Source organism: Streptomyces sp. NPDC127108 (genome assembly GCF_042677545.1).
In the GTDB taxonomy this organism is placed as follows: domain Bacteria; phylum Actinomycetota; class Actinomycetes; order Streptomycetales; family Streptomycetaceae; genus Streptomyces.
Genome location: NZ_JBHXTE010000037.1, coordinates 1 through 56,358, shown reverse-complemented (window position 1 = coordinate 56,358; position 56,358 = coordinate 1). Strand labels below are relative to the sequence as shown.

The window sequence follows — 56,358 nt, the reverse complement described above, 5'->3', positions numbered from 1 at the left end:
CTGCGGGCTCTGGGCCTCTCCCTGCGTGAGGTCGGGTACGCGCTCGACGACCCCGGCTTCACGCCCTCGTCCCTCATCGACGACCTCGTGGACCAGACGCGCGAGCGCATCGCACGTGAGACGGCGCTGCTCACGCGGCTCCGCCGGATCGGTGCCATGGAGCCCGCCGCCTGGGAGGACGTCCTCCAGACCGTCGCGCTCCTCCAGGCGTTGGGGTCCGAGAACGCCTGGAAGCGCCAGCGCGCGGCCCTGTCCTCCGTCGAAGAGGTTCCGGTGCCCGTGGAGGCCCTGGTGGAAGCGGTCCTGAGCGAGGCGGACCCGATCGTCGCCGGGGCCCTGCGATGGGCTCTGGCGCAGTCCGGCGACGGCGCGCTGCCGCTGCTCGCGGAGGGCCTCGGCTCACCGGCCGCCGACGTCCGGAAGCGGGCCGTCCAGTCCATCGCCGAGATTCCGCACGACGAGGCCACCACGGTGCTGCGGGACGCGCTGACGAACGCCGACCTCGTGGTCCGCAGGTGCGCGGCCCTCGCGCTCGGCGCCCGCGGAGTCGCCGACGCGGTTCCGACGCTCGTCGACATGGTCGTCGAGCAGGCGAACGACGTCGACGCGGCCGACGCCCTGAGCGCGCTGGCGAGCGGTCCCGCGTCGGCGGACCAGATCACGGCCAGGCTCGTCGACCGCCTCACCGGCGGCGCCGTCGACGCGTCCGCACGGCTGCGGCTGACCCAGGCGCTCGCGGAGATCCCGGGGGCCGCGGCGTCCCGTGCTCTCGCGGATCTGTCCCAGGACGAGGACCGAACCGTCGCGTTGACCGCCGCGTACATCCTCAAGATGCGCGAGGCCCCGTAGCGGTTGAGTTCCCGGGGTACCACGAGCCCGGGCCCGGGCCCTTCCAAGCCCCCCGCAAATCCCCATCCAAGGCCCCTTCCAAGCCCTGGCACGTACACCTGTGATCGCAGGATTCGTGCCGACCGTGCCACACTGCCCCCGTGCCGCCCTTCAAGACCATTGCCGCGTACGCCCCGCCCGGAGTCGGCATGCTCGCCGTGGGTGTCGTCTGTGAGGTGTTCGCGCCTCGCGGGGCGGCCTTCCCTGCTTTCGACTTCGCTTTGTGTGCCGACGAGCCAGGAGCGCTGGCGACGGACTCGAACGTGCCGCTCACGGTCGAGCACGGCCTGGACCGGTTCGCCTCCGCCGACCTGCTGATCGCCCTGCCCGGCACCGACTTCCGGACCCCGCCCCCGCCCGCCGTGCTTGACGCGCTGACGGCCGCGCACGAGCGGGGCGCCCTGGTGGCGGCCCACTGTGTCGGCGCGTTCGCGCTGGCGGCTGCCGGGCTCCTGGACGGCCGCCGGGCGACCACGCACTGGCGGTTCGCGGAACTGCTGGCAGGACGTCACCCGGAGGTCACCGTCGAACCCGACGCCCTCTACATCGACGAAGGGCACATCGTCACGGGCGCGGGAGCGGCCGCGGGCTTCGACATGTGCCTCCATCTGCTGAGGCGGGAGTACGGCGCGGCGATGGCCAACGCCATCGCCCGCGACATGGTGCTGCCCTCGCACCGCGACGGCGGTCAGGCCCAGTACCTGACCGCACCCGTCCCCGAGGACTGCCAGGACGAGCGCCTCGCCGAGGTACTCGCCTGGGCTCGCGAACACCTCCACGAACCGCTCCCCGTCGCGGAACTGGCCCGGCGCGCCACGATGAGCAAACGCTCCTTCGCCCGCCGCTTCACGGCCGCGACGGGCACCACGCCGCACGCCTGGCTGCGCAACCTGCGCCTCAGCAGCGCCGAGGAACTCCTGGAGACCACCGACCTCCCGGTCGAGGAGATCGCCCACCGGGTCGGCTACGGCAGCGCGGCCGTCCTGCGCGAACAGTTCGTACGCCGCCGCGGGGTGCCCCCACGCTCGTACCGGCGCTCCTTCACCAACGCGCTGTAGTTCCCGAGGCGGTGAGGGCCCATCGTCCGCACATTCCCCGACCTACCATGCGCCCATGACGATCACGTACGACTGGCGCGGCGCTTTCGACAACGGCGAGGTCAACGCCCTCCACGCCGAGGCCTTCGACCACGTCGTGTTGACCATCGACTGGCTGGCGCAGGTGCGTCGGCACAGTCTGGGGTGGGTCTGTGCACGGCGGGACGGGGAGCTGGTGGGGTTCGTCAACGTCGCCTGGGACGGGGGTGTGCACGCCTTCGTGCTCGACACGATGGTCGCCGCGGGCGGCCGCCGGGCAGGGGTGGGGAGCGAGCTCGTGGCGGTCGCGGCGCGCGAGGCCCGGGCGGCGGGCTGTGAGTGGCTGCACGTCGATTTCGACGAGCACCTGCGGGACTTCTACTTCGACGCCTGCGGCTTCGAGCCGACGGACGCGGGCCTCATCGCGCTGCGTTGAGGCGCTGGCCCGCCTGCGGCCCGTGCCGCGGGACGACGGGACGACGGGACGACGGGACGACGGGAGGGGAACGTAGGCTGTTCCCGCCCGGTCCGGCACCGGGCGGGGGCAGCTGATGAGACGAAAGTTCCTCCCTACGGGCTCGGGACCAGTTCGCAGGGTGTGGCCTTGCCCCGGATGCCGTAGAAGCTCGTGAAGCCGCTGTCGTTGCCGGGGTAGAACCCCGTGCCACGCTCCATCACCATGGTGTCGCCCCGGTGGAAGACCAGCTTCCACACCTTGCCCTTCGGGCCGGGCCCGCCCCGGTGCTTCTCGGCCTGGTCGGGCCGCGTATCCCCCGGCTGTCCGCCCGCGCCGTCGCCCTTGCCGTCCCGCTCGGCGGAGTTGAGCAGGCTGATGACGGTGTTGCCGATCATCTCGCCACGCGGCATACGGCAGGCCTTGCCCTTGGGCACCTCGTCCACCGACACCCGGACCCCGGCCGCACGCAGCTTGGCGGCCAGTGCCTCCTGCTGTTCGATGTCGAGCGTCAGATCGTTGACGGTGACACGCACCGCACCATCGGAGAGCCGCTCCACGGCGTACGCGGCCCCGCCCCCTTCGCCACCCGGCACGACGATCGCCGTCACGGTCGCCGCCGCGCAGGCCACCAGGACCGCGCCCGCCCGCATCGGCGTCAGAATCCGTCGGCGCACCGGCGCCACCGACGGCCGCGATCCGGCCCCGGCCGCCTGGAGCCGTACCTCGCGCTGCAGTTCTTCCAGCAGCCGGTCCTCGAATGTCTGGGTGCTCATGACTCTCCCCCCGCGTAAGCGATGTCGGCGGTACGTGACTCGGCCTGCCGCGCGTGATCGACCGGCTTGCCGTGCTCGGCCCGCCCGTGCCCCGGCTGCTCCCCCGCGAGCTCTTCGGCGCCGCGCAGCTTCCGGCGTGCGCGGTGCAGCCGTACGCGGGCGGCGACCTGGGTGGTCCCCAGGGCCGCCGCGGCCTCGCTCACGGTCAGCTGGTCGACGGCGACGAGTTCGAGCACGGCGCGTTCGCTCTCGGGCAGATCCGCGAGCAGTTCGAGGGCGCGCCGCCCGCCCCGCTCGGCGTCGAGCTTCTCCTCCAGGCGCGCGATGTCGTCGTCGAGCAACCGCCGCCCCGCGATCCGTGCCCCGAGTCCGGCCTGCCGCGAACTGCGCCGGTACTCGGCACGGACGACGTTGCGGCCGATCCCGAACAGCCAGGCCGCCTCGCTCCCGAGCCCGGGACGGTACCCGTCCGCGGAGTCGACCACCGCGAGAAACACGTCGGCGGTCAGATCCGCGACGGTGTGCGGATCGCTCACCCGCCGCGCCACGAACCGCGTCACGGCGTCCACATGCCGCCGGTAGAACTCCTCGAACACCTGAGGGTCCCGCAGCCCGCCCCCGGGCGGCCCGCCGCTGCTTCTGTTCCTGGTCCCCATCACTCTCCTCGTCGCCGTGATCGATCCTCACTGATCCTGCGTACGACCGTTCTTGGCCGGAGAGGGCACGGGCGTTACATCCCCGAGGATGCGGGGACCGGCGTCGGCAGCGGCGGGCGGGCGATCAGTCGGTGTAGGTGAAGCCGATGGACGCGGTCATCGCGTTGCCGCGGGCGGTGGCGATCTGGACGGGACCGGCGTCCGGGTACGCGGGCGCGGTGAACGTGACGTGGCCGTCGTCGACGACACGCACGTCGGTGGCCGCGACCCCGCGGAAGCCGCCCGCGGTCGGGGTGCCCACCAGGACCTGGGTGGTGCCGGTCAGGCCGCCGCCGGTCAGGGTGACGGGGAAGCCGCCCTTGACGGAGCCGGTGTCGGGGCTGACGGCGGTGAGGGCGGCCGGGATCGGGCTGAGCGGCGCGCTGGCCTTGATGAACTTCACGGTCACGTAGTGGTTGCTGTCCATCGTCACGCTCAGAGAGTCCGCCCGGGTGGGCTGGACCTTGCCGTCGACGATCCAGCGGTCGATCTTGTAGCCGGAGTCCGGCGTGGCGGTGACGGTCACCTGGTCACCGGCGGCGAACAGACCCGTGGAAGGGGCGGAGACCTTGCCCCCCGTGCCGTCCTGCGGCACCGCGGTGAGGGCGTGCCGCTGAGGAGCGCTGCTGCCGACGGGCGTGCGGTAGTTGGCGAGGACCGGGCCCGTGAGGTTCATGACGCGGGTGGAGTCGGCGGGTTCCGGAGATCCGAGGGCCACGCCGCGCGGCTTTCCGTCGTACGTCTGACGGGGGTTGGAGAACCACATCTTGTTCTCGCACTTGTCCTCGTCGTCGCAGCTCATGTTGTAGCCCATGATGTCGACCCAGGTGCGGTCCGCCGGCAGGAAGCCGTGGTTGTCCGGGTAGTACGGGTTGTAGTTGCCCGCCCGGTAGTTGTCCTCGTCGGGGTCGATCGGGTCGGTGACGTAGTCGTGGTTGAGGCCGAAGTTGTGGCCGATCTCGTGGGCGAGGTGGTGGGTGCCGAAGGTGTCGGCCTGCTGCGCTCCGAAGCCGGTGTCGTCGGTGCTGTACTTGGCGTTGTCGCCCGGGATGAGGCGGGGCAGGGAAGGCGTCATGCCGGTGCCTGCCGTGTACTCGCCCTCGGGAGGCGTGAACTTCGACAGGACGTGGACGAGGTCGGCGCCCTTCGCGTCGCGGGTGGCGCGGACGCTGGTGGCCCAGTCGTCGGAGTAGCGGGGATCCTCCGGATTGGCCAGCGCGTTCGTCATGCCGTCCATGTCGGCGGCCTCGCCGCTCCAGCTCGGCGTCTCGAACGTCCCGAGGAGGTTGAGGCGGGCCTTCACCTCGCTGTCGGCGAACGCCAGGTTGCTGCCCTCGACGGCAGCTTTGACCTGGAGTTCGATGGCGGCCACACCGCCCTCGGTGTTCGTGGCCGTCTCCGGGGTGTACCCGATCAGGACGTCGATGACCGGATCCGCCGGTTCGGCACGTCTGCTGGGTGGCGCCGCAGGTCGAGCCGGCTTCGCCAGGCGCAGGCCGTCGCGTACGAGGGGTGTCTGGCGCGCGGTGTCGAACGACCGGATGCGGGAGACGCCGGGCCGGACCGCCTCCAGGGCGTAGCGCACCCGGCCGTCGTGGATCTCACCGGCGACCCGCGGCCTGCCTCCGGCACAGGCACCGTCGACCGCGAGGGTGACCGGCCGGTCGGGGTGCCCGGCGAGGTGCCCGCTCCACAGCAGGGTGCCCTCCCGGTCCCGCGACACCTTCTTCGCGGTGGCGGTGACGCTCTTGCCGTCGAACAGCGGCAGGTTCCGCCGGTCGGGGGCCGCGACGGCGCCGCGACGGCACAGGGCCACGAAGGCGTTCTCGGCCCAGGTGACCTCACCCGAACGGAGCTGGCCGGGGAGGCCGGACGTCGGCGTCCCGGGGCTCGGGGCGGCGGGGCTCGGGGCGGCGGTCAAGGTGGCGGTGAGGGCGGCGACGGCGCCGATGACGATGAACCTGACGGGGGCCAAGGGAGGGCTCCTTCGTGCACACATGCGAACAGCTCGGACATGAGTACGGTCCCCCGGAGCGGGTGGGGGCGCGGGAGGAGCGCGGCCGAATGGCTGCCTGGGCGGGGTGAACGCGGGGCGGGCCCCAGCGGTCGGGCAACGGGGCTTCCGGTCGGGCAACGAGGCCTTCCGGTCGGGCAGCGAGGCCTTCCGGTCGGGCAAGGTGCCTTCCGGTCGGGCAGCGGCGCGAACAGCCGAGAAGGGGGCGCTATCGGTCGAGCAGCGGCAGAGCCGCGAAGGGATGGTCCTGCCACAGCAGGCGGGATGTCCTCTCGGGGTCGGGGACGACGGTCGGGTGTGCGTCGAGGAGTTGGGTCAGGCGCTGTGCGCTGTCGTACGCGGGCCAGCCCGGGTCGCCGTGGGCGGCGAACGCCGTCCACGCGCCCCGGATGTGCGCCGAGAGCGCCTCGGCCTCCGGGGAGGGCCCTTCGCCGAGCAGCGCGGCGGTCTGGCCGTGGGTCAGGTTGCCGAAGACGAGCGGTACGTCGAGGCCGTGGCACGCCCCGAGGGCGCCGCCCATGCCCGGTGCGGACCAGGTCAGTTCGTAGACGTGGGCGCGGCCACCGGCCTGGATCTGGGCCTCGGCGAGGTGGAGGGACGGCATGCGGAACAGCCAGTCCGCGTGGACGCGTTCGTACAGCTCGTCCGGGCCCGCGTCGGGGAGCGCTTCGCGGTAGCGCCGGTGCCCGTCGGGACCGGGGCCGAAGGTCCGCAGCGCGGTCGTGGCCTGCCCCTCGGTGACCTGGCCCAGCGTGCCGTCGATCGCGCCGAACAGCCGGTGCTCGTCGCGCGCGTGGCCGGCGATCAGCTCGATGTCCCGTGCGGCGCCCGCGGCCAGCGCCTCCCAGGGCGTGGCGGGCAGGACGTCGCCGTCGACGACGGCCGCGAACGGGATCGTCCGGTGTGCGGGACGGCCCCAGCGCTCCGTCCACTGGGAGATCTTCGCGGTGACGGCGTCGCCGGTGGCGGAGAGACGGATCGGGTCCACCGTGGCCAGGTCCGCCGCCGTGGGCCGCAGCGCCAACTCGGCGGCGCAGGCGGCCGTCACGTCGGCGGCGAGTTCCGGGGAGAAGTACGTGCCCTGGACGCTCTGTGCGACGGCCCGGTGGAACAGTCCTCGCGCGCGGCCCATCGCCAGCAGCGCGGCGACCGAGCCGCCGCCCGCCGACTGCCCGAAGACGGTGACCCGCCCCGCGTCACCGCCGAACGCCCGGATGTTGTCGCGCACCCACTCCAGCGCGGCGACCTGGTCGAGCAGGCCCCGGTTGGCCGGTGCCCCTTCGATCTGGGCGAAACCCTCGATGCCCACGCGGTAGTTGAACGTCACGACCACGACGCCGCCTTCCCGCGCCAGGCGGCCGCCGTCGTACTCGGGCAGCCCGGACATCCCGATGACGTAGGCGCCGCCCTGGATCCACACCATCACCGGCAGCCCCGCGCCCGCACCCGGGTCGGGCGACCAGACGTTCACCGTCAGCCAGTCGTCCCCGGGCGCCTCCTGCGACAGCGCGTCCATCCCGAACACCCCGGCCTGGGGCGGCGGCGGCCCGTACGCGACGGCTTCCCGCTCCCCGTCCCACCCGAGCGCCGCCCGGGGCGCGGCGAACCGCAGCTCACCGACGGGCGGTTCGGCGAACGGGATGCCCCGGAACACGGCCACGCCCCCTTCCCGGCTGCCGCGCACGGCCCCGGCCTCCGTGCGGACCACCGGAGCGGGCTGGGACTCGGACGACTGGGACGCGGCGACGGACATCACAGCTACCTCTCGGAAGGGAGCGAGTCGGCAAGGAGAAGAAGGGAGAAGAAGGGCCGGGGCGAACGGAAAGAGCCTGTTCGGACGACCACCCCGGTACGCAAGGAGCGCCGACCGCACACGCCGGTGCCAGGAGTACGGCGGTCCGCGATCCCCCGTGCCGCGCTCTCCGTACGCCTCGCGGATCGTCCCACTCGGCCGACGCCGACGCGAACCAATTACTTTGCGGTGCAACGTCCCCTGGAGCGATCGGCAGGGGTAGGGCTGCTTGCCCGCCGGGCCTCGGCCGGTCATGGGCCTGACGGCCGCTGACAGATCGTCAGGCGGCTTGCCAGGCCGCCTCGATCATCTCGAAGATCTCGTCCACGGCGGCCTGCGGGTCGGCCGCGTCGCGGGCCAGCGCATAGGCGTCGATCACGAACCTCGCGATCGTCCGGCAGGCCGTTTCGCTCCGCGCCAGGCCGGGATCGGCGACGAGGGCCGCGCCCAGCGACTCCGCGTGCCGCAGCCGCATCGACTCCTCGTACTCCCGCAAGGCACGTGACTCGTCGATCATGCGGTAGATCGGGGCGGCGCCGTCGGCCGTGCAGTGCCGGACCATGGCGTGGATCTCGCCGCGCAGTGCGGGGATGAGGGGGTCGTCCGGCGCCCGGTCGGTGACCGCCCGCGTGAGGCGCTGCTCGAAGTCGTCGTCCCGCTCGAAGACCAGGGCCTCTTTCGACGCGAAGTGGGAGAAGAGCGTGGTGACGGCCACGTCGGCCTCGGCGGCGACGTCCCGGATGCCCACCGCGTCGTACCCCCGTTCCAGGAAGAGCCGCAGGGCGGTGTCGGCGATCTTCTGACGGGTCGCGGCCTTCTTGCGCTCGCGGCGTCCGGTCGGCGTGGTCATGCCCTGACGCTATCAGGTGCGAATCCGTAACAGTTCCAAAACACTAACCGTTAGTGTTACGGTCGGCGACATGAAGAGAGTGAGCTTCGCCGAGTTCGGCGGTCCCGATGTTCTCCACCTCACCGACGCCGAGGTGCCCGACGCGGGCCCCGGCCAGATACGCGTCGCCGTGCGGGCGGCGGGCGTGAACCCCGTCGACTGGCGGATCCGTGAAGGCCAGTTCCAGCAGGTCCGCCCGGTCGAACTGCCCGCCGGGATCGGGCAGGACGCCGCCGGGGTGGTGGACGCGGTCGGCGCGGGTGTCTCGGGGGTCGAGGTCGGCGACCTCGTGTTCGGGCGCGGCTCGGGCACCTATGCCGAGTTCGCCGTCCTCGCGGCCTGGGCCCGGATGCCCGAGGGTCTGACGTTCGAGGAGGCGGCCGGATACCCCTCCGTGGTGGAGACCGCGCTGCGCGTCATCGGCCAGACCGGTGTGCGACCCGGGGAGACGCTGCTGGTCAGCGGCGCGTCCGGGGGCGTCGGATCGGCGGCCCTGCAGATCGCCCGCGACCGCGGCATCACGGTGATCGGCACGGCCGGGGCCGGGAACCAGGACTACCTGCGTGAGTTGGGCGCCCTCGCCACGACGTACGGCGAGGGCTGGGTCGAGCGGGTGCGGCGGCTCGGCCGGGTCGACGCGGCGCTCGACCTCGCCGGTTCGGGCGTGATCCGCGAACTCGTCGAGCTGACCGGGGACCCGCGGAAGGTGATCTCCATCGCCGACCTCGGCGCGCCGGACCACGGCGTCCGGTTCTCCGGCGTGACCGGCGACGTGCCGAAGGCCCTAGCGGAGGCCGTCGGCCTCATCGAGCGGGGCAAGCTCCACATCCCGGTCGAGAGGACGTACGCGCTCGCCGATGCCGCGGCGGCCCACATCGACTGCCAGGCCGGTCACACGCGCGGCCGCCGGGTCATCGTCATCTGAGTCCGCGTCCCGCCGGGTCACGGGCCCGGCACAGTGCCTTCAATCCAGCGATCCTGCCGGGCCCGTCCGGCAGTCGACGCCCCACGCGAGGAGCCCCATGCGCACTCCTGTCACGATCATCGGCGCCGGACTCGGCGGCCTCTTGCTCGCCCGCGTCCTGCACGTCCACGGCATCCCGGCCACGGTCCACGAGGCGGAGCCGTCCCCGACGGCGCGCTCGCAGGGCGGGATGCTCGACATCCACGTCCACAACGGCCAACTCGCCCTCGGGGCGGCCGATCTGATGGACGAGTTCCGCGCCATCGTCCTGGAGGGCCGCCAGGCGATACGGCTCCTGGACCGCGACGGAACCGTCCTCTTCGAGAAGGCCGACGACGGCACGGGCCAGAGCCCCGAGGTGCAGCGCGGCGAGCTGCGTCAGATCCTGCTCGACGCGCTCCCCTACGGCACCGTCCGCTGGGGCCACAAGGCCACCGGCGTCCGTCCCCTCACCGGGGGCCGCCACGAGGTGGCCTTCGAGGACGGCGCCACGGTCGTCACGAGCCTGCTGGTCGGCGCGGACGGCGCGTGGTCACGCGTCCGGCCGCTGCTCTCCGACGCCGCACCCGCCTACGTGGGCCGGTCCTTCGTCGAGACCTCCCTGCACGACGCCGACACCCGGCACCCGGCCACCGCGAAGGCGGTCGGCGGCGGGACGCTCGTCGCGCTCGACCCGGCCGGGAACGGGAAGTGGCTCGTGGCCCACCGGGAAAGGGGCGGAACCCTCCACGCCTACATCACCCTGGCCAGGCCACAGGACTGGTTCGCCACCATCGACTTCACCGACGCCGCCGCGGCCACCGCGCGGATCGCGCGGGAGTACGACGGCTGGGCACCGGAACTCACGGCCCTGATCACCGCCTGCGAGACCGCGCCCGTCCTGCGCCCCCTGTACGCCCTGCCGGTCGGGCACCGCTGGGACCGGGTGCCCGGGGTGACCCTGCTCGGCGACGCCGCCCACCTCGCGACGCCCAACGGTGAAGGCGCGGGCCTCGCCATGCTGGACGGCGCCGAACTCGGCAAGGCCCTCGCCGCACACCCCGACGACATCGAGGCCGCACTCACCGCGTACGAGCGAGAACTGTTCCCCCGCGGTGCGGCGGCCGCCGCCGCGGTCGCCCACGACCCCACGCCCCAGGAGATGATCGATTTCTTCACCGACCAGGAACAAGCGGGAACCTGACGGCCCCGCACATCGCCCACGGGCCGGGGACCGACCGATCACTTCGCCATGCGGGGCGCGCTCCTCTCGGCCCGGGGCGCCCCTTGCAGCGTCGGCACCACCATCGGCGTGTCCGTCACCGGGTCCGGGATGATCACACTCGGCAGGTCGAAGACGTCCTCGATCAGGTCGGCGTCGACGATGGTGCCGGGGTCCCCCTCGGAGACCACGCGGCCGTCCTTCATGGCGATCAGGTGGTCGGCGAAGCGGCAGGCCTGGTTGATGTCGTGCAGGACGGCGATCACCGTGCGGCCTTCGTCGCGCAACCCGGCGAGGAGGCCGAGGAGTTGGTACTGGTGCGTGATGTCCAGGAACGACGTCGGTTCGTCGAGGAGCAGGCAGGGCGTCTCCTGGGCGAGGACCATGGCCATCCAGACCCGCTGGCGCTGGCCGCCGGACAGCTCCTGCACCGGCCGGTCGGCCAGGTCCTCGACACCGGCGGCGGCCATCGCTCCGGCCACGGCGTCCTCGTCCCCCTGGGACCACAGGGCCAGGAGCGACTGGTGCGGAAAGCGGCCGCGGCCGACGAGTTGGCGGACCTTGATGTCGTCGGGGGCGAGCGGATCCTGCGGCAGGAAGCCGAGTTGCCTGGCCAGTGCCTTGGTCGCGTAGTCGCCGACCTCGCGGCCGTCGAGGCGCACCTCCCCCGTGTCGGGGCGCAGCAGCCGGACGAGTGCGCGCAGCAGGGTGGACTTGCCGCAGGCGTTGGGGCCGACGATGGCGGTGAAGGCGCCGTCGGGGACGTCGAGGCTCAGGTGGGTGGACACCACCCGGTCTCCGTAGCGCAGGGTGATGTCCCGCGCGGTCAGGCGTGCGGTCACGCGCGCGCCACCTCCTTGGTGAGCAGCCAGATCAGATAGCAGCCGCCGATCGCGGTGCTCACCACCCCGACCGGCAGGGCGACGGGGGCGAGGAGCATCTGGGCGATCAGGTCGGCGCCTTGGAGCAGGACCGCCCCGGTGAGCGCGGCGGGGAGCAGCGGCACCCCGGCCGCGCCCGCGAGCCTGCGGCCGATCTGCGGTGCGGCGAGCGCGATGAACGCGATCGGTCCGGCGACCGCGGTGACCGTGGCCGTGCAGCCGACGCCGACGAGGACCATGACCAGGCGCAGCCGGTCGAGGCTGACGCCGGTGGTCACCGCGACGGCGTCGCCGAGCGCCGCCTGGTGCATGGCGTGCGCGCGGGTGGCCATCAGGGCGAGGAGGACGCCGATCACCGCGAACGGGATGCCGAGGTCGCCCCAGCCCACGGCGTTGAGCGAGCCCGCGTGCCAGCCGACCGCCGCGATGGCGACCTCCAGTTCGGCGCGCAGCACGATCCATGAGTTGAGCGCGGTCACCATGGCGTTGACGGCGACGCCGATCACGACCAGGCGCAGCCCGGAGAACCCCCGGTCGTACGCGAGGACGTAGATCACGGCCGCGACGACGAGCCCGCCGAGCACCGAGCCGACGGCCAGTTGCGCGGACGTGCCCGACAGGACGGTCAGGGCGACCAGGGCGCCGGTGTAGGCGCCGGCGTCGAGGCCGATGACGTCCGGGCTGCCCATGGGGTTGCGGGTGAGGTTCTGGAAGAGGGCGCCGGAGACCCCGAGGGCGGCGCCGAAGACCAGGGCGGCCAGGACGCGGGGCAGCCGCCAGTCCTGGATCACGATGGAGGGCTTTGACCCGTTCAGCGCGGCGAACACCTCGCCGGGGCTCTTCCAGGACGCGCCGTAGCAGAGTCCGAGCAGGCCGAGGCCGAGGATGAGGGCGGTGAGGACCGCGACGAGGATCATCGTGCGCCGGTCGGGGCGCAGTCCGACGGCGGACAGGGAGCTCCGGCGCCGCGCGGGGGCGGCTCCGGCCTTGGGTGCGGTCACAGCGCCCCCGCCCCGTGGCGGCGGACGGCCCAGATCAGCATGGGGCCGCCGAGGAACGCGGTCACGACGGCGACCGGCACCTCGCCGGTGGGCAGCAGCACCCGGGATCCGATGTCGGCGACGAGCAGCAGGATCGGGCCGACGACCATCGTGTAGAGGATCAGCCACGGCACCGAGCCCCCGGCAGGCCTGCGGACCAGGTGCGGCACGATCAGGCCGACGAACAGGATCGGCCCGGCCACCGCGGTCGCCGCGCCGCTGAGCACGGTGATCAGGGCCAGGGCGGCGATCCGCACGCGGCCCACGCTCGCGCCCAGCGTGTGGGCGACGCTCTCGCCGAGCGTCAGGACGTTGAGGGCCCGGCTCAGGAGCAGCGCGCCGAGCAGGCACACCCCGATCGCGGTCAACGGCAGGGCGAGAGGGGCCTGTTCGCGGGCCGCGAGGGATCCGACGGACCAGAAGCGGTACGAGTCGAAGACGTCCGGGAGCATCAGCCGCAGGCCCATCGCGACGCCGCCGAGGACCGCGGTCAGGGCCACGCCGGTGAGCACGAGGCGCAGCGGCGAGCGGCGCCCGACCGCGGCGACGAGCAGCGCCGCGAGCACGGAGCCGACGACGGAGAAGCCCAGTTCGCCCGCCTGCCCGCCGGTCAGGCCGAGCGCCGAGCCGAGCGTGATGGCGAACCCGGCGCCCGCGGTGACCCCGAGGATGCCGGGCTCGGCCAGCGGATTGCGGGCCAGCGTCTGGATGAGGGCGCCCGCCACGGCGAGCGCGGCGCCCACGGCGACGGCGAGGAGCGCGCGCGGCGCCCGGACGTCCCGCACGACGACGTGGTCGTCGGTGCCCCGGAAGTCGAAGAGCGCGCGGACGACTTCGGCGGGCGGCACCGAGCGGGCGCCGATGCCGATGCTGACCACGGCGACGACCGCGAGGAGCAGGAGACCGCCGACGAGCAGAGCGACCCGTGAAGTGCCCCTCCCCGGTGCGGTCGTCTCGGGCGCGCGGCCCCCTTGTGCCGTCCCCCCGGGCGCGCGGCCCGCGCCCGTCACCGCTTCAGGAGCGGAGCGAACGACTTGTCGATCGCGTCCAGGGTCTTCATGGCCGACCCGTAGGTCGCGGCCTCGGTGTAGCGCAGCGGGAAGGTCTTCCCTGCCTTGACGGCGGGCAGGTTCTTCCACAGCTTCGAGTCCATGACGTAGCGCACCGCCTTGGGGACGCTGCCGTCGGCCTGGACCGAGTACGTGATGGCGTCGGCGTCGCGGAGCGAGGCCGGCAGTTCCTCGATGGACGGGTACTCGCTGACCGCGTGCGAACCGGGGCCGGGCTTCTTGACCTTGCCGTAGTACTTCGCGCCCATGTCCTCGGCGATGTTCGTGCCCCACGAGTTGCTGAACTCGCGCTGGAAGGTGCCCTTGGCGACCTCGCCGTACGCCCCGACGTGGCCCAGCTTCAGCTCCGGCAGCACGCCTTCGTACTTCTTGGCGAGCTTCGCGGCCTTGGCCTCGTACTGCTTCTGCACGGCGTCGAACTTCTTCAGCGAGCCCGCGGCGTCGGACTGCTTGCGGGTCAGCTTGCGCCACGCGGACGGCACGGTCGGGCCGATCGCCACCACCGGGGCGATGGACTCCAGGCGCTTCACGTCGATGTCGCCGAGGACCGGGGCGGGGACGCCGATGACGATCAGGTCGGGCTCGGCCTCGGCGATGGCCTCGTAGTTGGTCTCCTTCGCCAGCTCGCCCGCCACCTTGGGGAGCTTCTTGTACGTGGCGAGGTCCTTCTTGCTCATCAGCGCCTCGCCGCGCTTCCACGACGAGATGCCGACCAGCGACGCGTCGGCCTCGATCATGGCGGGCACGGCGTAGCCCGTCGCCACCACACGCTTCGGCTCCGCCGGGATGGTGATCTTGCCGTTGTCCGCGGCGAACACCCGGGTCCTGCCCTTGCCGCCGGAGTCCGAGTCGTTCTTGGACGACCCGCACCCGGTCACGACCAGGGCCAGCGCCACGGCGCCGACCAGGGCCGACGATCTACGGATGGACATGTGTTGCTCCTTGCTCGTGCGGGAGGGCACGCCTGGTCCGGCGGCGTCGCCCCGCCCCCCGTTCGGCCGATCGGTCAGTGGTTGTGGACGTGCCCGTGCTCGTGGCCGTGGTCATGGCCGTGCTCGTGGTCGTCGTCGAAGTCGGCGACGCCGCGCTTCCAGTAGCCGGTGATGTCGTGGTCGCCCTTCGCCAGCCGCAGGTCGTCGCGGACCCAGCGGCGCAGCGGTTTGATCTGTCCCGCCTCGCCCGCGGCCCACACGAAGACGCGCTCGCCCTCGGGCACGGTCACGGCGGTCACGGCGCGCGCGAGGGCGTCGCCGGTGCCGGGCGGGCGGTCGCCGCGGTGCAGCCATCGCACCTCGACGCCCTCGGGCGCCGACAGCTCGGTCTCCTCGGTGGCGTCGGCGACTTCTATGAACGCCCAGCCCTTGGCGCTCCTGGGCAGTTCTTCGAGCCAGCGGGCGATGGCGGGCAGCGCCGTGATGTCGCCCGCGAGCACATAGCGGTCGTAGACGTGCGGGACGATCAGCCCGCCGGGCGGCCCGGCGACGTGGATGACGGAGCCCACGTAGACACCGTGCGCCCAATCCGACGCGAGGCCGCCCTCGTGCAGGGCGATGTCGATGTCGATCTCGCCCGTGGCCGGGTCGTAGCGGCGCACGGTGTACTCGCGCGAGGTGGGCACGGGGCGCGGCCAGCGCAGCATGGTCCCGTTCGGCTCGGGCAGCCGCAGCGTGCCGTCGGGCTCCGGGAACAGCAACTTGACGTGTTCGTCGGGCGCGTGGGCCTCGAACCCCTCGGTCTCGGGGCCGCCCAGGGTCACCCGCAGCATGCCCGCGCCGACCATGGTGATGCCCACGACGTCGACCAGGCGGATGCCGATCGGGTAGCCCACCTTCTCGGCGTGCTCGCCCGCGCGGACCTCCGCGATCCGCTCCAGGTGGCGGTGCCGGTGGTCGATCAGGCTCATGCGGCACCGCCCCTCGGCGGTGCCGTCCGGCGCGCAGGCTCGGGCCGTTCGGCCCGTGCGCGGCTCTGCCGGGGCTTCGGTCGCCCTGGTGACCTGGGCGACCGCGCCCGTCCTGCCTCCGCGTTCCAAGTCAGCATGGATTCCCCTCCCCTGATGTGAAACTCAGGCAAGGCTAACCTAATACAGATCTTGGTCTGGAGGTCGGGCCCGGGGTCTCACCCGCGGCCGGAGACCCCGTCGACGACGAAGCTGGTGACCGACTCGGCGGGAACGGTGACCGTGGCCCGCCGGTCGGTGACCCGGACCGGGTCCTGCCGTTCCAGGGCGCCGTCCGCGCTGGTCACGACCGGTGTCACGGTCGCGTCCGGGCTGACGGAGGCGAACTTCGACAGGTCCACCGTCACCGTGCGCTCCGCGCCGGAGGAGTTGACGTGGACGACCGTGGCGCCCTTGCCGTCGGCGTCGAGCGCCGCCGCGCTGGAGGGCTCGTCCACCGTGATGAGGCGGTCGCCCGGGCGGATGTGGTGGGTGAAGTTCCTGGCCGTGTCGAACTTGGTGTTGGTCCTGATGGGGCAGGTCTCCAGGGTGTCTTCGGCCGTGCAGTCGAAGGGGAGCTGGATGCTGCCCCAGTTGCCGCCCTTGGCGCTCTCACCGCCGGGCTTCATGTTGTTGTAGTCCTCGACGGGCTGCCAGAACACCCAGGCCGTGGGCTCCAGTTCACGCAGGTCGTCGATCATGTGCTGGGCGAGGCCCAGGCCCGACCTCATGTCCTCGAAGTCCTGCCCGTCCGGGTCCCACTCCCCCTCGACCTCGCTCATCCACAGCGGCTTGCCCGCGGCCCTGGCCAGGTCCCGCACCGTGGTGCGGCCCGCGGTGCCGTACGTGTGGACGTTGAGCTGGTCGACCAGGCGCCGCACGTCGTCCGGGTAGGAGTTCCAGTTCTCGGCGAACTTGGTGGGGTTGGTCTCGTCCATCGCCGAGATCTTCGCGCGGCTCTTGGACTTCCGCAGCGCCGGGGCCAGCGAGCGGATCACTTGGCTCTGCAGCCCGGGGCCCATGTGCGCGCCCTCCTGGCGCCCGCCGACGGGCTGTCCGTCGGCGCCGAGCCTGGTGCTCCAGTAGTCGGTGTTGGGTTCGTTGAAGGGGTCGAGCGTCTTCACCTTGATGCCGTGTGCCTTCTCCAGGCGCCGGGTGGCGCCCGCGAGGTACGCGGTGAAGTCGTCCACGGAGTCCGTCTTGAGCTGGTCCTCGTTGGCGTCGAAGCCCCCGGAGACGTACCCGCTCTTCGTCATGAACCACGGGGGTGAATTGCTGAAGGTCTCCCAGTGGTCGATCCTCGACTTGATCCGGTCGACCCACCAGCGCTGGGTCCTGTCGGCGTCGCCCTTCCAGTGGGCGGGGTTCGCGGGGTCCCACCACCCGGTGTCCTCGCGGGTGGTGCCCTGCGGAGCCCGCCACCAGCCCTCGACCGCGCCACCGGCCCGGAGGTAGTCCTTGACGCCGGGGGCGTTGCCGCCGCCGATGTTGTAGCGGGCGATGTTGAGGTTCAGCCCGTCGGCGCCGAACAGCAGCTCGGCGAGTTCGTTGCGGATCTCGTCGGGATAGCCCCCGGTGGCGTTGGCGAACCAGACCAGGCTGGTGCCCCATCCCTCGAACTTCTGCTGCGCGTGCGCGGGATCGGGCCGGACGGTGACGGAGTCGGCGGCCGTGTGCTCGGCCGCGGGGGACGGTGGGGCGGCGGCGAGTGCGGTGACCGCGGCCAGGGCGGTGACGCCGAGGACGGTCGGCAGCGGCCGCTTGCGGGTGCCGTGTGCCATCGTGATCCTTTCTGGAGTTGTCACTTCGGGTGGGGCGACGTGCTGTCAGGGGGCGGGCGCGCGCAGGACCGCGACTCCGCGTGGGGGCAGGGTGAGGGGGCCCTGCGGAACGTCTTCGTGGTCGCCGGTGAGTACGTCCCCGGCCAGGCCGGGCAGGCCCACCGGCTCGTCCGTGCGGTTGACCAGGAACAGATAGCGGTGGCCCCCTGCCCTGCGGACGGTGAGCTCGACCCGGCCGCGCGCGGCGGCGGGAAGCTCGCTGTGCACGTCGGCCGCCGCGAGCAGGCGGGGCAGGAGCCCGGTCAGTCCGTCCGGGCCCAGGCGGGTGGCGACGTAGGCGGCCGAACCGCTTCCGGCGGGGCGGCGGGTCACGGCCGGGCGGCCCGTGTGTTCGCCCGAGCTGTAGCGGGCGAGGACCTCCACGGCGGGGTCGGTGACGTCGACGCGGTCGGCCCACAGGGTGCCCGTGAGACCGCCGTCCACCGACACGGCGTCGCCGTCGAGCAGCGGCCCGAACTCCTCGACGCGGATGCCGAGCAGATCCCGCAACGCGCCCGGGTAACCACCCAGCCACACGTGGTCGTTCTCGTCGACGACGCCGGAGAAGTACGTGGTGACCAGGTGGCCGCCGCCCTCCGCGTACCGGGCGAGCCGGTCGGCGAGGTCGCCGGGCACCACGTGCAGGACGGGCGCGACGAGCAGCCGGTACGGGGCGAGGTCGGTGTCCTTCGTGATCACGTCGGCGCGGATCCCGAGCGCGAGCAGCGCGGAGTACCAGTCGAGCGCCTCCTGGCGGTAGTCGAGGCGGGACGTGGGGTGGGAGTCCTGTTCGCTCGCCCACCACGACTCCCAGTCGAAGAGGATCGCGACGGCCGCCGGTTCGCGCTCGGCACCGGCGACCGGCGCCAAGTCGTCCAGGGTGCGGCCGAGTTCGGTCACGGCACGGAAGACCGCGCTGTCCTCCCCGGCGTGCGGGACCATCGCCGAGTGGTACTTCTCGGCTCCGGCCGCCGACTGGCGCCACTGGAAGAAGCAGATCCCGTCGGCGCCGTGGGCGACGTGCAGGAGCGAGTCGCGGGCGAGGTCCCCGGGGCGCTTGGCGACATTGACGGGCTGCCAGTTGACGGCGCTCGTGGAGTGCTCCATCACGTACCAGGGCCGGCCGCCCGCGATGCCGCTGACGAGGTTGGCGGAGAACGACAGCTCGTCGCGGTCCTGCGGGCCGGGGTGGACGTAGTGGTCGTTGGAGACGAAGTCGACCTCGTGGGCCCAGTCGGCGTAGTTCATGCCCCTGGTGCCGCCCATCACCATGAAGTTGCTGGTGACGGGCGTCTCCGGGGTGAGGCGGCGCAGGATGTCCCGCTCGGCGCGCAGATGGTCCTTGAGCGCGTCGGACGAGAAGCGCTTGAAGTCCAGCTGCTGGGTGGGGTTGGGGTGGGACGCGGCGAGGCGGGGCGGCAGGATCTGGTCCCAGTCGCTGTAGCGCTGGGACCAGAAGGCCGTGCCCCAGGCGTGGTTGAGCCGGTCCAGGCTCTGGTGGCGGTCGCGCAGCCAGAGCCGGAAGGCACGGGCGGCATCGTCGGAGTAGTCGTAGACGTTGTGGCAGCCCAGCTCGTTGTTGATGTGCCAGGCCGCCAGGGCGGGATGGCCCGCGTACTGCTTCGCCATCGCGGAGACCAGCCGGAGCGCGTACTCGCGGAACACCGGCGACGTCGGCCGCCAGTGCTGTCGCGCCCCTGGCCAGACCGTCGCCCCCTCGGCCGTGACCGGCAGGATCTCCGGGTACGCCGTGGTGAGCCAGGGCGGCGGTGACGCGGTGGCGGTGGCGAGGTCGACGGCGATGCCGTGGGCGTGCAGGAGGTCCATCAGCTCGTCGAGCCACGTGAAGTCCCAGACGTCCTCGTCGGGTTGGATGCGCGCCCAGGAGAAGATCCCCAGGGAGATGATGTTGACCCCCGCCCGGCGCATCAGGCGCACGTCCTCCTGCCACACCTCCCGGGGCCACTGCTCGGGGTTGTAGTCGGCGCCGTAGGCGAGCCGGGCGCGGCTGCCGCCGTCCGGTGCGGGCAGCAGTCGGGGCAGGGTGGTGCGACGGGTCATCGTCACTCTCGTCTTTCGGCGTCGGTCGAGCGTGTGTCGAGGCGCGGGCGCGCGGTGTGCGGCCTACGCGAGGGCGTGCCGCGGGCTGGTCACTCGTGGACGGTGAACCCCTGCTGCTTGCCGTACTCGGCCGACTTCCGCTGCCAGGAGTTCAGCCCGTCGGCCAGCGGGGTGTCCGACACGTACGCCTTGCCCGCGGTGTCGTTGAAGACGGAGTTGGAGTAGACCTGGAACGGCAGGTACGTCCAGTCGTCGGGGACGCGCACCGCCGACTCGGCGAAGACCTGGTTGGCCTTCTGGCCGCCGAAGTAGGGGAACTCGGTCTGCTGGAACGCGTCCGACGTCAGATCGCTGTTGGTCGCGGGGAAGGCGCCGTTCTTGATGCGCGTCTTCACACCGGCTCCGTGATTCGCGTACTCGACGAAGGCGTACGCGAGTTCCTTGTTCTCACCGGCCGTGGGCAGGGCCAGGGAGCTGCCGCCGTTCTCCGCGCTTGTCCTGCCGCCCTTGGTCCACTGCGGCAGCGGGGCCACGCGCCAGTCGCCCGCGCCGGACTTCACGCCGGAGGCGAGGTTCGCGGGCATCCAGGCGCCGATGGCCAGGGTCGCGATGGTGCCCTTGGCCATGCCCTGGTACCACTCGTCGCTCCAGGACGTGATGGGCGCGAGGAGCTTGTCGTCGATCAGCTTCTGCCAGGTGCCGGTGTAGGCGGTGGCGCCCTTGTCCTTGAAGCTGATGCCGACGTCCGTCTTGTCCTTCACGTCGAAGGGCCGTGAACCCGCCTGCCACAGCAGACTGGTGGTCAGGCCCGCGTCGCCGGTGTCGTTGGTGATGTACACCTCGGGGTCGGCCTTGTGCAGGGCGCGGGCGGCGTCGACGTACTCGTCCCAGGTGGTGGGCACGGCGACCTTGTGCTTGTCGAAGAGCTTCTTGTTGTAGAACAGCGCCATCGGCCCGGAGTCCATCGGCAGGGCGTAGGTCTTGTCGCCGCCCTGGCTGACGGCGCTCCAGGGGCCCCGGGAGTAGCTGCCTGCGAGCTTGGCCGCGCCGAAGCCGGACAGGTCGGTGATCGACTCCTTCAGGGCGAACTGGCCGAGGGCGTAGTACTCGATCTGCGCGACGTCGGGGACTCCCTTGCCCGCGGACATGGCGTTCTGCAGAGCGGTGTACTGCTTGTCGCCCGTGCCCGCGTTGACAAGGTCGACCTCGACGCCCGGGTGCTTGTCCTCGAAGTCCTCGGCGACCTTCTTCAGGGTGGGCTCCCAGGCCCACACGGTGATCTTTCCGCCCTTCTTCAGGGCCGCGTCGATGTCCTTTCCGGAGACGTTCTTCGGGCTGTCGCCGTCGTCGGAGGAGCCGCAGGCGGCAGCTCCGAGGGTCAGGGCGCAGACGACGGCGAGACCGCGCAGGGCACGGCGGGTGTGCAACGGCATGGGCGTGTTCCCCTTGGCTGGACGTGCGGATCGGTGAGCGGAGCGAACGAGGGCCGCCTCGGGCGCGGAGGCGCGGAGCGCTATTCCTTGACGCTTCCGGCGGCGAGGCCCGACTGCCAGAACTTCTGGAGCAGCAGGAAGGCGGCGACGAGCGGCAGGACGGTGATGAGCGAACCGGTGATCACCAGGTGGAAGACGGGCTCGCCGCCCGCCGTCGAGGCCTGGGCGTTCCAGCTGTTGAGGCCCAGGGTCAGCGGATACCAGTCGGGATCCTTGATCATGATCAGCGGCAGGAAGTAGTTGTTCCAGGTCTGCACCATCGTGAACAGCAGCACGGTCACCATGCCGGGCGCGAGCAGCGGCAGACACACCTGGACGAAGGTGCGCAGCTCCCCGGCGCCGTCGACGCGCGCGGCCTCAAGGAGTTCGGCGGGGATCGCCTCGGTGGCGAAGACCCACATCAGGTAGAGGCCGAAGGGGGAGATGAGCGAGGGGATGATGACGGCCCAGGGCGTGTTGGTCAGGCCCATCTCGCCGAACATCAGGAAGGTGGGCACCGCGAGGGCGGTGCCGGGCACGGCGACCGCTCCGATGACCACGGCGAAGACGACGCGCTTGCCGGGGAAGTCGAACTTGGCGAGGGCGTAGCCGCCGAGGACGGCGAGGACGGTGGCGCCCCCGGCGCCGAGGACGACGTACAGCAGGGTGTTGAGGAGCCAGCGCGTGAAGACGCCGTCGTTGTAGGTGAAGGTCTCCTTGACGTTGTCCCACAGCGCGAAGTCACCGCCGAACCACAGGCCGAACGAATCGGCCAGGCCCTCCTGGGACTTGGTGGCGCTGATGACGAGCCACAGCAGCGGTACGAGGGTGTAGAGCACGACCAGGCCGGTGAGCAGGGTCAGCGGGACGCTGCGGCGGGGGCGGGCGAGGCTGTGGCGGTGGCGCCGGGCGGGGCGCAGGCGCGGTGGCGGGGCGTGCCTGGGGTGCGGGGCGCGCGCGGTCCTGACGGTGGTCCTGGTGGGGGTGGCCATGGGTCACGCTCCCTTGCGCATGCCGCGGAGCTGGACGACGTAGGCGATGACCATGGTGATCAGGCCCATGATGATCGCGACGGTCGCGGAGTAGTTCTGCTGCTGGCCGTTGAAGGACAGGGAGTACGTGTAGAGGTTGGGGGTGTACGAGGTGGTGATGGCGTTGGGCGCGAGGTCCTGGAGGATGCTCGGCTCGTTGAAGAGCTGGAAGCTGCCGATGATCGAGAAGATGGTGGCGATGACCAGCGCGCCGCGGATCGCGGGGAGTTTGATGGCGGTGATGACGCGCAGCTGCGAGGCTCCGTCGATCTCCGCGGCCTCGTACAGGGAGTGCGGGATCACGCGCAGCGCGGAGTAGAAGATCAGCATGTTGTAGCCGACGAACTCCCAGGTGACGATGTTGCCGATGGAGGCGAGCACGAGGTCCGGGGAGAGCGGGTCCGGCAGCTCGGTGCCGAAGGCGTCGTTCACGTCGCCGACGAGTCCGAACCGGGTGCCGTACAGGAAGCCCCACATCAGGGTGGCGACCACGGCGGGCACGGCGTACGGCAGGAAGATCGATATGCGGAAGAAGCTCTTGCCGTAGAGCCGGCCGCTGTCCAGGGCGAGCGCCACGAGCAGGGCGATCCCCAGCATGATCGGCACCTGGACGGCGAGGAACAGCGCCACCCTGCCGAGCCCCTCCCAGAACTCGGGGTCGTCCAGGGCCCGTTGGTAGTTGTCCAGGCCCACGAAGGTGGTGCCGCCGATCAGCCGGTCCTGGAAGAGGCTGAGGTAGATGGAGTAGGCGATCGGGGCCAGGAAGACCAGGGCGAAGACCGACGCGAACGGGGCGACGAACCCCCAGCCGGTCCAGGAGCGCCGCGGCCGTCGCGGCGGGGGTGGGCCCGCGCGTCCGACGGCCGCGGATTGCAGTGTTGCCATGACAAGTCCCCTCGTGCTCGCCTCGCGCCGACAGGGCGCGCCTTGCGATGTTTACGTAAACATCGCTGGCCGAAAAGGGCCGCTGGTCGTGTTATGTTTACGTAAACATTGAGTGGGAGATGTCTACACTGCGCCGCAACGGAGGGTCAAGGGGCTGCGCGAGACTCGACTTGAGTGCGGGGAAGGGTGCAAGTGACAACCAGCGGAACACCTGCGGGCGGGCGCCGGACGCCCGGCCGTCAGGGCGGGGCGCCCCGCCGCAAGCAGGGCGCGTCCATGATCGACGTCGCCCGTCTGGCCGGGGTCTCCGGCCAGACCGTCTCCCGGGTCTCGAACGGTTTTCCCGGCGTCACCGAGGAGACCCGCGCGCGGGTCCTGGAGGCGATGACGGAGCTGGGCTACCGCCCCAACAGCGCCGCGCGCGCCATGCGCCGCGGCGAGTTCCGCACCATCGGCGTCGTCACCTTCACGCTGTCGACCACGGGGAACGTGCACACGCTCGACGCCATCGCGCGCTCCGCCGCCCAGGAGGGGTACGCGGTCACGCTCCTTCCGGTCGCGGTGCCGACGCAGGACGAGGTGCGCGGCGCCTTCTCCCGCCTCGGCGAACTGGCCGTGGACGCGATCATCGCCATCATGGAGGTGCACCTCCTGGACGCGTCCTCCCTGGTCCCGCCGCCCAACGTGCGGGTCGTCGTGGCCGATTCGCACGCCGGGGACCGCTACAGCGTGGTGGACACCGACCAGGCGGGCGGCGCCCGGACCGCGGTGGACCACCTGCTCGCCCTCGGCCACCGGACGGTGTGGCACGTGGCCGGGCCCGAGGAGTCGTTCGCCGCCCAGGGCCGGGAAGGTGCCTGGCGCGCCACCCTGGAGGCCGCGGGCCGCGAGGCGCCGATCGCCCTGCGCGGTGACTGGACCGCCGAATCGGGCTACCGGGCCGGGCTCCTGCTCGCCGAACAGCCCGACTGCACCGCCGTGTTCGCCGCCAACGACCAGATGGCCCTCGGTGTGCTGCGCGCCCTGCACGAGAAGGGCCGGTCGATCCCCGGGGACGTCAGCGTCATCGGCTTCGACGACATCCCCGACGCCTCCTCCTTCTTCCCGCCCCTGACCACGATCCACCAGGACTTCGACCAGGTCGGCCAGTTGCTCGTCGAGAGCGCGCTGCGGCAGATCCGCACGGGGTCCGGCGAGCAGGGCACGACGCTGGTGCCGACGCATCTCGTGGTGCGCGAGAGCACGGGGGCGCCGCCTTCGGGGCGCTGATCACGGGATCCGGGTCCGCTGCCCGTCGCTCCGCCACCCCCGCCGCTCCCCTGCCCCGCGTGGAAGGCACGCGCGCGTAGGCGTGGGGGAACACTACGCGCGCGTGCCGGTCGAGGGTTGCGTCAACTCCGGTGCTTCGGCTGCTCGTTGGAGCTGCCTGGGTGGGCGTGCGCGGCGTGCGGGCCGGGGTGCGGCGGCTCTGCCCGTCAGGGTGGCGCGGGCGGGGCCGGGGCGGGATGGACTTTCGCGTACGGCCCCATGGACTCTCGTACGCCGGGGCGGCGTTCGTCGTGGCGCCCTCGGCGAGCGCCTTCGCCGACCCCGAACGGGAGCCCTTCTCACCGGACCACGCGAGAAGACGTCCGCGAAAAAGTGTTGTCCCCGCGTGCCGGGCCGCTCTCCTATACGCCGGACCGACCGGCGACCAGCACAGAGCGGAGCAGACATGCACCTGGATCACGACGACCAGCAGGACCGAACCCCCACGCGGGAGGCCGGGACCGCCGACGGTGGGCGGCGCGGTCGTCACGGACGGGGCACGCGCGGGCGCAGGGTCCGCATCCTGGCCGGAGGCGTCGTGGCGGCTGCCGCTGTCGCCTCCGTGGGCACGCTCGCGCTGGCCAACCCCTCCGGTGAGGAGGACCGGCAGAAGGACGGGACGACGGCCGCCGCCCCGCGCGCCAAGACCCCGCCGAAGCGTCCGGCGGTGAGCAAGTCGGCGAAGTACGCAAAGCAGCTCCTGGTCCTCGTCAACAAGGAGCGGGCGCGGGCCGGTTGCAGGCCCCTGCGCCTGGACCGCCGGGTGCAGGCCGCCGCGATGGCACACGCCAAGGACATGGCGGCGCGGAACTACTACGACCACACCAGCCCGGAGGGCGTGAGCGCCGGGGACCGGATGCGGAAGGCCGGATACCCCACCGGTGCCTGGGGCGAGAACATACACAAGGGCCCGAAGGGTCCCAAGACCGCGATGCGCGACTGGATGCGCAGTTCCGGACACCGCAAGAACATCCTCAACTGCGCCTACAAGGACTTCGGCGCCGGTGTCAGCCTGAAGGCCAACGGGCCGTGGTGGGTGCAGAACTTCGGCACGAAGCGCTGATCCCGTAGCCCGCGGGCTCCAGGTCCCGGAGCGCGCGGGGCCCAGGCGGGTTCAGGACCTGCCGGACAGATCCTGAACCCGCGCCAGGGCGCCCGGGCCGGGTCAACCCTTTTTTGCCTCGCCGTGGCCGGTTCACCGCTGGAGGCCGAAGAACTCGGTGATCCAGTAGCTGGAGCAGATCGACGCGACGAAGTGGGCGGTGCCCGTCGCCCCGCACTGCCGTGCCCCGCCGCCGGGGTCGGACCGAGTTCCGTGGGCGACGGCCGCCACCCCGGACAACACGACGGCCCCTCAGACGACAACCGGCAGTGACAGCAAGCCGCGCGTGTCGTCGGGTCCGATGACGGACGTGCGGTCGGGTGTCTGCTTCAGGCCGTGCACGGCTGTCCACTGGTCACGCAGGGCGTCCGCGTTCCTCGGGACGACCGTGGTGTCGCGGTCGCCGTGCCAGACGGCCACGCGCGGCCAGGGCCCGGTGTGGCCCGGGGCGGCGTCCTTCACGCTCTTCGCCCAGGCGGCGGGGGTCCGGGTCACGCCGGGATTCATGCAGGTGAACGCCGAGAGGACGTCGGTGGCGCAGCCGTGGGGCAGCCCGGCGACGACAGCACCCGCCCGGAAGACGTCCGGGTAGGCGGCGAGCAGGGCCGAGGTCATCCCGCCGCCCGCCGACAGGCCCGTCACGTAGGTACGGGCGGGGTCGGCGCCGTACGCGGAGCCCGCCTCGGCGACCATCTGCCGGATGGAGGCGACCTCACCCCGGCCCCGCTGGGTGTCGCCGCTCTGGAACCAGTTGAAGCACTTGTTGAGGTTGTTCGACGTCGTGGTCTCGGCGAAGACCAGCAGGAATCCGTACTGGTCGGCGAACTTGGTCAGGCCGGAGTTGTCGGCGTACAGCTGGGCGTTCTGGGTGCAGCCGTGCAGGGCCACCACGACGGCCGGATCGGCGGGCAGTGACGTCGGCCGGTACACGTACATGTTCAGGGCGCCCGGGTTGGCCCCGAAGTCGGTCACCCGCTCCAGGGCGACCGCCGCGCGCGCCTCGGGGGCCGGGGCGGACAAGGCCGCGCCCGAGGCGAGCGCGAGGACCGCGAGCAGCGTGCCGATCCGGCCCGGCCGACGCCTGCGGCCTGGCGTCCGCCGGGCCAACGGCCCTGTCCGGGTGGGAGGTTGGGGACTTCCGTACGCCATGGCGGCCTCCTGGGAGCGGCGAGGTGCCGGTCACCCTAGGAGCGCCCCGAACCTCACGACATGGCGTCGGGACCCACAACTGGCCCCCGCGTACGGGCCCTTCGCCCTGTTGCGCGGCCGACGCGGAGTCGCCGTGTGCGGCGATCCGTCGGACGGCCGCTGAACAGACTCTGTTGAACGTATTGACGAACCGCGCGCACCCTCCTACGGTCCCGTTCCACAGAATCACACACGAATCAACAATTCAGAACGCGACGAAGGTTCCTTCATGTTGAGACGTACCCTCACCCCCCTCCTGGCCGCCTGCGCGAGCGTGCTCGCGCTCCTCACCGCAGCGCCCCCGGCACAGGCCGCGCCGGTCACGGTCACCAACGGGACGCAGTTCAGCGACACCAACGGCGCCGCGGTCCACGCCCACGGCGGCGGGGTCATCAAGGTCGGCTCCGCCTACTACTGGTTCGGCGAGAACCGCGACGGCGACAACAACTTCAAGGCCGTCTCCGTCTACCGCTCCACCGACCTGAAGACCTGGGAGTTCAAGAAGGACGTCCTGACCCAGGAGTCCGCCCCCGAGCTGAAGGTCGCCAACATCGAGCGCCCCAAGGTGATCTACAACAAGTCCACCGGCCAGTTCGTCATGTGGATGCACAAGGAGAAGGGCAACGGCGACTACAGCGAGGCCCGCGCGGCCGTCGCGGTCTCCGACACCGTCGACGGCGACTACACCTGGAAGGGCAGCATGCGGCCGCCGGGCGACGTCACGTCCCGGGACATGACCCTGTTCCAGGACGACGACGGCACGGCGTACCAGATCACGTCCGCCAAGGACAACGCCGACCTGCACATCTACCGGCTCAGCTCCGACTACACCCGCTACGACAAGCTGGTCGCCAACCCCTGGGCGGGGACGTACCGGGAGGCGCCCGCGCTGTTCAAGCGGGACGGTGTGTACTTCATGCTCACCTCGGGCAACAGCGGCTGGCAGCCCAACCAGCAGCAGTACGCCACCGCGACCAGCGTCACCGGCCCCTGGAGCGAGATGAAGGACGCGGGCAACGACAACGGCTACCACTCCCAGACGACCTTCGTCCTTCCCGTGCAGGGGAGTTCGGGCACCTCGTACCTGTACATGGGCGACCGCTGGGGCAACTCCATGGGAGGCACGGTCAACGATTCGCAGTACGTGTGGCTGCCGCTGTCGTTCCCGACCAGGACCCGGCTGACGCTGCCGTGGTACCCGAAGGTCAGCGTCGACACCGCCGCCGGGACCGTCAAGGGCGCCGAGGGCGGACCGCACTTCTCCCTGGAGGCCCGGCACAGCGGCAAGTGCCTCGACGTGTCCGACGACTCCGCCGCCGACAACGCGACCGTCGTCCAGTACGGCTGCGACTCCGGCCTCAACCAGCAGTGGCGGCTCGAGGACGTGGGCGGCGGGTACGCCCGCGTCCTCGCCCAGCACAGCGGCAAGTGCCTGGACGTGGCGGACGAGTCCACGGGCGACGGCGCCGCCGTGAACCAGTACCGCTGCGGCAACAAACCCCACCAGCAGTGGCGGTTCGAGGACCGGGGCGACGGGCGCTTCCGGCTTGCGGCCCGGCACAGCGGCAAGTGCCTGACCGTCGCGGACGGGTCCACGCAGGACGGGACGCGGCTCGTACAGGAGCCCTGCGGCGACGGCGCCGAACAGGAGTTCCGGCGGCGGGCGGCCTGAGGCTGCGTCCCTCAGGGGACGAGCACGAGGCGGCCGCGCCTGCCGTCGCGGTCTTCGAGGAGGCGGTGGGCCCGCACCGCCTCCTCCAGCGGCAGGGTGTCGGCGACGCGCGCGGTGAGGCGTTCGGCCTCGGCCAGCGCGGCGAGCTCGGCGAGGGCCGTGTTGTCGGCGGCGACCCACTGTTCGGTCACCGTGATGCCGCGCAGCGGGACCGGGGCGGCGCCGCCGACGACGGAGACGAAGGAACCGTGATTGCGTACGGCTCCCAGCGCCACCATGCCGAGCACGGCGGCGTCGAGGGCGGCGTCCACGCCACCGGGCACCAGGGCGCGGACGTCCTCGGCGAGGTCGCGGGAACGCGGGACGAACCACTCGGCCCCCGCGGCCCGCACGAACTCCTCGTCGGCGGCTCCGGCGTACGCGATCACGCGCACCCCGCGCAGGGCGGCCAGTTGCACCGCGAAGCCGCCCACGGCTCCCGCCGCCCCGGTGACCAGCAGGGTCGCGCCCGGCTCCAGGCCGATCCCGTCCAGGGCCTGGAGGGCGGTGAGCCCGTTCAGCGGCAGCGTGGCGGCCTCGACGGCGGAGAGCCGCGTCGGGGCCGCCGCGACCGCCGTGGCGTCCAGGACGACGAAGTCGGCGTACGTACCGAGCGAGAGGTCGAGGCGTTCCCGCACCCCGATCACCCGGTCCCCGGGCGCGAACTCCGTCACCCCGGGGCCGACTTCGTCGACCCGCCCCGCGACGTCCCAGCCGATGCCGATGACGTCCCGGGGCGGCAGCAGTCCCGCCGCGCCGAGGTCCCCGGAACGCGTCAGCGCGTCGACCGGATTCACGGCGGCCGCCTCGACCCGCAGACGGACCTGTCCGGCACCGGTGGCCGGCACCGGCACATCCACGATCTCCAGGGCCTCGGGCCCGCCCACTTCCCGCACCACGACCGCGCGCACGCGCTGCTCCTCCCGTCGGACTCCCGCTCGCGTTCCGCGACGCGGTTCTCCGCCTCGTCCCGCCTCGCCGAACACCAGCGACCTTATGGAGAGTTACTCTCCATCGGGAAGAAGGCACTTCAAGGTGCCCACCGCACCGCGAGGAGAGCGAGGTCCCGCCATGAGCAAGCGCGCCGAGGAACGGGCCGCCTACGACGCCTACCTGGCCGAGTGTCCCGCGCGGCATCTGCTCGACCGCATCGGCGACAAGTGGGTCAGCCTGATCGTCAACGCCCTCGCCGAGGGTCCGCAGCGCTACTCCGACCTGGCCCGGCGGCTCGTGAGCGTGAGCCAGAAGATGCTCACGCAGAGCCTGCGCAACCTCGAACGGGACGGCCTCGTCACCCGGACCGTCACGCCGTCCGTGCCGGTCCGGGTCGACTACGCCCTCACCCCGCTCGGCGAGTCCCTGGTCCCGCTGATGCGAGCGATCAAGGCGTGGGCGGAGGAGAACATGGACGAGGTGCTCGCGGCCAGGGCCGAGTACGACGCGGGTGCTTGATCTCTCCGCGGCGTGCATTCACGTGCCGTCGGCGCACCCCGTGGCGAGCCGCAGGCTCTCGGCGACCGCGTGCGGGATGTCGACGACCGGGAACAACACGTGCCGCACGGTCCGTTCGGCGTCGACGACCAGGATCAGCCGCTTGTGGCGCAGCCTGCCCGCGCCACGGAAGGTCGGCAGGCGCAGGGCGGCGGCCAGTTGGTGGGCGGCGTCGGAGAGCAGGGCGTACGGGACCTCCTCGGCGCGCGCGAACTCATCCTGCTCATACGGGAGTTGGGTGCTGATTCCGCGTACGTCCACGCGCGCCGCGCGGAAGTCGGGCCAGGCGTCGCGGAAGAGCCGGTTCTCCAGGGTGCAGCCGACCGCGCCGGGGATCGGCGGCTCGCCCCACTGGATGCCCGTGCCGGGGTAGGTGAACAGGACGCTCGCGGCGGCGTCCGGGGAGATCACGGGCAGGTCGGCGCCCCGCGGGCCGGGCAGCGCGAGACCGTCGGGCAGGCGGGTCCCGGCCAGGGCGTGGACGCGGGCGTGTTCGGCGCTGTCCGCCTCGGTGGTGCCGGTGAGGCTGCCGTCGCCGAGGACCCACCGGTCGCCCCAGTCCTGCATGGCGACCAGAAGCGGGAGCAGCGCGGCTCCGGCGTCGGTGAGCACGTACTCGTAACGCACGGGCCGCCGTTGGTAGAGGCTGCGGCGCAGCGCACCCTGGGCGACCAGGCGGCCCAGGCGCTCGGTGAGGACCTTGCGGGACAGCCCGAGCTCGGCGGCGAGCGCGTCGAAGCGGACGTGGCCGCGGGCGACCTCACGCAGCACCAGCACGTTCCACCAGTCCCCTAGGACCAGGGCGGCCTGGGCGATGCCGCAGTTCTCGTCAGCGTTGTGCATCCTCATGGACCCATAGTAGGTTCCTTTTCGGGACCCACTTTGTTTCTGCTCGAAACTTACCGCCCGTCACAGCGCGGGCCCAGCGTGAGGAGTCGCACCGTGACCGCCATCAGCCGCGTCGTCGCACGGGAGATCATCGACAGCCGGGGCAACCCCACCGTCGAGGTCGACGTGGAGCTCAAGGACGGCTCCCTCGGCCGCGCGGCCGTTCCCTCGGGCGCCTCCACCGGAGCCCGGGAGGCGGTGGAGCTGCGTGACGGCGACCCGAACCGGTACCACGGCAAGGGAGTTCGGCGTGCCGTCGACGCCGTGAACGAGAGCATCGCGGACGCCGTGACCGGGCTCGACGCCGAGGACCAGGCGACCGTGGACCGCACCATGATCGACCTGGACGGCACGGCCACCAAGTCGCGGCTCGGCGCCAACGCCCTGCTCGGCGTCTCCCTGGCGACCGCCAAGGCCGCCGCGGCCGCCCACCGGCTGCCGCTCTACCGCTACGTCGGCGGGGTCGACGCCCGGGTCCTGCCGGTGCCGATGATGAACATCGTCAACGGCGGCGCGCACGCGGACAATCCGCTCGACTTCCAGGAGTTCATGATCGCCCCGATCGGCGCGGCGACCTTCGCCGAGGCCGTCCGGATGGGTTCGGAGGTCTTCCACACCCTGCGCGGCAGCCTGATCGCCGCCGGTCACAGCGTGAACGTCGGCGACGAGGGCGGCTTCGCACCCGACCTGCGCACCGCCGACGAGGCCCTGGACTTCGTCGTCCGGGCCATCGAGCAGACCGGCTACAAGCCCGGCACCGACATCACCCTCGTCATGGACCCGGCCACCTCGGAGTTCTTCCACGACGGTGTCTACGACTACGCGGGCGAGGGCATCCGCCGCACCCCCGCCGAGCACGCCGACTACCTCGCCGCCCTCGTCGACCGCTACCCCGTCGCCTCCATCGAGGACCCGATGGCCGAGGACGACCACGACGGCTGGCGCGACCTCACCGCCCGCCTCGGCGACCGCTGCCAGCTCACCGGCGACGACGTCTTCTGCACCAACGAAACCCTGCTGAGCGCCGGGATCCGCGACGGCGTCGCCAACTCGATCCTGGTGAAGGTCAACCAGATCGGGACCCTCACCGAGACGCTGGCCACGGTCTCGACCGCCCACCGCGCCGGCTACACCGTCGTGATGTCCCACCGCTCCGGCGAGACCGAGGACACCACCATCGCCGACCTCGCCGTCGCGACCGGCTGCGGCCAGATCAAGACCGGCTCCCTGTCCCGCTCCGACCGCACCGCCAAGTACAACCAACTGTTCCGCATCGAGGAGGAACTGGGCGCGCAGGCGCGGTACGCGGGGCGGGAGGCCCTGGGGCTGCGCGGCTGACGCCGACGGCCGACCGGGCGGCTCAGCGCACCCGGTCGTAGACCACGGCGACCTCGCCCAGCTCACCGGTCTCCTGCCGCGTGAGCCGCCACCGGGAAGCGGGCAGGCCGTCGTCGAACAGGCGCTCCCCTCCCCCGGCGATCTCGGGGCAGACCAGCAGATACAGCCGGTCGATGAGGTCCGCGGCAAGCAGCGCCTTGATGACGCTCGCGCTGCTGTTGACGAGGATGTCGCCCTCGCCGGTGGACTTCAGCTCCGCGATGACGTCGGCGGCCGGGGCGTTCACGATGCGGCTGCGTTCCCACGGGGCTCGGGTCAAGGTGGTCGACAGGACCACCTTCTCCGCGTCGACCAGCCACTTCGCGTAGCCGCGGTCGCGGGGGTCGGCGCTCTCGTCCTCGGCGACGGTCGGCCAGTACCCGAGGAAACCCTCGGCGTTGAGCCGGCCGAGCAGGGCGGTCGTCGCGCCCTCCCAGATGCGGGTGAGGTGGTCGCGGGCGACCTCGGTGGTGGCGTAGCGGACGATCGCGCCGATGTCGGCGGGGCCGCCGGGTCCCCTGTAGCGCCCGTCGAGGGTGAGGGCGATGTTCGCGGTCACTTTGCGTGCGGTGGAGTCGGCCATGGCTGTGTTTCCTCTTCCGTGTGCTCGTGTGCTCGGTGTGAGGTGCCTTGTTCGTTCATGGGGGCTTGCGCTGCGCTAGGGCTCGCGGACGGCGTCGGTGAGCTTGTCGAGGCTCTGGCCGAAGCCGATCTCGATGCCCGCGATGAAGTCCGCGGAGTCGACCGTGCTGCCGGTGATCCGGTACCGGACGTCGAGGTCCGTGCCCGTGCCGGTGGGCCGGAGGCCGATGTCGACGTGGGCGGTGAAGGCGGCGCTGCCGTCGGGAAGTTGCGGCGAGAGCCGGTACGCGAGGAGTTCACGGGGGCGTACGTCGACGACGACCCCTTCTCCGTGTCCGGCGACCCGACCGGAGCCATCGGTGTCGCCAGCGCCATCGGTGTCATGGGTGTCATCGGTGTCGTCGATGTCGCGGTACTGCAGGACGACGCGTCCGCCCGGGCGCGCCTCGAAGACGAGCTCGGAGACGCGGAGGTCGTCGGGCGTCCACCACCGGGCGAGCAGGGAGGGCTCGGTCAGGTGGCGCCAGACCAGGTCGGGGCTCGCGGCCAGTGACCGGCGGAAGTCGAAGGTGCGGCCGTCGGCCCAGCCCGGCTCCGCCGCGGCGCGGCGCTCCGTGTCGAGGCTGCGTCCATAGCGGTCGTAGGTCTCGTGCGGGCCCCCGGCCTGGTCCGCGGCCTCGGCGAGAGCGGTGAGCGCGGCCGCCAGGTCCCGCAGGGGGCCGGACCGGAGGGCGTAGATGCGGCGCTGGCCGGTGCGCTGCGACGTGACGACTCCGGCGCGCTCGAGATGCTGCAGGTGCTTGGTCGTCTGTGGTTGGCGCGCCTCGGCGAGCTGCGCGAGGACGCCGACCGGGCGGGGCCGCTCGGCCAGGAGGGTCACGAGCCGCCAGCGGGCCGGGTCGGCCAGTGCGGTGAGGAGTGCGTCTGCGTCCATGGAAGTAGTATTCACTCATACGAATATTCGCGTCAAGGCATATCTCTGAGGTTCTCCTGGAGAGCCTTCGGGGACACCACGACCTGGCCCTGGCGCGTGTGCGCGACGACCACTCGACCGGTGACGCGCTCCCCCACGCCCGATCTCCTCGGCTTCGATCTCCTGGCCGATCGCGAGGATCTCGGCGGAGTGGCCGACTGGGCGCATCGACACTTCGTACGCCGGAATCAGCGCGAGCTCGACGGCCTGGCCCTCCCCGCGCGCGGCACTCACGAGAACATCCGGCCCGTCGAAGCCCACCACCGTCACCTTCCGCACCGGGCTCGGCTGAAGAAGCCGGTCCCTCAAGGCCCGCAGGCGCGGATCGGGGGCCGGTTCAGGCACGGGCGGAACCCGGCGTCCGGTCTTCCGGCGCGTCACTGGTCGTCGAGGGATGTCTGCCGGGCCAGGAACTCCTCGAACGCCGCCTTCTGCTTCGGGTCCATGAAGCCTTGGCGGACATCGCGGGCCTTCTCCTGGAGCCAGTGCGCCCCGTCGGGGGCCAGGAGTTCGGCGACCACCACGCCGTCGCGGGCAACCGCCGTGCGCCCGCCCGCGCGACGACGAAAGAGCGTGAACGCCCCGAATTCCGCCGGGTGTGCCAGTTCCGGTTCCTCCGCCATGACCCGGCCCTCTTCCCCTGCCTCACCCCCCGGGTAGGCCGTGGGTGCCCAGTGCTCCCAGAGGGCCAGCGTGGCCGCGGGCACCAGGACCGCGCGTTCCGCCTCCGCCCGCCCCTCCCACAGGAACGTCACGGTGACGGGCTCACCGACCGCCTCGGCCAGCCCGAGCACCCGCTCCACCTCGTCGTCGACGGGGTGACCCACCACCACGTCGATCTGAATGCCCACAGCCAGCCCCTCAGCGGTCTGCCACCACGCGGGCCCGATGCCCGCGCTCGTCGTCCGACTCCCACACCCCGGCGCGCGGCGGCCCCTCCGGCTCGCCCGGCTACCTGCCGAACACCTGGGTCCACGTCCAGTCCTTCTCGACGACGCCGACGCCCATCGTGGTGAGGTCGCAGTTGAGGATGTTCTCGCGGTGGCCCTGGGAGTTCATCCACGACTGCATCACGGAGCCGGGGGAATTCTGGCCGCGGGCGATGTTCTCGGCGCCGGGCGACGGATAGCCCTGGGCCGTGGCCCGGTCGGCGAAGGAGCGGCCGTCCTGGCTGGTGTGGTCGAAGTAGCCGTTCTCGGACATGTCCTCGCTGTGCAGCTGGGCGGCGCGCGAGAGCCGGTCATCGATCTTCACGGGGCGGCAACCGGCTTTGGCACGCTCGTCGTTCACGAGGGCCAGGACCTTCTCGGCCTCGGTGTTCGCGGGGGCGGACGGCACGGTCGGCCGAGGCTTCGGCGTCTGTGTCCTGGTCGGCTTCGGGGAGGGCTTCTTCGTGCGCGAGGGCTTGGGCTTGGGTTTGGGCGCCGTGGACTTGCTGGGCTTCGCCTTCGGCTTGCGGGAGGGCGAGGCGGTCGGCGAGGGCGAGTCGGTGGCGGCGGACGTCTCGGGCGGCGTGTCGGCCGCGGACGTCGACTTGTCTTCCTCTCCGTCGCCCGGCAACAGGTTCAGGCTCGCCATCGTGCCTCCGGTGACGAGTACGGCGGCGGCGGCCGCGAGGACGGTGGCGCGCCGCCGCTTGGCTATTCGGCCCGGGCGGCGGTGGCTGCGGCGGCCGGGCGGCGGGGTGCCGCCCACCGTGGCGAGAACGGAGGTGTCGCCGGCGGGGGCCTCGGCGCCGGTGGGCGGGGGGACGTGGCCCAAGGGGGCGTCCGAACCCAGGGTGGAGCCCGCGAAGCCGTCGTGACCGGGTGGAGCGAAGTCAGCGCCGTGGGGCGTGGCGAAGTCGGCTCCGTGGGGCGGGCCGAAGTCAGCTCCGTGAGGCGCGCCGAAGTCAGCGCCGTGGGCCGCGCCCGAGCCCTGCTCCAGCCCCGCACCCTGGCCGAAGTCCACGCCGTGGACCCAGTCCGCGTCCTGGGCGAAGTCCGAGCCAGGCCCCAAGTCCGCACCGTACGCAACACTCGTACCGTCGCCGAGTCCCCCACCCGACCCCCCACCCCGCCCCAGCGCGGCGAGCCCCGCGAGCCCGGCCAGCGCCACCGGCACCAACCCGAGGCCCACCAGCAACCCCTCGGCGGGCACAAGACCCGCCTCGTACCCGGAGCAGGCCGTGCAGTCCCGCACATGCCGGGCGATGCGCTTGCGCCACAGCCCGGACGGATGCCCGTCCCAGACGCCGAGCACCGAGGCGAGCCCCGGGCAGGACGGCTGCGCGGACAGTGCCCGCACGACGAGGCGGGCGGTCTCCAGCTGTGCCTTCATCCGCTGCACACGCACCGCGGTGTGCTGCGGCGACAGACGCATGGCCGTGGCCACGTCGCTGCGGCTCAGCTCGCCCGCCGCCTCGAGCCACCACAGGGAGAGGAGCGCGCGGTCGTCGGTGTCGAGCCAGCGAGTGGCCTCGGCCGCCTCCCGCCGCTGCCCCTCGAGCCCCAGGCGCAGGATCGTCAGGTCCACGAAGTCGGCGCCCGGGTCGGCCACGTCGTACGCGTCCTGGAGCCCGGAGCCCGCGGGCGCGGCCTGCTGCTTGTGCCAGTGCCCGCGGATCTGGTTCATCGCGATGGCCACCAGCCAGGACCGGAAGCTGCGCGGGTCCTGGAGCGAGCCGAGCGCGCCGAGGGCGCGGATCATCGTCTCCTGCACCACGTCGTCGACGTCCGCGTGCCCGTTCAGCGCCCGGCCCACGATGTTGTACACCAGCGGCAGATACTCGGTGACCAGCTCGTCCTGCGCCCACAGGGCACCCTGCCGCGCCGCCTCGATCACCGCGGCACGGTGCTCCTCTGTCGCTGCCACAGCCGCCCACGTCCTTTCCCTGTCCCCCGCATTTTCCGTCCGACACCAGGGAGACCCGAGGCCGGGGGCGGGATAACAGAAACAGGAGTGGCAATGTACAGGCGGCCGACAGGACGGACGCGGCCAGGACCGCGGCCGCGATCGCGGCCGCGATCAGCTCAGACCGAGCCGGCCCCCGGGCCAGAGACGATCACTGATCACCACCGTCGTGGAAGAGCCCCACGTTCTCCTTGGTCACCAGCGGCGCGGACAGCTGGTCCTCGAGCATGCCGTTGGGCAGCCGCACGATCGTCGAGCCGTGGTCGGTGGGGCCGGGCTTGAACTTCTCCCCGTTCATGGCGGCCTTGATGTAGAACATGCCGTACTTCGCGTAGGCGTCGGCGGGCTGGGAGACGGTCGCGTCGATCTGGCCCTTGCGGATCGCGTCGAACTCCTGCGGGATGCCGTCGTTCGACACGATCGTGATGTGGTCCTTCGTGCCCGCCTTCTTGAGCATCCCCTTCGCCTTCAGTGTCTGCAGGGTGGGCGCGAGGTAGACGCCCCCCGCCTGCATGTAGATGCCCTTGATGTCCGGGTTCGAGTTGAGAAGGGCGTCCAGCTTGGACGCGGCGGCGTCCGACTCCCACTTCGCGGGAATCTCCAGGACCTTCACCTTCGGGTACTTCTCCTTCATGCACGCACGGAAGGCCGTGGACCGGTCCCGGCCGTTCACGGAGGCGAGATCGCCCATGATCTGGACGACCTTCCCGCTCTTGATCTCGTCGCCGAGGTAGTCACAGGCCTTCTGGCCGTACGCGCGGTTGTTCGCGCGCACCACCATCGCGACCTTGCCCTTCTCCGGCGCCACGTCCACGGCGACCACCGGCACGCCCTTGCGCTCGGCCTGGTCCAGGCCCGCGGATATCGCGGCACTGTCGAGCGGGGCCACGACCAGGCCCTTCACACCCTGGTTGAGCTGGTTGTTGATGTCGGTGATCTGCTGCGCCGGGTCACTGTTGGAGTTGACCGTCTTCAGCGCGTCGACGTCCTCGCGCTTGGCCATCTTCGGCACGTACTCGTTGTACGACTGCCAGAACGGCGAGGTCAGCAACGGCAGGATGACCCCGACCTTGCCCTCGCCGCCTCCGCCACCGGATCCCGCGGTGTCATCCGTGCTGCCACAGGCCGAGAGCACCAGGGTGGCACTGGCGCCAACTGCCGCCACGCGCACTGCCCGTGCTCTGATCCCGAGGGTTGTTCTGGCCACGTATCGGCTCCATACAAGAGTGATGAGAGTGAGGGGTTCCGACGTCCTGCCGTCGGTGGCTCTGAATGTTCATCGGATCACTCCACGGAGTCAATGGCTCAGAGGGACTGATCTTCACGGCACTCCCCCACATTGGTCTGATCACCCCCATGGTTAGACTCAGGCGCAACGGACTTGGGGGAACGGCAACTTGGAGGAACAGCGGTGGAAGATCTGGACGAGCGCACCGCCCCGCAGAAGGGCACCGTGACACAGCGCGCCATCGACCAGATCAAATCCATGATCGCCGACGGGCTGCTCGGCCCCGGTCAACGGCTGCCCACCGAACGCGATTTGGCCGTTCAGCTCGGCGCATCGCGCAGCTCGATGCGCGAGGCCGTGCGCGCGCTGACCTTCATGGGCGTCCTGGAGGCACGGCACGGGTCGGGGGTGTACGTCACCCAGCTCGCCGCCGGTGACCTCCTGGAGTCCTTCGGGGTCGTCGCCGACCTCTCCCGGGGACCGCAGATGGTGGAACTCCTCGAAGTCCGCAAGGTGTTGGAGTCCACGGCGGCCGCGCTGGCCGCGGCCCGCATCTCGGCGGACCAACTCGCAGAGGTCGAGCGACACCTGCGGGCCATGGACAGCACCGACGACAGCGAGGAGATCCTCGCCCACGACGTCGCCTTCCACCGGGCGATCAACGAGGCCGCGGGCAACGACACCATGGCGGCCGTCCTCGACGGCCTGTCCTCCCGCACCTTCCGCACCCGGGTCCGGCGCGGCTATCAGGAAGAGGGCGCGATCGAGCGCACCCGCCGCGAACACGCCCGCATCCACCGCGCGTTGGTCGCCCGGGACCCGGAGGCGGCCCGGGTCGCGGCCGCGGCGCACGTCGGCGAGGTCGAGCAGTGGCTCCGCGAGAGGCTGGCCGAGAGCAGCTGAGGGACCGCGCGCCCTCACGCCCGCAGCCTCCCACGCCGCACGCCCGCAGCCCCGGACGCCCGCAGCAACCGGCCATGCGCCGCAGCCCGCCCGCACTCCCCCTGTCCGCAGAGTCCTGCTCACCCGGCGGCCAGGAAGAGTTCGCCTGCGGGGGCCTCATCGGCCGGGTGCCGCGACCCCTAGGTTCTCCTCGATGACCAGTCGGCAAGGTGCTCAACCCATCGTTGTCCGCTCTTCCTTCACGAAGGAGTAGATGTGGAACGTCGTACCTTCCTGCGCGGAGCCGTCATCGGGACCTCGGCCGCCGCGTTCGGCGGCACCCTGATGCACGGCGCCGCCTACGCGGCCCCGGCCCAGAACGGCCCCGGCCCGTACGGTGCGCTCGGCACCGCCGACGCCAACGGCATCCGACTGCCCAGCGGCTTCACCAGCCGCGTCATCGCCCGTTCCACCCAGGTCGTCCCCGGCACGTCGTACACCTGGCACAACGCCCCCGACGGCGGCGCCTGTTTCGCCGACGGCACGGGCTGGATCTACGTCTCCAACTCGGAGATCAACCCCAGCGGCGGCGCGAGCGCCGTCAAGTTCAACTCCTCGGGCACCGTCACCGGCGCCCACCGCATCCTCTCCAACACCCGGCAGAACTGCGCGGGCGGCGCCACCCCGTGGAACACCTGGCTCTCCTGCGAGGAGGTCTCCCTCGGCTACGTCTACGAGACCGACCCGTGGGGCGTGAACGCCGCCACCCGGCGCGACGCCATGGGCCGCTTCAAACACGAGGCGGCGGCCGCCGACCCGGGGCGCCAGGCGATCTACCTGACCGAGGACGAGGGCGACGGCTGCTTCTACCGCTTCCTGCCGACCACCTGGGGCAACCTGTCCGCCGGCACCCTTCAGGTCCTGGTGGCGGGCACGGGCACCTCCGGCTCCTTCAGCTGGTCGAACGTGCCGGATCCGGACGGCTCCCCCACCGCGACCCGCAACCAGGTCTCCGGCGCCAAGCGGTTCAACGGCGGCGAGGGCTGCCACTACGCGGGTGACACGGTCTGGTTCACCACCAAGGGCGACAACCGCGTCTGGCAGCTCAACCTCACGAACAGCACCTATGAGCTGGCGTACGACGACAACCTGGTCAACCCCGGCCCCGCCCCACTGACCGGCGTCGACAACGTCACCGGCTCCTCCTCCGGCGATCTGTTCGTCGCCGAGGACGGCGGCACCATGGAGATCTGCGTCATCACCCCGGACGACATCGTCGCGCCGTTCCTGCGGATCAACGGCCAGTCCGGCTCGGAGATCACCGGCCCGGCCTTCTCTCCGGACGGATCCCGTCTGTACTTCTCCAGCCAGCGCGGCACGTCGGGGAGTTCGTCGGGCGGCATCACCTACGAGGTCACCGGGCCCTTCCGCACCTGACGGTCGCACGTGGGGAGGGACCAGGGACCGGCGGACCCTCCCCACGTACACCATCCGGAGCCGGACATTCCAGGCAATCCCAGGCAATAATCGTGGCCATGCCAAACGATGAGGGCGGATGGCGACCACCCGGATACGACGGGCCGGGCTGGGAACCGCCCAGGGACCCACCTCCGGGGCCACCCCGCAACGACGACGGCGGCCCCGGAGGGCGGTCCCGCTGGAGCCGGACGGGCATCGCAGCGGTGATCGCGATCGGGATCTGGTCCCTCCTGGCCTACCAGTGGACCGAGCAGAACGACTGCGAGCTGGTGGAGTCGTACGGCCTGGTCCTCTCCCACGGGACGCCGGACCCGTGGGAGGTGTGCGGGGACTAGGGCCTGTCCGAGAGAGCGGAGCCGGAGGCGGTAACCACCGCTTGTGGCGTCGGCGTTGACACCGGATCCGGGCTGTCCCATCGTCGACAGCGGTGGATTGTCGGATTTCGCTGGACCCGTCGGGCCTCGGTGGTCATGAGGACCGGCCCGGCGGTCTCGTCACTCCGGTCCGGACCGCCCCGACCGTTCAGGGGAGTCGCATCCCCTTCCGGCCGTCCCCGTGAGGAGACGGACATGAGCGAGCCATCCGGACACGCACAGCGGCCACCGTCCCGGGGCGCCCGGGGTGAGCACCCGACGGTGCGTTTCGACGCCACGGTCCACCCCGGAGCGGTGAACCGCGACCTCCGCGGTGTCGCCGATCTGGACCTGGACCGGATCCCCGACCGGGAGGGCGCGGTCCGGGTGCTCGTCACCGCCGACGAGTGCCGCCGATTACTGGAGAGCGGCTACGAAGTCCGTCTGCACGCACCGGTGCCCGTGCGGCCCCTGCCCGCCGAGCTGGTGGAGCAGGACGAAGCGGTCGGCGCCTGGCTGGAGGAGCGGCTCCAGGGCATCCGGCGGACGGGGGGTGCGTGATGTACCGCACGGTCTCCCAGCTCGACTCGGTGATCTCACAGCTCGCCACCTCGTTCCCGCAGCTGTGCACGAGGATCCAACTGCCCGAACCCTCCATCCAGGGACGCCCGGTGTTCGCGCTGCGGCTGCGCGGGGGCACGGGTGGAAACCGCCGCGGCGTGCTGTTCGTGGGCGGCACCCACGCGCGCGAACTGATGAACCCCGACGCCCTGGTGGAACTCGCCGTCGACCTCGTCGCGAGCTATCAGAACGGCACCCCGGTCGTGTACGGCGGCCGGACCTGGACCGCCCTGGACGTCAAGCTCGTCCTGGAGAGCCTCGACGTGTGGTTCGTGCCCTGCGTCAACCCCGACGGGCGCCAGCGGGTGATGACCGTCGACGACATGTGGCGCGGCAACCTCCGTGACAACCCGGGGACCACGTGCGACGGCGTCGACCTCAATCGCAACGCGGACTTCGTGTGGGGCGTGACGGAGGGGCAGACCTCGTGCAACCCCTGCAGCGAGGTCTTCGTCGGGTCCGGCGCGTTCTCCGAGCCGGAGACCCGCAACGTCAAGCACCTCCTCGACACACGGCACATCCACAGCTTCGCGGACGTGCACTCGTTCTCGGAGCTCGTCCTCTACCCCTGGGGCCACGCCCACAGCCAGACCGACAACCCTGCCCAGCGGTTCACCGGCCTGCCCACCGGAACCTGCGCGCCCATCGGCACCCCGGGCTACCGGGAGTACATCACCCCCCGGGACCAGCTCCGCTTCACGACGGTCGCCCAGCGGATCGTGGAGGCGATCGCGGCGGTACGCGGACGCGCGTACACCCCGCAGACGGGCCGGGCCCTTTACGCCACCACCGGCACCCAGAGCGACTACGTGTACAGCCGCCACATCGCGCATCCCGCGCTGCACAAGACGTACGGCTTCACCCTCGAGACGGGCCCGCGGGTCGCGACGGTGGAGGACTCCTTCCACCCCCGGGACCCCACCCTCATCAAGCGCGACGCCAAGGCGGGCGTGCTGGCGCTCGCCCAGCAGAGCGTCTGCGCCTTCGACCTGATCGGAGTGCGGCTGCTCGGCCGCCAGACCGAGGTGGACGCGCTGCGCCGGGTCCGCGACGAACAACTCGCGACCACAGAGGCCGGCCGGCAGTGGATCACCCTCATCGAGCGGGTCGAACTGCCCGTCGCGTCCGTGCTGTTGGCCGACGAACGCCTCGCGGGCCGGGCCGCCGCGCTGATCGAACGCGCGGGGAAGCTGGTCGCGGACCAGAAGCTCGTGGTGACCGACGACGACGTCGACCAGGGACTCGCCCTCGTGGGCGAACTCGCCGAGCGGGCCGGGGCCGAGGACGAGCAGGTGCGCGTCGACCTGAAGGCCGTCGGCACGGCCCTGGACCGGGCGAGGAGGGTGTCTTCGGCCGAGGTGGTGAGGGAACTGCTGGAGCGGGGTCCGCAACCGAAGTGACGGCGCCCTACGGCAGCGCCTCCCCCAGCCGCGTCAACTCCTCTGGGCTCAGCGTGAGTTCCGTGGCCCGCGCCGAGTCGGCGATCGAGGTCGGGCGGCTGGCGCCCGGCACCGGGATCACCGCCGGGGAGCGGCTCAGGAGCCACGCCAAGGCGATCCGCTGCGGGCTGACGCCGTGCTCGGCCGCGACACGGTGGAAGGCGGTGCCCACCGAGGAAGACGAGCCGGCCGGGCCGGAGGGGCCGTCGAGGGAGCTGCGGGAGATGCCGCCGAGGGGGCTCCACGGCAGGAACGCCAGGCCGAGCTCCGCGCTCAGCTCCAGTTCAGGCTCGCTGTCCCGGACCGCCGGTGAGTATTGGTTCTGCACCGAGACGAGTCCGTCGCCGAGGATCCGACGCGCCTGGCGGATCTGGCCGACGGACACGTTCGAGATGCCGGCGGCCCGGATGGTGCCCGCGTCGAGCAGGTCGCGCAGGGCACCGACGGACTCCTCCCAGGGCACGGCCGGGTCCGGCTTGTGCAACTGGTACAGGCCGATCGCGTCGACGCCGAGCCGCTTGGCGGAGGCCTCGGCGGCACGCTTGAGGTGTGCCGGGGTGCCGGTCACGGTCCAACTGCCGTCCCCGGGGCGCCCGCGACCGCCCTTGGTCCCGATCAGGACGGCGGAGGTGTCGCCGCCGTAGCGGGCCAGGGCGCGGGCGATCAGGAGTTCGTTGTGGCCCACCTCGTCGGCGTGCCAGTGGTAGCTGTCGGCGGTGTCGATGAACGTGACACCGGCGTCGAGGGCGGCATGGACGGTGGCGATGGCGCGTGCCTCGTCCGGGCGGTGCTCGATGGACAAGGGCATGGCGCCCAGGCCGACGGCGCTGACGGTGGTGTCTCCGATGGAGCGGTGTCGCATGGCGGTTCGGGTCCTCAGGCAGTGGGGGCGGTGGACGCGGCGAGGGCTTCGGCGACGGCGCCGGGGAGCCAGTCGGTCGTACGCGAGAAGGTGAAGCCCAGCTGTTTCGCGCGGGAGTTGCTCATGGCGTAGTGGCGGTCGAAGGAGAACGGTGAGGCGGTGCCGCCCGGCGCGACGGTCTCGTGGACGGGCTCGCGGCCGGTCCGCGCGGCGACGATCGCGGTCAGGTCGCGCACGTCGAGCCGCCCGTCGGAGCAGGCGTTGACCGGGCCGGTGAATCCGGTGGCGGTGGCCGCCCACAGCAGCAGGTCCGCCAGTTCCTCGTGGTGGATGAACACCGTCGGCAGCGCGTCGGCGTGCACGGCGATCGCCTCGCCCCGGGCGACGCGCTCCGTGTAGTGCGCCAGTCGGCCGGTGAACTCCTGCCTGCCGCCGCCGAGGACGTGCGCGCTGCGCACCGTGGCGAACGCGAAGCCGTTCTCCCGGGTGAGGACGGCCTCCGCCTGGCGCTTGCCCTCGGCGTAGTGGGCCTCCAGGTACGCCTCGTCGTGCCAGGGCAGGTCCATGGCCACCTGCCAGGCGCGCGGGTCGACGTGCGCCTCGGGCACCGGGGTGCCCACCGGCAGCGTCGGCAGGGCGGCGGTCGCCGGGTCGTAGACCTCGATCGTGGAGGTCATGACGTAGCGCCGGGTGCGGTCGGCGAAGACCCGGGCGGCGATCGCGGCCTGCACGGGGGTGTAGCAGACCTGGTCGACGACCGCGTCGAAGGTGCGCGGTCCGAGCGCGGCGGTGAGGGCCGCTTCGTCGTCGCGGTCGACGACGAGGTGCTCGGCCCCGGCGGGCGGCGGGGCGGAGCCGCGGTTGATCACCGTGACCTGATGGCCGTCCGCGAGCAGGCGCTCGACCAGGAGCTTTCCGAAGTAGCGGCTTCCGCCGATGACGCAGATCCTTTGCATGCCCCCACTTTGGACACCTACTGTCATCAGCAGAAGTGACGGCTTACTGGAAGCGCTTTAAGGAAAACTGTTGATCGATGTGCAGCGGCTCCGCGTCCTGCGGGCGGTGGCGGACCACGGCAGCTTCAGCAGGGCCGCCGCGGCCCTCCGTCTCACGCCCTCCGCCGTCTCCCAGCACGTGGCGGTCCTCGAACGCAGCCTCGGCGCCCCGGTCGTGGCACGCAGCACGCGCGGGGTGACCCTGACCCAGGCGGGCCAGATCATGGTCGGGGCCGCCGAGTCCGTCGCGGCCGAACTCGAACAGGCGAAGCAGCAGGTCGAGCGGCTCCGTACGGGCCGCGTCCAGCTCACCGTCGCCACCTTCACCAGCGGCGGCAAGCACCTCCTGCCCGGTGCGCTCCCCCGCCTGACGGCGGCCCACCCCCACACCCAGCTCCACATCAGGGAGGGCGAGCCCGAAGTCACCCTGCCCCTGGTCCGCCAGGGCGCCGTCGACCTCGCGCTCGCCTACCACTTCGACGGCCCTCTGCCCGTCGGACCGGGCTCGTCCTCCAGCCTGCGGTGGACCCCGCTCCTGGAGGATCCTCTGCACGTCGTGATGCCCGAAGGGCACCGCTTCGCCGACCGGGCGTCGCTCGACATCGGCGAACTCGCGGCGGAGCCCTGGGTGCTCGGCTGCCTCAAGACCGACGCACATCTGCGCCGTTACGCCGAACAGGCGGGCTTCGAACCGGACGTGCGCGGCACCACCACCGACTACTTCTTCGCCCGTTCGCTCGTCGCCGCGGGCATGGGCATCTCCCTGATCCCCTCCATCGCGCTCGTCCCCGCGGTGCCGGGTCTGCGCGCCGTCCCGGTCCAACACCCGGCTCCGATGCGGTACATCGGGGTCGCCACGATCGACCGCCGTCACGACCGCCCCCACCTCACGACGTTCATCGAGGCCCTGCGCGAGCAGGCGACGGCACCGTCGGGGATCCCCGGACAGGGTCGCCCCGCGGACTGGGGCTAGCCCCCGCACCGATCCGGATGGTCGCCTCATCGCGCCGCGTCCTCGCCGGGGAGATCGTGGGACGGCAGGCACATGGAGCGCACGCACCTCAGTCCCTCCATGGCCGCCCTCACGCCGACCAAGGGAGCAGAAGTGAGCGAGCACAGACATACGTTGCGAGGCGCGATCACGGTGGCCGTGGCGGTCGGTGTCGCGATGGGCACGCTGACGGCCGGCGGCCTGCCGCAGCGACAGGACACCGCCCCGGTCGCCGCGGCCGAGTCCGCCACCCCCGCCGACACCGCCGAACACGCCCGGCTGCGTGCGATCCTGCGGCGGCTGACCACGGTCGACGGCGGGCCCGGGGCGCTCGTCGCGATGCGGGACCGGCGGGGCAGCACGGTGCTGACCAGCGGTGTCGCGGACGTGAAGAGCCACGCCCCGGTGCGCGGCGACAGCAGGTTCCGGATCGGCAGCATGACGAAGACGTTCGTGGCGACGGTCATGCTCCAGCTGGCCGGAGAGCGGCGCGTGGTCCTCGACGCGCCCGTGGAGCGCTACCTGCCCGGTGTCGTACGCGGACACGGCAACGACGGCCGCCTCATGACGGTCCGTCAGCTCCTGCAGCACACCAGCGGCGTACCCGACATCCTCGACCATCTGAAGCCGCAGGACATCCTCAAGAACCCGCTCGCCCACCACGACACGCGCGACCTCGTGAACACCGCGCTCGCACACCCCCCGACCTTCAAGCCGGGCAAGGGCTGGCGCTACTCCAGTACGGGCTACCTCCTGGCAGGCATGATCATCGAGAGGGTCACAGGCCGTCCGTACGGCGACGAGATCCGACGCCGCGTCATCGAGCCGCTCGGCCTGCGGGAGACGTACGTGCCGGGGGACGCGTCGGCGATTCCCGGTCCGCATCCGCGCGGGTACGTACGGCCCGGCGCGAACGCGCCGCTCGTGGACCTCACCGCGATCAACCCCTCGGTCGCGGGGGCGGGCGGCGAGATGATCTCCAGCGGTGCCGACGTCAACCGGTTCCTGGACGCGCTCCTGCGCGGCGGGCTGCTCCGCCCGGCCCAGCTCCGGGAGATGATGCGGACCCGCCCGACCGGCAACCCGGACGGCCGGGCGTACGGCCTCGGCCTGGAGAGCAGGCCCCTGCCCTGCGGTGGCCTCTACTGGGGGCACAGCGGCGACATGTTCGGCTACGAGACGGTGAGCGGGGCGACGGTCCGGGGCAGGCAGGCGACGGTCATGGTGAACGTGGACCCGGGGGGCACGGACGCGCAGAGCGACGACATGAAGGCCGCCGTGCGGACGGCGCTCTGCAAGTAAGGGGGTTCGCCTGCGGGTCAGTCCGACCGGAGGGGGGTGAGCACGGCGTCGAGCAGGCCGGGGAAGCGTTCGTCCAAGTCGTCGCGGCGCAGGCTGACATACCGTGACCGGCCCTCCACCGTGGTCCAGGTCAGCCCGGCCTCGCGGAGCACGCGGTAGTGGTGGGACATCGTCGTCTGGTGGACGTCGATGGTCTCGCTGATGCCCGAGCAGCTCTCCCGGCCGCTCTCGGCAAGGCGGGCCAGGATCGCGAGGCGGACCGGATCCGCCAGCGCGTGGAGGATCTCGACGAGCTTGATCTCGTCCTTCGTCGGCTGCGTCAACGTGCGCATGACCGGCCTGTCCGTAGCTTCACGGCGACCAGGCTAGCCCACACATTGATACATGGACAAGTATCCATGCGTTGGTTACGTTGTGGCGCGTCACAGCGCCTCGACGCATCGCGCAGCGGATTGGACGGCCCATGTACAAACGACTTCTGCCCCTCGCCCTGGCGACGTTCGCCGTCGGCACCGACGGCTTCGTCATCGCCGGACTTGCTCCCCGCCATCGCCGAGGACCTGGACGTCGGCGTTCCGACGGCCGGACAGCTCGTCACCGTCTTCGCGCTGACCCTCGCGGTCGCCGCCCCGGTCCTCGGCTGGGCCACCAGCGCCCTCGACCGGCGCACCGCCCTGCTCCTGGCCCTCGGCGTCTTCGTCCTCGGCAACGCCGCCACGGCCCTCGCCACCTCGTACGCCGCCGTGATGACCGCCCGTGTCGTGACGGCGGCCGGGGCCGGGATCATCTCCTCCACCGCCTCCAGCGCGGCGGTGGCCGTCGCGCCGCCGGAACGCCGGGGCCGGGCCCTCGCGTTCGTGCTCGGCGGGCTGACGCTCTCCAGCGCGATCGGCCTCCCGCTGGGCACCCTCATCGGGCGCGGCGACTGGCATCTGACGCTGTGGGCCGTCGCCGCGCTGGGGGCCGTGGCCATGCTCGGCATCGCCTTCGGCATTCCGCGGATCACGCTGCCCGCCGCCACGTTCCGGGCGCGGCTCGCCCCGCTCAAGGACCGGTGGGTGCTCGGGGTGCTCGCCGTCACCATGCTCGCCCTCACCGGCACCTACCTGCTCTACACCTACATCGCGGCCGCGCTGGCCGGGGTGACGGACGGCTCCGAGGCCACGCTCACCGCCGTGCTGTTCGTGTTCGGGCTCGGGGTCCTGGGCGGCAACCTGCTCGCGGGGCGGCTCTCGGACCGCCATCGGCCCGAACGGGTCCTGCTCGCGAGTCTCGCCGCCGCGGTCGTCGTGCTGGCCACCGGTCGCGCGGCCGTGGAGACCCTGGGGACCGCCTTCGTGTGGACGGCGGCGCTCGGCCTGTGCGCGGGCGTTCCGGTGGTCCCGCAGCAGCAGCGGCTCATCGCCCACGCCCCGGCGGCCACACCGGTGCTCCTCGGCCTCAACGCCTCGGCGATCTACGTGGGCGTCGCCCTGGGCGGCGCGCTCGGCGGACTCGCGCAGCAGTCGGTCTCCCCCGTGTGGCTCGGCGTACCGGCGGCCGGTGTCACCGCGCTGGGGCTCCTCGTCGCCCTGGCCACCACTCGCGGGACCGGCGGAAGCTCCCCGGCCGGACCGGGTGCGACGGGGCAGGTCGCGACGCGGCGGCGCGGCACCGCGCCAGCGACGACGGACAGCGCCCGGACGATCTCCTCCAACTGAGCCCGAATGTCAGAGCCTTGGCCTACCTTCCTCGCATGCATGAGACACCACTGCTGCTGACCAGCCACATACCGTCCGCCGCCGCGATCAAGGACATCGCGGTGGTGGAGACGGGCACCGGCCCCCAGGTCGTGTGCGCCGACTCCGGGGGAACCGTGTGGACCTGGGACCCTTCACGGGACGTCTGGCACGAGCGGCAGCTGACGTACGCCTTCACCGGGGATCCGCTCGCCGCGCAGTACCCGGATGCCGAGAACGAGATCGACAAGGTGGCCGCGGCGGTCTGCGACGGGCGCGTGGTCCTGGCCGCGGGCGGCGACGAACAGGCGCCCGCGCTCTGGGACCTGGAGACCGGCGAGCTCCTTCGCGGGGCGACCTACGACGAGCCCTACCTCGGGGCCATCGCCACGGTGCGGGGCGACGGCCCGCCGCGATTCGTCACGGGCTCGCAGTACGTCGGCCGGCTCCTGCTCTGGGAGCCGTCCGGCCGTACGCCCCCGGCCGAAGTCCCCAATGACCTCTACGACATCACCAGCCTCGCCACCGCCTGGGTCGACGGCCGCTCGCTGGTCGCGTCCGGCGGCGACCAGGTCGACGTATGGGATCTGGCACGCGGCGAGCAGGTGGCGTCGTTCGACTCCTGCGACGGCGACGTCCGGGACGTCTCCTTCTCGCGGCTCGACGACCGTCCCGTCGTGGTCGCGGCGACCGACTCCGGCGAGGTGTACGTGTGGGACCTGGCGGGAGACGGCGACGACGAGCCGGTCCACGACCCGATCAGCGGCCACGAGGGCGCGGTCCTGACCCTGGACACCGCCGCCGTCGGCGACCGGCCCCTCGCGGTGACCGGCTCCGAGGACGGGACCGTGCGCCTCTGGGACCTCGCCGAAGGCACGGCGATCGGCGCTCCGCTGACCGGCCATCAGGCCGCCGTGGAAGCCGTGCTCACCACCACGCTCCGCGGCCGCGACGTCGCCCTCAGCGCGGACCGGGACGGCGCCGTGCGCGTCTGGGACCTGGCTGCCGCGGTGTCGGCGGCGGGCGGGGCGGCGGGTCCGGTGCGCGGGGAGACACGCGCGCCGCGCTCCTGAGGGGTCGATCGGCGGGTCACCGGGGCTACGCGTCAAGCCATGGGCGGCGCCCCGGTCCGGTCGGGTGGGTGCCGGTGACGCCCGTGACCACCGAGTACAGGCTGGTCTCCGCCGTGATGAAGAGGCGGTTGCGCTTGGCGCCGCCCCAGGAGATGTTGGCGACCGCCTCGGGGACGTTCAGCCGCCCGATCAGCGTGCCGTCGGGGTCGTAGCAGTGCACGCCGTCGTCCATCGCGGCGGCCCAGAGCCGGCCGGCATCGTCGAAGCGGAGGTTGTCGAAGCGGGCGGCCTCGCGCGGGGCGGCCGTCGCGAAGATGTCGCCGTCCGACAGCGTGCCGTCATCGCGTACGTCGAAGACCCGGATGAAGCCCGCCCGGGTGTCGGAGACGAACAGGCGCCGCTCGTCCGCCGAGAACACCAGGCCGTTCGGTGCGCCGAAGCAGTCGGCGACCAGCCGCACTTCGCCCGTGCCGGGATCGAGGCGGTAGACGTTGTTGGCGCCGATCTCGCTCTGCGCGCGGTAGCCCTCGTAGTCACTGGTGATGCCGAAGTCAGGGTCCGAGAACCAGATGGAGCCGTCGGACCTCACCGTGGCGTCGTTCGGGCTGTTCAGCCGCTTTCCCTGCCAGCGGTCGGCGAGCACCGTGATCGTGCCGTCGTGCTCGGTCCGGGTCACCCGGCGGTTGCCCTGCTCACAGGTGATCAGACGGCCTTCGCGGTCGAGGGTGTTGCCGTTGGTGTGCCCGGCGGTCCGGCGGAAGACGCTCACCGCACCGGTCTCCTCGTCCCACCGCAGCATGCGGTCGTTGGGGATGTCGCTCCAGACCACCTGCCGCCAGGCGGGCACGTAGAGCGGTCCCTCGGCCCAGCGGCAGCCGGTGTACAGGACTTCGAGCCCGTCATCGCCGTTCATGCACCGCCCGGCGCGGAACCGGTCGTCGAGCATCTCGTACAACGCGGGGCGCTCGCTGTTCATGGCGCCTCCCCCTTCCACAGTGACTCACATGATGACCGAAGCAGCTTCTGCCATGAGCATAGATCGCAGAATGCAGTATGGTCACCAGGAATACTCTATGAATGGAATGCAATGGATCACGTCGACCGCGTCCTGCTGGAGCGGCTCCAGCAGGACGCCACCCAGCCCTATGCCGCCCTGGGCCAGGCCGTGGGCCTCTCCGCCGGCGCCGCTCATGAACGGGTACGGAAACTGCGCGAGCGCGGCGTGATCCGGCGCACCGCGGCGGACGTGGACCCGGCGGCGGTCGGCGGCGGCGTGCTGGCCTACGTGACCGTCGACTCGACCTCCTGGATGGGCGACGCCGCGGAGAGCTTCGCCGCGCTGCCCGAGGTCCTCGAGGCGCACATCATCGCGGGCAGCGCGTCGGTCCTCGTGAAGGTCAGGACGTCGACCACGCAGCAACTGCAGGACGTGCTGCGGCGGTTGTACGCGATCGACGGGGTCAGCGGTACGCAGGCGACGGTGGTCCTCGAGACGTTCTTCGAGCGGCCGGTGTCACCCCTGACCGCAGCCGCCGATCAGGACTGACCCACACGCCGGGAGCGGCGGCCCGGCGCCCTCAGCCCGCCTCCGCGCCTCCGTGCGTCCTCAACCATTCGGCCTCATCACATGGGGTGACTTCCGTCAGCCTCTCGACGCCGACACTCTCCCAATGGGCGAATATCCCCCGTCACGGGGCATTGGAGGATGTATTGATTCATGTCTCCCTGACCAAAGCTCTGCACTGGAGTGACATGCAAATCCGTAACCTCCCCTACGCCCTCAGCGTCGCCGCCATCGCCCTCACCGGGGCCACCGGGAGCGCCGCCGCCATCGGCGACGACGACGGCACCTCCAGCGTCAGCGGCAACGGCGCCGAGCAGGCGTTCGGCAACAGCGCCACCCACGGGAACCTGAGCGCGCAGGGAGCCGCGGTCCAGGGCTCGTTGAACAAGCTCTGCCTCGGCGTTCCGGTCAAGGCGAACGCGGGCGCCATCGTCGGCCTCCTGGTCCCGGTCGCCGTCCAGGACATCCCGATCCTCTCGGCCCCGCAGAACCAGCAGTGCGCCGAGAACTCCACTCAGGCCAAGGGCGACGAGCCGGGGTCGCACATCCTCGACGACATCTCGGCGCTCTCCGGCAACGGCGCGAACAACCACTGAGCCGCGCGTTCTGCGGGCCGCGTCACGCGGCCCGCAGAACGTTGCCCGGGGGGCGGTCGTACGGCCCTGGAGGTCGTACGGCCCTCGGCGTCCGAACGGCCGTCAGCGCCGGGTTTCGACCTTCATGTCGCCGTGGACCAGCGTGCGGACGAAGTCACCGGCGAGCATGGCGTGCGGGAAGCCCAGGTCGATCCCGCTGACCTCGTCGAGGCGGGCCAGTTGGGCGGCGGTGAAGTCGACCTCCAGGGCGCCGAGGTTGTCCTCCAGCTGGGCGGGCGTGCGGGCGCCGATGATCGGGGCCGTCACCGCCGGACTCCGCAGGGCCCAGGCCAGCCCTACCTGTGCGGGCGTGCGGCCGAGGTCCGCGGCCACCTCCTTCACGACGTCCACGATTCCGAGATTGCGTTCGCTGAGCGCGCCGCCCGCGATGGTGACGCTCTTGCGGGTGCCGTCGGCGGCGGCGTCCGTCGCGGTCAGGTCCTCACGGCCGTACTTGCCGGTGAGCACCCCGCCGCCCAGCGGTGACCACGGGACCACCCCGAGGCCCAGGTCGCGCGCCATCGGGATCAGGTCGCGTTCCCCGGCACGCTCGATCAGGCTGTACTCGATCTGCAGCGCGACCAGCGGCGACCAGCCGCGCAGGTCGGCGATCGTCTGCATCCGCGCCACCTGCCAGGCCGGGGCGTTGGAGATCGCGACGTACAGGACCTTCCCCTGGCGGACCAGGTCGTCCATGCCGCGCAGGACCTCCTCGACCGGCGTCGTGACGTCCCACAGGTGCAGGTAGAGCAGGTCGATGTAGTCCGTCCGCAGCCGGCGCAGACTGGTCTCCACCGACGCGAACAGGTTCTTGCGGTGACCGCCACCGGAGTTGGGGTCGCCGGGCCGGCGCAGCGTCGAGTACTTCGTCGCGAGGACCAGGCTCTCGCGGCGGTCGCGGGCGAATTCGCCCAGCAGGCGTTCGGAGCTGCCCTCGGTGTAGGTGCTCGCGGTGTCGATGAAGTTGCCGCCGCGCTCGACGTAGAGGTCGAACAGCTTGCGGGCCTCGTCCTGCTCGGCGCCCCAGCCCCACTCGGTGCCGAAGGTCGCCGCGCCCAGCGCCAGCGGGGAGACCCGCAGTCCGGAGCGGCCGAGGAGCCGGTAGGTGTCGAGGGTGAGCGGCATCGTGTCCTCCTGTGCTTGATCCGTTGCCGGGACCAAGCCTGCGGCGGCCGCGAGCCGGGGATAAGGGAGAGGAATTCCTGGGACTGACACTCCTACCCTTGGCCCCGGCCCTGGCCGTCGCCGCCCTCAGAACCAGTGCAGGCAGTGCGGGGAGCGGTCGCCCCGGAAGAGGGCGTCGGCGAGGGCGGCCGCGCCCGGGCGGTGGGCCCGGACGTGTCCGGCCCGGACGAGTGTGCTCGGGGCGGTGCCGCCGAGGTAGACCGTGGCCAGGTCGCTCGCGTCCAGGGACAGGTCGGGTTCCCGGTCCGTCGGGACGCAGTCGGCCTTGCCGTCCTGGACGGTGAGGAGGTAGCGGCCGTGCTCGCCGAGGAAGGGGTCGTCGACGTCGAGGACGAGTTCGCCGTCCAGGAACCAGCCACGGGCGGTGAGCGCGCGCGGGATGTCCAGGAGCCGTACCCAGAGCCCGTCGGTGTCGTCGCTCACCTGGCCGGCCCGGAAGTCCGCGAGCTGCCAGCGCAGCGGGTGGTCGGGAGGGCAGCGCTTGAACACGACCTGAGTGATCAGGTCGTGGCCGAGGACGTACCGGGCCAGGGCGGTGGAGGCGGCGTCGTCGACGGCGATGGTCTCGTCGACCGTCAGGGTGGTGTCGGGTTCGCCGAGCGAGTAGCTGGCGTAGCCGTCCGGGACGCCGTCGGCGTCGCGGTGGACGGCGACGTAGCGGGGCGCCGGGGAGACCGGGGGCTGTCCCGCGCCCAGGGACCACCAGCGGTGCGGCCGGGACAGGGCGCCGGGCTGTGCGCGGCGGTACCGGTCGTAGACCTCTTCGAGGATCTCGCCGCACTCGGTGCGCCGCAGCACCTCGACGGAGCCGGTGTCCGGGGCCGTCGTGGTGGCGTCGGCCGTTCCGTGCGCCCGGGGCTCGGCGAGAGCGGCTCTGTGGCGCGGCACCGTCAGGCGCTGGGTGCGGGTCGCCGGTCCGTAGCCGAACCTGCGGTAGATCACGGCCTCGGACGCCAGGAGCACCGAGAGGAACTCCCCTCGGGCCCGCAGCTCCGTGAGCTGATGCCGCATCATCGCGCTGAGCACGCCCCGGCGTCGGTGCGAGGGCACGACTCCGACGGCGGTGACCCCGGCGGCGGGGGCGAGGATCTCACCGGGCAGGGTGAGTTCGAAGGAGTACGCGGCGGCGGTGCCGACGGGCCGCCCGTCCGCCGTCACGGCGAACAGGCCGCGGTCCATTTCGAGCGCCGCCCACCAGAGTCCGCCGCCGTCGGCGGGGGGCTCCGGAAACCGCCCGAACGCGGTGAACATGGTGTCGACGAAGAGGTCGAAGTCCTGGTCGGTCGTGGGACGGATGTCCATGCTGCCGCTGCCTCCCGGTGTACGCGCACCACGGCTCGTGGTGTCGCGCCTCAGTGCAACGTCGCTCCGTGACCAGGTCAATCGAATTACGGCCGCGCGCCCTTGCCCCTACCGGGCTCCTGTCTGACCTTGCCGGAGCGTGAGCGCCGCCCGTCGGCCGCCCGGCTCCGTCAGGACGGGCCCTTCCGGTGGTACACCGACCAGTCGCTCGGTGGGTACGTGGCCTCCGGAGCGGAGAGGGCGACGTCCACCGCGAGGCCGATGTCGTCCGTGAAGAAGGCGTCGAGATCGCGGATCATCTCCAGCCCTCGCACGGTCGCCTCACCGAGCGGGCGCGCCATGCGGTCCACCCCGGAGGGGACACCCACCGGCTTCCTCCGGGCCATCGACACCGCGTGGTCGGCCCGCCTGTCCAGGCCGAACGAGATGTATCCGGCGCCCAGGGCGAGGTACTTGAGCGTGTCCTGTACGCCGCGGGAGAGTTCACCGATCCCGTGCATCGTCTGCATGGGGCTGCCGGCCGAGCTGTCGCCGTACGGCGCCGGGCCGTGCAGCTCCTCCAGTCGTCTCCGCTCGCCCTCGAACAGCTCCAGAGCTTCGTTCAACGCCCTTCCCACACGGCTGAGTTCGCCCAGATCATGGATCATGCGATGCGCCCTTCCGGTCATGTGCTGCGACTGTACGGCGCGATGCGGGGTCCTCGCGGGCTGTCGCGCACTGCAGACCGGTTGTAGTGACGCACTCCTGGTGGCCAGGAAATCCAAGGACCTCCAGTGAGCCCTCGCGCCAGCCCCCCCCCCGTCACCACCGACGGAACCGCGGCTGATCCTCTCGGCGTCTCGGACCCGGAACCTGCTGTTCCTTCCTGAGGACGTATACCGGAGGCGGCATGCCTGGATGATCATGGCATCCGCGGCGATTCGCCCCCAAGACAGCAGGCAGAACGCACGATCTTGAATGAGGCAGGTGGAGATGGCGTCGCTCGCGGAGCTGCTTCGGGAGTTCAAGGAGCGGTCCGGGCTCAGCTACGGGGCGCTGGCCAAGCGGCTCCACCTGAGCACGTCCACGTTGCACCGCTACTGCAACGGGGATGCGGTGCCCACCGGCTTCGGGCCGGTGGAGCGGTTCGCGCGCCTCTGCGGGGCGACGCCGGAGGAGCTGGTGGAGGTCCATCGGCGGTGGATCCTGGCGGACGCGGCTCGGGGGCGGAAGGAGCCCGAGCCCGAACCCGAGCCCGAATCGGAGTCGAAGTCGGAGCCCTCCGAGGCCGCGCCCGAGGCCGAACCCGAAGCGCAGCCACAGCCACAGTCCGAACCCGAACCCGCGCCCACCCCAACGGTAGCCTCGGGCCCGGACCCAGTGACCGCCCCGTCCCCCCTCCCCCCCTCACGCAGACGCCGGACCCTCGTCCTCGCGGCCTCCGTCGCCGCGGTCGTCGCCATCGGCTCCGTCGCCCTCTCCCTCTCCATGAACGGCGGCGGCGACGGCCACGAGCAGAGCGCTGGGCCCGCCTCCGCGCCGGACCCGAGCACCTCCCCGTCCGACGACTCCGACGAGTCCGACCAGTCCGACCAGTCCGACCAGTCCGGCAAGAGCTCCGACGCGCCGCTGACAGCCCACGCCAAGCCCTACGCGTACGAGGACGACTGCACGCCCAGCTTTCTGGTGAACCGGAAGCCGGAGGAGGTGCCGCGACCGCCCGTCGAACAGGACGCACCGGGTTGGGTGGGCGACCTCGGCGCCGTCACGTCCGGCGACCAGTACATCGAGGTCACCGTGCGAGGCACGGGCAAGGAAACCGTCGTCCTGCAGGACATGAACGTCCGGGTCCAGAGCACGGGCGAGCCGCTGGCCTGGAACGACTTCCAGATGGGGGCGGGCTGCGGCGGCAGGGCGGCCACGAAGTCCTTCGCCGTCGACCTCGACGACGCGGCCCCGCGCGTCACGCCCGGGGCGGGGCAGCGCGACTTCCCGTACCAGGTCAGCGAGAACGACTCCGAGGTGTTCCGCATCAAGGCGAGCACCGAACTGCACGACGTGCGTTGGTACGTGGAACTGGAGTGGTCCAGCGGCAAGCGGCACAACGTCCTGCTCGTCGACGACCAGGGCAAGCCGTTCCGCACCAGCAGCCGGGAGGGGCGCCCCTCGTACGGCTGGCGGGACGCCTCGAAATGGGAGCGGAAGGGGCAGAGCGGCTGAGCGACCGCGCGGGGCGCGGCGGGAATCCGTGCGGGGCCGCTCCGTTCAGTGGGCGCCGGGCGTCCGCGGC

Annotated in this window: 50 protein-coding genes and 2 pseudogenes (1 of these 52 only partly in view); 22 read left to right on the top strand and 30 right to left on the bottom strand. The window is 71.8% G+C overall.

The annotated features are described in order from the left end of the window. From ACFVHO_RS28140 to ACFVHO_RS28130, 3 genes are all read left to right on the top strand, one after another. Positions 1-849: the 3' portion of a HEAT repeat domain-containing protein gene (locus ACFVHO_RS28140; protein WP_385720304.1), read on the top strand. It extends 156 nt beyond the left edge of the window; 849 of the gene's 1,005 nt are visible here — the last part of the coding sequence; the start codon falls outside the window, past its left edge; its stop codon occupies positions 847-849. Between the two features lie 188 nt (positions 850-1,037). Further along, entirely contained in the window at positions 1,038-1,946 is a 909-nt protein-coding gene (locus tag ACFVHO_RS28135) for a GlxA family transcriptional regulator (RefSeq protein ID WP_385720454.1), read from the top strand. 55 nt (positions 1,947-2,001) lie between these two features. After that, the gene (locus ACFVHO_RS28130; protein ID WP_385720302.1) at positions 2,002-2,400 is read left to right on the top strand and encodes a GNAT family N-acetyltransferase; all 399 of its coding nucleotides are present in this window, start codon (positions 2,002-2,004) and stop codon (positions 2,398-2,400) included. Between the two features lie 134 nt (positions 2,401-2,534). Here the strand turns inward: ACFVHO_RS28130 and ACFVHO_RS28125 are convergent, their stop codons facing one another. From ACFVHO_RS28125 to ACFVHO_RS28105, 5 genes are all read right to left on the bottom strand, one after another. Next, on the bottom strand, positions 2,535-3,194 hold the full coding sequence (locus ACFVHO_RS28125; protein WP_385720299.1) for a hypothetical protein: 660 nt from the start codon (positions 3,192-3,194) through the stop codon (positions 2,535-2,537). After that, on the bottom strand, positions 3,191-3,850 hold the full coding sequence (locus tag ACFVHO_RS28120; RefSeq protein WP_385720296.1) for an RNA polymerase sigma factor: 660 nt from the start codon (positions 3,848-3,850) through the stop codon (positions 3,191-3,193). Before ACFVHO_RS28120 ends, ACFVHO_RS28125 begins: the two co-directional genes overlap by 4 nt. A 124-nt stretch (positions 3,851-3,974) precedes the next feature. Then, the gene (locus ACFVHO_RS28115; RefSeq protein ID WP_385720294.1) at positions 3,975-5,864 is read right to left on the bottom strand and encodes a reprolysin-like metallopeptidase; all 1,890 of its coding nucleotides are present in this window, start codon (positions 5,862-5,864) and stop codon (positions 3,975-3,977) included. Between the two features lie 247 nt (positions 5,865-6,111). Then, positions 6,112-7,656, bottom strand: a complete 1,545-nt coding sequence (locus ACFVHO_RS28110) for a carboxylesterase/lipase family protein (RefSeq protein ID WP_385720291.1) — start codon at positions 7,654-7,656, stop codon at positions 6,112-6,114. 319 nt (positions 7,657-7,975) lie between these two features. Then, positions 7,976-8,545 (bottom strand): TetR/AcrR family transcriptional regulator, encoded by a 570-nt coding sequence (locus ACFVHO_RS28105; RefSeq protein ID WP_385720288.1) that lies wholly within the window; start codon positions 8,543-8,545, stop codon positions 7,976-7,978. 70 nt (positions 8,546-8,615) lie between these two features. Between ACFVHO_RS28105 and ACFVHO_RS28100 the strand changes: the two genes are divergently transcribed. Both ACFVHO_RS28100 and ACFVHO_RS28095 read left to right on the top strand, forming a co-directional pair. Next, positions 8,616-9,509: an NADP-dependent oxidoreductase gene (locus tag ACFVHO_RS28100; RefSeq protein ID WP_385720286.1), complete on the top strand. Its 894-nt coding sequence runs from the start codon at positions 8,616-8,618 to the stop codon at positions 9,507-9,509. Positions 9,510-9,606: 97 nt separating this feature from the next. Next, positions 9,607-10,731, top strand: a complete 1,125-nt coding sequence (locus ACFVHO_RS28095; protein ID WP_385720283.1) for an FAD-dependent oxidoreductase — start codon at positions 9,607-9,609, stop codon at positions 10,729-10,731. A 38-nt stretch (positions 10,732-10,769) separates the two neighbouring features. On the opposite strand, the gene ACFVHO_RS28090 is transcribed toward ACFVHO_RS28095, so the two are convergent. The 10 genes and pseudogenes from ACFVHO_RS28090 to ACFVHO_RS28045 all read right to left on the bottom strand — a co-directional run bounded on the left by ACFVHO_RS28090 (position 10,770) and on the right by ACFVHO_RS28045 (position 22,948). Then, a complete protein-coding gene (locus ACFVHO_RS28090; protein ID WP_385720280.1) occupies positions 10,770-11,591 on the bottom strand; it encodes an ABC transporter ATP-binding protein in 822 nt (273 codons plus the stop codon). Beyond that, the gene (locus ACFVHO_RS28085) at positions 11,588-12,547 is read right to left on the bottom strand and encodes a FecCD family ABC transporter permease (protein ID WP_385720451.1); all 960 of its coding nucleotides are present in this window, start codon (positions 12,545-12,547) and stop codon (positions 11,588-11,590) included. Before ACFVHO_RS28085 ends, ACFVHO_RS28090 begins: the two co-directional genes overlap by 4 nt. 80 nt (positions 12,548-12,627) lie before the next feature. After that, positions 12,628-13,587 (bottom strand): FecCD family ABC transporter permease, encoded by a 960-nt coding sequence (locus ACFVHO_RS28080; RefSeq protein WP_385720448.1) that lies wholly within the window; start codon positions 13,585-13,587, stop codon positions 12,628-12,630. 89 nt (positions 13,588-13,676) lie between these two features. Then, positions 13,677-14,672 carry an ABC transporter substrate-binding protein gene (locus ACFVHO_RS28075; RefSeq protein WP_385720278.1) on the bottom strand — a complete coding sequence of 332 codons (996 nt, stop codon included), beginning with the start codon at positions 14,670-14,672 and terminating at the stop codon, positions 13,677-13,679. A gap of 74 nt (positions 14,673-14,746) precedes the next feature. Then, positions 14,747-15,643 (bottom strand): siderophore-interacting protein, encoded by an 897-nt coding sequence (locus ACFVHO_RS28070; RefSeq protein ID WP_385720275.1) that lies wholly within the window; start codon positions 15,641-15,643, stop codon positions 14,747-14,749. Positions 15,644-15,867: 224 nt separating this feature from the next. Continuing rightward, positions 15,868-17,460: pseudogene (locus tag ACFVHO_RS28065) on the bottom strand (glycoside hydrolase); the annotation flags it as partial. Between the two features lie 45 nt (positions 17,461-17,505). Next, a complete protein-coding gene (locus ACFVHO_RS28060; protein WP_385720272.1) occupies positions 17,506-19,560 on the bottom strand; it encodes a beta-galactosidase in 2,055 nt (684 codons plus the stop codon). An 89-nt stretch (positions 19,561-19,649) separates the two neighbouring features. Next, entirely contained in the window at positions 19,650-20,993 is a 1,344-nt protein-coding gene (locus tag ACFVHO_RS28055) for an ABC transporter substrate-binding protein (protein WP_385720269.1), read from the bottom strand. Positions 20,994-21,073: 80 nt separating this feature from the next. Beyond that, complete coding sequence (locus ACFVHO_RS28050; protein WP_385720266.1) at positions 21,074-22,024, bottom strand: carbohydrate ABC transporter permease; 951 nt, start codon at positions 22,022-22,024, stop codon at positions 21,074-21,076. A gap of 3 nt (positions 22,025-22,027) precedes the next feature. Further along, positions 22,028-22,948, bottom strand: a complete 921-nt coding sequence (locus ACFVHO_RS28045) for a carbohydrate ABC transporter permease (protein ID WP_385720264.1) — start codon at positions 22,946-22,948, stop codon at positions 22,028-22,030. A gap of 276 nt (positions 22,949-23,224) precedes the next feature. On the opposite strand from ACFVHO_RS28045, the gene ACFVHO_RS28040 reads away from it, so the two are divergent. Both ACFVHO_RS28040 and ACFVHO_RS28035 read left to right on the top strand, forming a co-directional pair. Next, positions 23,225-24,217 (top strand): LacI family DNA-binding transcriptional regulator, encoded by a 993-nt coding sequence (locus ACFVHO_RS28040; RefSeq protein WP_385720445.1) that lies wholly within the window; start codon positions 23,225-23,227, stop codon positions 24,215-24,217. A 445-nt stretch (positions 24,218-24,662) separates the two neighbouring features. Beyond that, positions 24,663-25,319: a CAP domain-containing protein gene (locus ACFVHO_RS28035; protein ID WP_385720261.1), complete on the top strand. Its 657-nt coding sequence runs from the start codon at positions 24,663-24,665 to the stop codon at positions 25,317-25,319. 141 nt (positions 25,320-25,460) lie between these two features. Here the strand turns inward: ACFVHO_RS28035 and ACFVHO_RS28030 are convergent. Beyond that, positions 25,461-26,507, bottom strand: a pseudogene (locus ACFVHO_RS28030) (PHB depolymerase family esterase); the annotation flags it as partial. A gap of 268 nt (positions 26,508-26,775) precedes the next feature. On the opposite strand from ACFVHO_RS28030, the gene ACFVHO_RS28025 reads away from it, so the two are divergent. Then, positions 26,776-28,218, top strand: coding sequence for an RICIN domain-containing protein (locus ACFVHO_RS28025; RefSeq protein WP_385720259.1), 1,443 nt, complete (start codon positions 26,776-26,778; stop codon positions 28,216-28,218). An 11-nt stretch (positions 28,219-28,229) separates the two neighbouring features. Here ACFVHO_RS28025 and ACFVHO_RS28020 read toward each other — a convergent pair whose 3' ends face one another. Further along, positions 28,230-29,168, bottom strand: coding sequence for an NADP-dependent oxidoreductase (locus tag ACFVHO_RS28020; RefSeq protein WP_385720256.1), 939 nt, complete (start codon positions 29,166-29,168; stop codon positions 28,230-28,232). A gap of 160 nt (positions 29,169-29,328) precedes the next feature. Between ACFVHO_RS28020 and ACFVHO_RS28015 the strand changes: the two genes are divergently transcribed. After that, entirely contained in the window at positions 29,329-29,709 is a 381-nt protein-coding gene (locus tag ACFVHO_RS28015) for a winged helix-turn-helix transcriptional regulator (protein ID WP_385720253.1), read from the top strand. 18 nt (positions 29,710-29,727) lie between these two features. Here ACFVHO_RS28015 and ACFVHO_RS28010 read toward each other — a convergent pair whose 3' ends face one another. Continuing rightward, on the bottom strand, positions 29,728-30,597 hold the full coding sequence (locus tag ACFVHO_RS28010; RefSeq protein WP_385720251.1) for a winged helix-turn-helix transcriptional regulator: 870 nt from the start codon (positions 30,595-30,597) through the stop codon (positions 29,728-29,730). A 93-nt stretch (positions 30,598-30,690) separates the two neighbouring features. On the opposite strand from ACFVHO_RS28010, the gene eno reads away from it, so the two are divergent. Continuing rightward, positions 30,691-31,974 carry a phosphopyruvate hydratase gene (gene eno / locus ACFVHO_RS28005; RefSeq protein ID WP_385720248.1) on the top strand — a complete coding sequence of 428 codons (1,284 nt, stop codon included), beginning with the start codon at positions 30,691-30,693 and terminating at the stop codon, positions 31,972-31,974. A gap of 22 nt (positions 31,975-31,996) precedes the next feature. On the opposite strand, the gene ACFVHO_RS28000 is transcribed toward eno, so the two are convergent. The 5 genes from ACFVHO_RS28000 to ACFVHO_RS27980 all read right to left on the bottom strand — a co-directional run bounded on the left by ACFVHO_RS28000 (position 31,997) and on the right by ACFVHO_RS27980 (position 37,667). Then, on the bottom strand, positions 31,997-32,596 hold the full coding sequence (locus ACFVHO_RS28000; protein ID WP_385720246.1) for a dihydrofolate reductase family protein: 600 nt from the start codon (positions 32,594-32,596) through the stop codon (positions 31,997-31,999). A gap of 75 nt (positions 32,597-32,671) precedes the next feature. Beyond that, positions 32,672-33,529: a metalloregulator ArsR/SmtB family transcription factor gene (locus ACFVHO_RS27995; RefSeq protein ID WP_385720243.1), complete on the bottom strand. Its 858-nt coding sequence runs from the start codon at positions 33,527-33,529 to the stop codon at positions 32,672-32,674. A gap of 416 nt (positions 33,530-33,945) precedes the next feature. After that, positions 33,946-34,419, bottom strand: coding sequence for a hypothetical protein (locus ACFVHO_RS27990; RefSeq protein WP_385720240.1), 474 nt, complete (start codon positions 34,417-34,419; stop codon positions 33,946-33,948). Positions 34,420-34,519: 100 nt separating this feature from the next. Continuing rightward, a complete protein-coding gene (locus tag ACFVHO_RS27985) occupies positions 34,520-36,421 on the bottom strand; it encodes a sigma-70 family RNA polymerase sigma factor (protein WP_385720238.1) in 1,902 nt (633 codons plus the stop codon). Between the two features lie 190 nt (positions 36,422-36,611). Further along, positions 36,612-37,667 carry a sugar ABC transporter substrate-binding protein gene (locus ACFVHO_RS27980; protein WP_385720235.1) on the bottom strand — a complete coding sequence of 352 codons (1,056 nt, stop codon included), beginning with the start codon at positions 37,665-37,667 and terminating at the stop codon, positions 36,612-36,614. A gap of 213 nt (positions 37,668-37,880) precedes the next feature. Here ACFVHO_RS27980 and ACFVHO_RS27975 point away from each other — a divergent pair, with 213 nt between their 5' ends. The 5 genes from ACFVHO_RS27975 (at position 37,881) to ACFVHO_RS27955 (ending at position 42,423) form a co-directional block, all read left to right on the top strand. Beyond that, positions 37,881-38,591: a FadR/GntR family transcriptional regulator gene (locus ACFVHO_RS27975; protein WP_385720442.1), complete on the top strand. Its 711-nt coding sequence runs from the start codon at positions 37,881-37,883 to the stop codon at positions 38,589-38,591. A 255-nt stretch (positions 38,592-38,846) separates the two neighbouring features. Next, positions 38,847-40,007 carry an alkaline phosphatase PhoX gene (locus tag ACFVHO_RS27970; protein ID WP_385720233.1) on the top strand — a complete coding sequence of 387 codons (1,161 nt, stop codon included), beginning with the start codon at positions 38,847-38,849 and terminating at the stop codon, positions 40,005-40,007. Between the two features lie 98 nt (positions 40,008-40,105). Further along, positions 40,106-40,384, top strand: a complete 279-nt coding sequence (locus ACFVHO_RS27965; protein WP_385720231.1) for a hypothetical protein — start codon at positions 40,106-40,108, stop codon at positions 40,382-40,384. A 234-nt stretch (positions 40,385-40,618) separates the two neighbouring features. Beyond that, entirely contained in the window at positions 40,619-40,963 is a 345-nt protein-coding gene (locus tag ACFVHO_RS27960; protein ID WP_385720229.1) for a hypothetical protein, read from the top strand. Next, the gene (locus tag ACFVHO_RS27955; RefSeq protein ID WP_385720226.1) at positions 40,963-42,423 is read left to right on the top strand and encodes a M14 family zinc carboxypeptidase; all 1,461 of its coding nucleotides are present in this window, start codon (positions 40,963-40,965) and stop codon (positions 42,421-42,423) included. Before ACFVHO_RS27960 ends, ACFVHO_RS27955 begins: the two co-directional genes overlap by 1 nt. A 7-nt stretch (positions 42,424-42,430) precedes the next feature. Here ACFVHO_RS27955 and ACFVHO_RS27950 read toward each other — a convergent pair whose 3' ends face one another. Both ACFVHO_RS27950 and ACFVHO_RS27945 read right to left on the bottom strand, forming a co-directional pair. After that, a complete protein-coding gene (locus ACFVHO_RS27950; protein WP_385720225.1) occupies positions 42,431-43,324 on the bottom strand; it encodes an aldo/keto reductase in 894 nt (297 codons plus the stop codon). 14 nt (positions 43,325-43,338) lie between these two features. Further along, on the bottom strand, positions 43,339-44,280 hold the full coding sequence (locus ACFVHO_RS27945; protein WP_385720222.1) for an NAD-dependent epimerase/dehydratase family protein: 942 nt from the start codon (positions 44,278-44,280) through the stop codon (positions 43,339-43,341). Between the two features lie 70 nt (positions 44,281-44,350). Here ACFVHO_RS27945 and ACFVHO_RS27940 point away from each other — a divergent pair, with 70 nt between their 5' ends. Together ACFVHO_RS27940 and ACFVHO_RS27935 are read left to right on the top strand one after the other, a co-directional pair. Then, on the top strand, positions 44,351-45,292 hold the full coding sequence (locus ACFVHO_RS27940; RefSeq protein WP_385720219.1) for a LysR family transcriptional regulator: 942 nt from the start codon (positions 44,351-44,353) through the stop codon (positions 45,290-45,292). A gap of 132 nt (positions 45,293-45,424) precedes the next feature. Further along, positions 45,425-46,612: a serine hydrolase domain-containing protein gene (locus tag ACFVHO_RS27935; protein WP_385720216.1), complete on the top strand. Its 1,188-nt coding sequence runs from the start codon at positions 45,425-45,427 to the stop codon at positions 46,610-46,612. 17 nt (positions 46,613-46,629) lie between these two features. Here the strand turns inward: ACFVHO_RS27935 and ACFVHO_RS27930 are convergent, their stop codons facing one another. Beyond that, positions 46,630-46,944: an ArsR/SmtB family transcription factor gene (locus ACFVHO_RS27930; protein ID WP_385720213.1), complete on the bottom strand. Its 315-nt coding sequence runs from the start codon at positions 46,942-46,944 to the stop codon at positions 46,630-46,632. A gap of 204 nt (positions 46,945-47,148) precedes the next feature. On the opposite strand from ACFVHO_RS27930, the gene ACFVHO_RS27925 reads away from it, so the two are divergent. Further along, a complete protein-coding gene (locus ACFVHO_RS27925; protein ID WP_385720211.1) occupies positions 47,149-48,312 on the top strand; it encodes an MFS transporter in 1,164 nt (387 codons plus the stop codon). A 35-nt stretch (positions 48,313-48,347) separates the two neighbouring features. After that, a complete protein-coding gene (locus ACFVHO_RS27920; RefSeq protein WP_385720208.1) occupies positions 48,348-49,403 on the top strand; it encodes a hypothetical protein in 1,056 nt (351 codons plus the stop codon). A 25-nt stretch (positions 49,404-49,428) separates the two neighbouring features. Here ACFVHO_RS27920 and ACFVHO_RS27915 read toward each other — a convergent pair whose 3' ends face one another. Next, positions 49,429-50,379, bottom strand: a complete 951-nt coding sequence (locus ACFVHO_RS27915) for an SMP-30/gluconolactonase/LRE family protein (protein WP_385720206.1) — start codon at positions 50,377-50,379, stop codon at positions 49,429-49,431. A 111-nt stretch (positions 50,380-50,490) separates the two neighbouring features. Here ACFVHO_RS27915 and ACFVHO_RS27910 point away from each other — a divergent pair, with 111 nt between their 5' ends. Then, positions 50,491-50,949: an Lrp/AsnC family transcriptional regulator gene (locus tag ACFVHO_RS27910; protein ID WP_385720203.1), complete on the top strand. Its 459-nt coding sequence runs from the start codon at positions 50,491-50,493 to the stop codon at positions 50,947-50,949. Positions 50,950-51,155: 206 nt separating this feature from the next. Continuing rightward, a complete protein-coding gene (locus ACFVHO_RS27905) occupies positions 51,156-51,563 on the top strand; it encodes a rodlin (protein ID WP_385720200.1) in 408 nt (135 codons plus the stop codon). A gap of 102 nt (positions 51,564-51,665) precedes the next feature. Here the strand turns inward: ACFVHO_RS27905 and ACFVHO_RS27900 are convergent, their stop codons facing one another. From ACFVHO_RS27900 to ACFVHO_RS27890, 3 genes are all read right to left on the bottom strand, one after another. Next, entirely contained in the window at positions 51,666-52,727 is a 1,062-nt protein-coding gene (locus ACFVHO_RS27900) for an aldo/keto reductase (RefSeq protein ID WP_385720197.1), read from the bottom strand. Positions 52,728-52,853: 126 nt separating this feature from the next. Beyond that, the gene (locus ACFVHO_RS27895; protein WP_385720194.1) at positions 52,854-54,089 is read right to left on the bottom strand and encodes a GNAT family N-acetyltransferase; all 1,236 of its coding nucleotides are present in this window, start codon (positions 54,087-54,089) and stop codon (positions 52,854-52,856) included. 170 nt (positions 54,090-54,259) lie between these two features. After that, positions 54,260-54,694, bottom strand: a complete 435-nt coding sequence (locus tag ACFVHO_RS27890) for a hypothetical protein (protein WP_385720191.1) — start codon at positions 54,692-54,694, stop codon at positions 54,260-54,262. A gap of 352 nt (positions 54,695-55,046) precedes the next feature. On the opposite strand from ACFVHO_RS27890, the gene ACFVHO_RS27885 reads away from it, so the two are divergent. Next, positions 55,047-56,288 (top strand): helix-turn-helix domain-containing protein, encoded by a 1,242-nt coding sequence (locus ACFVHO_RS27885; RefSeq protein WP_385720188.1) that lies wholly within the window; start codon positions 55,047-55,049, stop codon positions 56,286-56,288. The last annotated feature ends 70 nt before the right edge of the window (positions 56,289-56,358 follow it).

What these genes read in the sequence shown, in the direction of transcription:
- ACFVHO_RS27960 (WP_385720229.1), top strand. Translation starts at nt 40,619, where the DNA reads ATGAGCGAGCCATCCGGACACGCACAGCGGCCACCGTCCCGGGGCGCC.
- ACFVHO_RS28135 (WP_385720454.1), top strand. Translation starts at nt 1,038, where the DNA reads ATGCTCGCCGTGGGTGTCGTCTGTGAGGTGTTCGCGCCTCGCGGGGCG.
- ACFVHO_RS28015 (WP_385720253.1), top strand. Translation starts at nt 29,329, where the DNA reads ATGAGCAAGCGCGCCGAGGAACGGGCCGCCTACGACGCCTACCTGGCC.
- ACFVHO_RS27915 (WP_385720206.1), bottom strand. Translation starts at nt 50,379, where the DNA reads ATGAACAGCGAGCGCCCCGCGTTGTACGAGATGCTCGACGACCGGTTC.
- ACFVHO_RS27965 (WP_385720231.1), top strand. Translation starts at nt 40,106, where the DNA reads ATGCCAAACGATGAGGGCGGATGGCGACCACCCGGATACGACGGGCCG.
- ACFVHO_RS28035 (WP_385720261.1), top strand. Translation starts at nt 24,663, where the DNA reads ATGCACCTGGATCACGACGACCAGCAGGACCGAACCCCCACGCGGGAG.
- ACFVHO_RS27905 (WP_385720200.1), top strand. Translation starts at nt 51,156, where the DNA reads ATGCAAATCCGTAACCTCCCCTACGCCCTCAGCGTCGCCGCCATCGCC.
- ACFVHO_RS27895 (WP_385720194.1), bottom strand. Translation starts at nt 54,089, where the DNA reads ATGGACATCCGTCCCACGACCGACCAGGACTTCGACCTCTTCGTCGAC.
- ACFVHO_RS28070 (WP_385720275.1), bottom strand. Translation starts at nt 15,643, where the DNA reads ATGAGCCTGATCGACCACCGGCACCGCCACCTGGAGCGGATCGCGGAG.
- ACFVHO_RS27930 (WP_385720213.1), bottom strand. Translation starts at nt 46,944, where the DNA reads ATGCGCACGTTGACGCAGCCGACGAAGGACGAGATCAAGCTCGTCGAG.
- ACFVHO_RS28045 (WP_385720264.1), bottom strand. Translation starts at nt 22,948, where the DNA reads ATGGCAACACTGCAATCCGCGGCCGTCGGACGCGCGGGCCCACCCCCG.
- ACFVHO_RS28040 (WP_385720445.1), top strand. Translation starts at nt 23,225, where the DNA reads ATGATCGACGTCGCCCGTCTGGCCGGGGTCTCCGGCCAGACCGTCTCC.
- ACFVHO_RS27900 (WP_385720197.1), bottom strand. Translation starts at nt 52,727, where the DNA reads ATGCCGCTCACCCTCGACACCTACCGGCTCCTCGGCCGCTCCGGACTG.
- ACFVHO_RS27950 (WP_385720225.1), bottom strand. Translation starts at nt 43,324, where the DNA reads ATGCGACACCGCTCCATCGGAGACACCACCGTCAGCGCCGTCGGCCTG.
- ACFVHO_RS27885 (WP_385720188.1), top strand. Translation starts at nt 55,047, where the DNA reads ATGAGGCAGGTGGAGATGGCGTCGCTCGCGGAGCTGCTTCGGGAGTTC.
- ACFVHO_RS27995 (WP_385720243.1), bottom strand. Translation starts at nt 33,529, where the DNA reads ATGGACGCAGACGCACTCCTCACCGCACTGGCCGACCCGGCCCGCTGG.
- ACFVHO_RS27955 (WP_385720226.1), top strand. Translation starts at nt 40,963, where the DNA reads ATGTACCGCACGGTCTCCCAGCTCGACTCGGTGATCTCACAGCTCGCC.
- ACFVHO_RS27910 (WP_385720203.1), top strand. Translation starts at nt 50,491, where the DNA reads ATGGATCACGTCGACCGCGTCCTGCTGGAGCGGCTCCAGCAGGACGCC.
- ACFVHO_RS28010 (WP_385720251.1), bottom strand. Translation starts at nt 30,597, where the DNA reads ATGAGGATGCACAACGCTGACGAGAACTGCGGCATCGCCCAGGCCGCC.
- ACFVHO_RS28055 (WP_385720269.1), bottom strand. Translation starts at nt 20,993, where the DNA reads ATGCCGTTGCACACCCGCCGTGCCCTGCGCGGTCTCGCCGTCGTCTGC.
- ACFVHO_RS28110 (WP_385720291.1), bottom strand. Translation starts at nt 7,656, where the DNA reads ATGTCCGTCGCCGCGTCCCAGTCGTCCGAGTCCCAGCCCGCTCCGGTG.
- ACFVHO_RS27945 (WP_385720222.1), bottom strand. Translation starts at nt 44,280, where the DNA reads ATGCAAAGGATCTGCGTCATCGGCGGAAGCCGCTACTTCGGAAAGCTC.
- ACFVHO_RS28085 (WP_385720451.1), bottom strand. Translation starts at nt 12,547, where the DNA reads ATGATCCTCGTCGCGGTCCTCACCGCCCTCATCCTCGGCCTCGGCCTG.
- ACFVHO_RS27920 (WP_385720208.1), top strand. Translation starts at nt 48,348, where the DNA reads ATGCATGAGACACCACTGCTGCTGACCAGCCACATACCGTCCGCCGCC.
- ACFVHO_RS28100 (WP_385720286.1), top strand. Translation starts at nt 8,616, where the DNA reads ATGAAGAGAGTGAGCTTCGCCGAGTTCGGCGGTCCCGATGTTCTCCAC.
- ACFVHO_RS28075 (WP_385720278.1), bottom strand. Translation starts at nt 14,672, where the DNA reads ATGTCCATCCGTAGATCGTCGGCCCTGGTCGGCGCCGTGGCGCTGGCC.
- ACFVHO_RS28095 (WP_385720283.1), top strand. Translation starts at nt 9,607, where the DNA reads ATGCGCACTCCTGTCACGATCATCGGCGCCGGACTCGGCGGCCTCTTG.
- ACFVHO_RS28060 (WP_385720272.1), bottom strand. Translation starts at nt 19,560, where the DNA reads ATGACCCGTCGCACCACCCTGCCCCGACTGCTGCCCGCACCGGACGGC.
- ACFVHO_RS28130 (WP_385720302.1), top strand. Translation starts at nt 2,002, where the DNA reads ATGACGATCACGTACGACTGGCGCGGCGCTTTCGACAACGGCGAGGTC.
- ACFVHO_RS28000 (WP_385720246.1), bottom strand. Translation starts at nt 32,596, where the DNA reads ATGGCCGACTCCACCGCACGCAAAGTGACCGCGAACATCGCCCTCACC.
- ACFVHO_RS28105 (WP_385720288.1), bottom strand. Translation starts at nt 8,545, where the DNA reads ATGACCACGCCGACCGGACGCCGCGAGCGCAAGAAGGCCGCGACCCGT.
- ACFVHO_RS28050 (WP_385720266.1), bottom strand. Translation starts at nt 22,024, where the DNA reads ATGGCCACCCCCACCAGGACCACCGTCAGGACCGCGCGCGCCCCGCAC.
- ACFVHO_RS28025 (WP_385720259.1), top strand. Translation starts at nt 26,776, where the DNA reads ATGTTGAGACGTACCCTCACCCCCCTCCTGGCCGCCTGCGCGAGCGTG.
- ACFVHO_RS28120 (WP_385720296.1), bottom strand. Translation starts at nt 3,850, where the DNA reads ATGGGGACCAGGAACAGAAGCAGCGGCGGGCCGCCCGGGGGCGGGCTG.
- ACFVHO_RS28125 (WP_385720299.1), bottom strand. Translation starts at nt 3,194, where the DNA reads ATGAGCACCCAGACATTCGAGGACCGGCTGCTGGAAGAACTGCAGCGC.